Annotated in this window: 54 protein-coding genes, 1 pseudogene and 1 riboswitch (2 of these 56 only partly in view); of the genes and pseudogenes, 26 read left to right on the top strand and 29 right to left on the bottom strand. The window is 71.6% G+C overall.

The features are described from left to right. Positions 1–153: the 3' portion of an ABC transporter substrate-binding protein gene (locus ACZ7CH_RS21285; RefSeq protein ID WP_470374659.1), read on the top strand. 1083 nt of this gene lie to the left of the window's left edge; 153 of the gene's 1236 nt are visible here — the last part of the coding sequence; its start codon lies beyond the left edge, outside the window; it ends in the stop codon at positions 151–153. Between the two features lie 95 nt (positions 154–248). On the opposite strand, the gene ACZ7CH_RS21280 is transcribed toward ACZ7CH_RS21285, so the two are convergent. Then, on the bottom strand, positions 249–2582 hold the full coding sequence (locus ACZ7CH_RS21280; RefSeq protein ID WP_470374658.1) for a Tex family protein: 2334 nt from the start codon (positions 2580–2582) through the stop codon (positions 249–251). Between the two features lie 48 nt (positions 2583–2630). Between ACZ7CH_RS21280 and ACZ7CH_RS21275 the strand changes: the two genes are divergently transcribed. Together ACZ7CH_RS21275 and ACZ7CH_RS21270 are read left to right on the top strand one after the other, a co-directional pair. Further along, positions 2631–3725: an alkaline phosphatase family protein gene (locus tag ACZ7CH_RS21275; RefSeq protein WP_470374657.1), complete on the top strand. Its 1095-nt coding sequence runs from the start codon at positions 2631–2633 to the stop codon at positions 3723–3725. Positions 3726–3770: 45 nt separating this feature from the next. Beyond that, positions 3771–4631 carry a patatin-like phospholipase family protein gene (locus ACZ7CH_RS21270; RefSeq protein ID WP_360392189.1) on the top strand — a complete coding sequence of 287 codons (861 nt, stop codon included), beginning with the start codon at positions 3771–3773 and terminating at the stop codon, positions 4629–4631. Here the strand turns inward: ACZ7CH_RS21270 and ACZ7CH_RS21265 are convergent. Then, positions 4576–5770: pseudogene (locus ACZ7CH_RS21265) on the bottom strand (RNA polymerase sigma factor). The gene ACZ7CH_RS21270 and the pseudogene ACZ7CH_RS21265 sit on opposite strands and share 56 nt — an antisense overlap. Before the next feature lie 5 nt (positions 5771–5775). Continuing rightward, the gene (locus ACZ7CH_RS21260) at positions 5776–6183 is read right to left on the bottom strand and encodes a YciI family protein (protein WP_470374656.1); all 408 of its coding nucleotides are present in this window, start codon (positions 6181–6183) and stop codon (positions 5776–5778) included. A 114-nt stretch (positions 6184–6297) separates the two neighbouring features. On the opposite strand from ACZ7CH_RS21260, the gene ACZ7CH_RS21255 reads away from it, so the two are divergent. The 3 genes from ACZ7CH_RS21255 to ACZ7CH_RS21245 are packed head-to-tail and all read left to right on the top strand — an operon-like array spanning position 6298 to position 8703. Beyond that, entirely contained in the window at positions 6298–6870 is a 573-nt protein-coding gene (locus tag ACZ7CH_RS21255; protein WP_360392180.1) for an RNA polymerase sigma factor, read from the top strand. Continuing rightward, entirely contained in the window at positions 6867–7745 is an 879-nt protein-coding gene (locus ACZ7CH_RS21250; protein WP_458431014.1) for a hypothetical protein, read from the top strand. The genes ACZ7CH_RS21255 and ACZ7CH_RS21250 overlap by 4 nt, the downstream gene beginning before the upstream one ends. A gap of 52 nt (positions 7746–7797) precedes the next feature. Then, positions 7798–8703, top strand: coding sequence for an alpha/beta fold hydrolase (locus tag ACZ7CH_RS21245; protein ID WP_470374655.1), 906 nt, complete (start codon positions 7798–7800; stop codon positions 8701–8703). Positions 8704–8705: 2 nt separating this feature from the next. Here the strand turns inward: ACZ7CH_RS21245 and ACZ7CH_RS21240 are convergent, their stop codons facing one another. Beyond that, positions 8706–10100, bottom strand: coding sequence for a WS/DGAT/MGAT family O-acyltransferase (locus ACZ7CH_RS21240; RefSeq protein WP_360392172.1), 1395 nt, complete (start codon positions 10098–10100; stop codon positions 8706–8708). A 221-nt stretch (positions 10101–10321) separates the two neighbouring features. Here ACZ7CH_RS21240 and ACZ7CH_RS21235 point away from each other — a divergent pair, with 221 nt between their 5' ends. Continuing rightward, on the top strand, positions 10322–11140 hold the full coding sequence (locus ACZ7CH_RS21235) for an esterase/lipase family protein (protein ID WP_470374654.1): 819 nt from the start codon (positions 10322–10324) through the stop codon (positions 11138–11140). Positions 11141–11143: 3 nt separating this feature from the next. Here the strand turns inward: ACZ7CH_RS21235 and ACZ7CH_RS21230 are convergent, their stop codons facing one another. Next, on the bottom strand, positions 11144–11926 hold the full coding sequence (locus tag ACZ7CH_RS21230; RefSeq protein WP_470374653.1) for a helix-turn-helix transcriptional regulator: 783 nt from the start codon (positions 11924–11926) through the stop codon (positions 11144–11146). 68 nt (positions 11927–11994) lie between these two features. Here ACZ7CH_RS21230 and ACZ7CH_RS21225 point away from each other — a divergent pair, with 68 nt between their 5' ends. Next, on the top strand, positions 11995–12729 hold the full coding sequence (locus ACZ7CH_RS21225) for an SDR family oxidoreductase (RefSeq protein ID WP_470374652.1): 735 nt from the start codon (positions 11995–11997) through the stop codon (positions 12727–12729). Between the two features lie 115 nt (positions 12730–12844). Here the strand turns inward: ACZ7CH_RS21225 and ACZ7CH_RS21220 are convergent, their stop codons facing one another. Both ACZ7CH_RS21220 and ACZ7CH_RS21215 read right to left on the bottom strand, forming a co-directional pair. Then, on the bottom strand, positions 12845–13759 hold the full coding sequence (locus tag ACZ7CH_RS21220) for a hypothetical protein (protein ID WP_360392160.1): 915 nt from the start codon (positions 13757–13759) through the stop codon (positions 12845–12847). A gap of 66 nt (positions 13760–13825) precedes the next feature. Then, on the bottom strand, positions 13826–14794 hold the full coding sequence (locus ACZ7CH_RS21215) for a DUF2332 domain-containing protein (protein WP_360392157.1): 969 nt from the start codon (positions 14792–14794) through the stop codon (positions 13826–13828). Positions 14795–14898: 104 nt separating this feature from the next. Here ACZ7CH_RS21215 and ACZ7CH_RS21210 point away from each other — a divergent pair, with 104 nt between their 5' ends. Then, complete coding sequence (locus ACZ7CH_RS21210) at positions 14899–15657, top strand: enoyl-CoA hydratase/isomerase family protein (protein ID WP_458431019.1); 759 nt, start codon at positions 14899–14901, stop codon at positions 15655–15657. Positions 15658–15672: 15 nt separating this feature from the next. On the opposite strand, the gene ACZ7CH_RS21205 is transcribed toward ACZ7CH_RS21210, so the two are convergent. From ACZ7CH_RS21205 to trxA, 7 genes are all read right to left on the bottom strand, one after another. Next, a complete protein-coding gene (locus tag ACZ7CH_RS21205) occupies positions 15673–16272 on the bottom strand; it encodes an MBL fold metallo-hydrolase (protein WP_360392154.1) in 600 nt (199 codons plus the stop codon). Continuing rightward, a complete protein-coding gene (locus ACZ7CH_RS21200; protein WP_360392151.1) occupies positions 16272–17360 on the bottom strand; it encodes an S-(hydroxymethyl)mycothiol dehydrogenase in 1089 nt (362 codons plus the stop codon). The genes ACZ7CH_RS21205 and ACZ7CH_RS21200 overlap by 1 nt, the downstream gene beginning before the upstream one ends. Positions 17361–17372: 12 nt before the next feature. Further along, on the bottom strand, positions 17373–17891 hold the full coding sequence (locus tag ACZ7CH_RS21195) for a VOC family protein (protein ID WP_360392148.1): 519 nt from the start codon (positions 17889–17891) through the stop codon (positions 17373–17375). Between the two features lie 102 nt (positions 17892–17993). Then, complete coding sequence (locus tag ACZ7CH_RS21190; protein ID WP_360392146.1) at positions 17994–18263, bottom strand: DUF4235 domain-containing protein; 270 nt, start codon at positions 18261–18263, stop codon at positions 17994–17996. After that, positions 18260–18547, bottom strand: coding sequence for a DUF3618 domain-containing protein (locus ACZ7CH_RS21185; RefSeq protein ID WP_360392143.1), 288 nt, complete (start codon positions 18545–18547; stop codon positions 18260–18262). The genes ACZ7CH_RS21190 and ACZ7CH_RS21185 overlap by 4 nt, the downstream gene beginning before the upstream one ends. Beyond that, positions 18544–18933, bottom strand: a complete 390-nt coding sequence (locus ACZ7CH_RS21180; RefSeq protein WP_360392141.1) for a phage holin family protein — start codon at positions 18931–18933, stop codon at positions 18544–18546. The genes ACZ7CH_RS21185 and ACZ7CH_RS21180 overlap by 4 nt, the downstream gene beginning before the upstream one ends. A 60-nt stretch (positions 18934–18993) precedes the next feature. Continuing rightward, complete coding sequence (trxA, locus tag ACZ7CH_RS21175; RefSeq protein ID WP_360392139.1) at positions 18994–19362, bottom strand: thioredoxin; 369 nt, start codon at positions 19360–19362, stop codon at positions 18994–18996. Positions 19363–19548: 186 nt separating this feature from the next. Here trxA and ACZ7CH_RS21170 point away from each other — a divergent pair, with 186 nt between their 5' ends. From ACZ7CH_RS21170 to ACZ7CH_RS21155, 4 genes are read left to right on the top strand one after another with little or no spacing between them, the layout of a single operon-like run. Then, entirely contained in the window at positions 19549–20451 is a 903-nt protein-coding gene (locus ACZ7CH_RS21170) for an ABC transporter substrate-binding protein (protein ID WP_360392136.1), read from the top strand. A 10-nt stretch (positions 20452–20461) separates the two neighbouring features. Continuing rightward, positions 20462–21280 (top strand): amino acid ABC transporter permease, encoded by an 819-nt coding sequence (locus ACZ7CH_RS21165; protein WP_360392133.1) that lies wholly within the window; start codon positions 20462–20464, stop codon positions 21278–21280. Beyond that, positions 21267–22025 (top strand): amino acid ABC transporter ATP-binding protein, encoded by a 759-nt coding sequence (locus ACZ7CH_RS21160; protein ID WP_470370936.1) that lies wholly within the window; start codon positions 21267–21269, stop codon positions 22023–22025. The genes ACZ7CH_RS21165 and ACZ7CH_RS21160 overlap by 14 nt, the downstream gene beginning before the upstream one ends. Continuing rightward, complete coding sequence (locus ACZ7CH_RS21155) at positions 22026–23690, top strand: aminotransferase class V-fold PLP-dependent enzyme (RefSeq protein ID WP_470374651.1); 1665 nt, start codon at positions 22026–22028, stop codon at positions 23688–23690. Between the two features lie 18 nt (positions 23691–23708). Here ACZ7CH_RS21155 and ACZ7CH_RS21150 read toward each other — a convergent pair whose 3' ends face one another. From ACZ7CH_RS21150 to ACZ7CH_RS21140, 3 genes are read right to left on the bottom strand one after another with little or no spacing between them, the layout of a single operon-like run. Next, on the bottom strand, positions 23709–24131 hold the full coding sequence (locus ACZ7CH_RS21150) for an Imm1 family immunity protein (RefSeq protein WP_458431024.1): 423 nt from the start codon (positions 24129–24131) through the stop codon (positions 23709–23711). Between the two features lie 27 nt (positions 24132–24158). Further along, positions 24159–24341, bottom strand: a complete 183-nt coding sequence (locus ACZ7CH_RS21145; RefSeq protein ID WP_470374650.1) for a DUF397 domain-containing protein — start codon at positions 24339–24341, stop codon at positions 24159–24161. Continuing rightward, entirely contained in the window at positions 24316–25155 is an 840-nt protein-coding gene (locus tag ACZ7CH_RS21140; RefSeq protein ID WP_470370939.1) for a helix-turn-helix domain-containing protein, read from the bottom strand. Before ACZ7CH_RS21140 ends, ACZ7CH_RS21145 begins: the two co-directional genes overlap by 26 nt. A gap of 154 nt (positions 25156–25309) precedes the next feature. Here ACZ7CH_RS21140 and ACZ7CH_RS21135 point away from each other — a divergent pair, with 154 nt between their 5' ends. From ACZ7CH_RS21135 to ACZ7CH_RS21100, 8 genes are all read left to right on the top strand, one after another. Further along, positions 25310–27556 carry a chitobiase/beta-hexosaminidase C-terminal domain-containing protein gene (locus ACZ7CH_RS21135; RefSeq protein ID WP_470374734.1) on the top strand — a complete coding sequence of 749 codons (2247 nt, stop codon included), beginning with the start codon at positions 25310–25312 and terminating at the stop codon, positions 27554–27556. Between the two features lie 150 nt (positions 27557–27706). Then, positions 27707–28003, top strand: a complete 297-nt coding sequence (locus ACZ7CH_RS21130) for a hypothetical protein (RefSeq protein WP_470374649.1) — start codon at positions 27707–27709, stop codon at positions 28001–28003. Next, positions 27996–28610: a DUF6879 family protein gene (locus tag ACZ7CH_RS21125; RefSeq protein ID WP_458431029.1), complete on the top strand. Its 615-nt coding sequence runs from the start codon at positions 27996–27998 to the stop codon at positions 28608–28610. The genes ACZ7CH_RS21130 and ACZ7CH_RS21125 overlap by 8 nt, the downstream gene beginning before the upstream one ends. Next, entirely contained in the window at positions 28610–30988 is a 2379-nt protein-coding gene (locus ACZ7CH_RS21120) for an ATP-binding protein (protein ID WP_470374648.1), read from the top strand. The genes ACZ7CH_RS21125 and ACZ7CH_RS21120 overlap by 1 nt, the downstream gene beginning before the upstream one ends. A 59-nt stretch (positions 30989–31047) precedes the next feature. Then, the gene (locus tag ACZ7CH_RS21115) at positions 31048–31437 is read left to right on the top strand and encodes a TIGR03618 family F420-dependent PPOX class oxidoreductase (protein WP_470374733.1); all 390 of its coding nucleotides are present in this window, start codon (positions 31048–31050) and stop codon (positions 31435–31437) included. Next, positions 31418–32563 carry a precorrin-6y C5,15-methyltransferase (decarboxylating) subunit CbiE gene (gene cbiE, locus ACZ7CH_RS21110; RefSeq protein ID WP_470370942.1) on the top strand — a complete coding sequence of 382 codons (1146 nt, stop codon included), beginning with the start codon at positions 31418–31420 and terminating at the stop codon, positions 32561–32563. Before ACZ7CH_RS21115 ends, cbiE begins: the two co-directional genes overlap by 20 nt. Next, positions 32560–33300 carry a precorrin-4 C(11)-methyltransferase gene (gene cobM, locus ACZ7CH_RS21105; protein WP_360392675.1) on the top strand — a complete coding sequence of 247 codons (741 nt, stop codon included), beginning with the start codon at positions 32560–32562 and terminating at the stop codon, positions 33298–33300. The genes cbiE and cobM overlap by 4 nt, the downstream gene beginning before the upstream one ends. Further along, complete coding sequence (locus ACZ7CH_RS21100; RefSeq protein WP_470374647.1) at positions 33297–33998, top strand: cobalt-precorrin-6A reductase; 702 nt, start codon at positions 33297–33299, stop codon at positions 33996–33998. The genes cobM and ACZ7CH_RS21100 overlap by 4 nt, the downstream gene beginning before the upstream one ends. Here ACZ7CH_RS21100 and ACZ7CH_RS21095 read toward each other — a convergent pair. Genes ACZ7CH_RS21095 through ACZ7CH_RS21085 form a run of 3 tightly spaced genes read right to left on the bottom strand, consistent with a single transcriptional unit; the run spans position 33970 to position 37015 of the window. Then, positions 33970–35421 carry a precorrin-2 C(20)-methyltransferase gene (locus tag ACZ7CH_RS21095; protein ID WP_360392103.1) on the bottom strand — a complete coding sequence of 484 codons (1452 nt, stop codon included), beginning with the start codon at positions 35419–35421 and terminating at the stop codon, positions 33970–33972. The genes ACZ7CH_RS21100 and ACZ7CH_RS21095 overlap by 29 nt on opposite strands. Next, positions 35418–36038: a precorrin-8X methylmutase gene (locus ACZ7CH_RS21090; RefSeq protein ID WP_470370944.1), complete on the bottom strand. Its 621-nt coding sequence runs from the start codon at positions 36036–36038 to the stop codon at positions 35418–35420. Before ACZ7CH_RS21090 ends, ACZ7CH_RS21095 begins: the two co-directional genes overlap by 4 nt. After that, the gene (locus ACZ7CH_RS21085; protein WP_458431036.1) at positions 36035–37015 is read right to left on the bottom strand and encodes a hypothetical protein; all 981 of its coding nucleotides are present in this window, start codon (positions 37013–37015) and stop codon (positions 36035–36037) included. Before ACZ7CH_RS21085 ends, ACZ7CH_RS21090 begins: the two co-directional genes overlap by 4 nt. A gap of 51 nt (positions 37016–37066) precedes the next feature. Next, a riboswitch (cobalamin riboswitch) is annotated at positions 37067–37136 on the top strand. Positions 37137–37191: 55 nt separating this feature from the next. Here ACZ7CH_RS21085 and cobN point away from each other — a divergent pair. Further along, positions 37192–40758 (top strand): cobaltochelatase subunit CobN, encoded by a 3567-nt coding sequence (gene cobN, locus ACZ7CH_RS21080; protein ID WP_470374646.1) that lies wholly within the window; start codon positions 37192–37194, stop codon positions 40756–40758. On the opposite strand, the gene ACZ7CH_RS21075 is transcribed toward cobN, so the two are convergent. Then, entirely contained in the window at positions 40719–41393 is a 675-nt protein-coding gene (locus ACZ7CH_RS21075) for a helix-turn-helix transcriptional regulator (protein WP_458431038.1), read from the bottom strand. The genes cobN and ACZ7CH_RS21075 overlap by 40 nt on opposite strands. Positions 41394–41447: 54 nt before the next feature. Between ACZ7CH_RS21075 and folE the strand changes: the two genes are divergently transcribed. Both folE and ACZ7CH_RS21065 read left to right on the top strand, forming a co-directional pair. Then, positions 41448–41993 carry a GTP cyclohydrolase I FolE gene (folE, locus tag ACZ7CH_RS21070; protein ID WP_458431039.1) on the top strand — a complete coding sequence of 182 codons (546 nt, stop codon included), beginning with the start codon at positions 41448–41450 and terminating at the stop codon, positions 41991–41993. A gap of 10 nt (positions 41994–42003) precedes the next feature. Continuing rightward, positions 42004–42546, top strand: coding sequence for a maltokinase N-terminal cap-like domain-containing protein (locus ACZ7CH_RS21065; RefSeq protein ID WP_360392087.1), 543 nt, complete (start codon positions 42004–42006; stop codon positions 42544–42546). Between the two features lie 128 nt (positions 42547–42674). Here the strand turns inward: ACZ7CH_RS21065 and ACZ7CH_RS21060 are convergent, their stop codons facing one another. Both ACZ7CH_RS21060 and ACZ7CH_RS21055 read right to left on the bottom strand, forming a co-directional pair. Beyond that, a complete protein-coding gene (locus ACZ7CH_RS21060) occupies positions 42675–43178 on the bottom strand; it encodes an EF-hand domain-containing protein (RefSeq protein ID WP_470370948.1) in 504 nt (167 codons plus the stop codon). Positions 43179–43259: 81 nt separating this feature from the next. Beyond that, positions 43260–45764, bottom strand: a complete 2505-nt coding sequence (locus ACZ7CH_RS21055; protein ID WP_470374732.1) for an AAA family ATPase — start codon at positions 45762–45764, stop codon at positions 43260–43262. A gap of 321 nt (positions 45765–46085) precedes the next feature. On the opposite strand from ACZ7CH_RS21055, the gene ACZ7CH_RS21050 reads away from it, so the two are divergent. Further along, a complete protein-coding gene (locus ACZ7CH_RS21050) occupies positions 46086–48707 on the top strand; it encodes a helix-turn-helix transcriptional regulator (protein ID WP_470374645.1) in 2622 nt (873 codons plus the stop codon). Here the strand turns inward: ACZ7CH_RS21050 and ACZ7CH_RS21045 are convergent. The 3 genes from ACZ7CH_RS21045 to ACZ7CH_RS21035 form a co-directional block, all read right to left on the bottom strand. Beyond that, positions 48661–49116, bottom strand: a complete 456-nt coding sequence (locus tag ACZ7CH_RS21045) for a LapA family protein (RefSeq protein ID WP_360392079.1) — start codon at positions 49114–49116, stop codon at positions 48661–48663. The two genes, ACZ7CH_RS21050 and ACZ7CH_RS21045, sit on opposite strands and share 47 nt — an antisense overlap. A gap of 51 nt (positions 49117–49167) precedes the next feature. Continuing rightward, positions 49168–49518 carry a DUF742 domain-containing protein gene (locus tag ACZ7CH_RS21040; RefSeq protein ID WP_360392077.1) on the bottom strand — a complete coding sequence of 117 codons (351 nt, stop codon included), beginning with the start codon at positions 49516–49518 and terminating at the stop codon, positions 49168–49170. A gap of 216 nt (positions 49519–49734) precedes the next feature. After that, positions 49735–50658, bottom strand: coding sequence for an anti-sigma factor RsbA family regulatory protein (locus ACZ7CH_RS21035; protein ID WP_360392074.1), 924 nt, complete (start codon positions 50656–50658; stop codon positions 49735–49737). A gap of 101 nt (positions 50659–50759) precedes the next feature. Between ACZ7CH_RS21035 and ACZ7CH_RS21030 the strand changes: the two genes are divergently transcribed. After that, the gene (locus ACZ7CH_RS21030) at positions 50760–51581 is read left to right on the top strand and encodes a MerR family transcriptional regulator (protein ID WP_360392071.1); all 822 of its coding nucleotides are present in this window, start codon (positions 50760–50762) and stop codon (positions 51579–51581) included. Here ACZ7CH_RS21030 and ACZ7CH_RS21025 read toward each other — a convergent pair. The 3 genes in view from ACZ7CH_RS21025 to ACZ7CH_RS21015 are tightly spaced (at most 4 nt apart) and all read right to left on the bottom strand, a layout consistent with a single transcriptional unit that may run on beyond the window. After that, positions 51547–52644 carry an MFS transporter gene (locus tag ACZ7CH_RS21025; RefSeq protein WP_458431044.1) on the bottom strand — a complete coding sequence of 366 codons (1098 nt, stop codon included), beginning with the start codon at positions 52642–52644 and terminating at the stop codon, positions 51547–51549. The genes ACZ7CH_RS21030 and ACZ7CH_RS21025 overlap by 35 nt on opposite strands. Positions 52645–52648: 4 nt before the next feature. Beyond that, entirely contained in the window at positions 52649–54409 is a 1761-nt protein-coding gene (locus ACZ7CH_RS21020; RefSeq protein ID WP_458431045.1) for an AfsR/SARP family transcriptional regulator, read from the bottom strand. After that, positions 54381–54787, bottom strand: the end of a protein-coding gene (locus tag ACZ7CH_RS21015; protein ID WP_360392063.1) for an AMP-binding protein. Its footprint extends 976 nt past the window's final position; the window shows 407 of its 1383 coding nt (coding positions 977–1383); the start codon falls outside the window, past its right edge; the stop codon is at positions 54381–54383. Before ACZ7CH_RS21015 ends, ACZ7CH_RS21020 begins: the two co-directional genes overlap by 29 nt.

Genomic DNA, 54787 nt, shown 5'->3' with positions numbered 1-54787 from the left:
ACGAGCCCGTTGCACTACTCGCTGGTGGGACGACCCTCGGCGACCCAGTCGTACATCACGAAGGTGGACGCGTCGGCGCCCGGCGGTCTGACGACCGTGGAGGACCTGTTCGAGTCGGAGCTGGTGAAGGCAAAGGGCACCAGGGCCAAGTAACCCCGGCACCCACCCTGCTTGTTGGGACGTCTGCAAGTACTGCCGACCTGAAGTCGGTGGTACTTGCAGACGCCCCTTCCACATGCCGGGCCGGGCTACTTGCCGAAGCCGGCCTTGCGGAGCGCGTCCGCCATCGAGCCGCTGGCCGGCGGCGGGGAGCTGCGACGGTCGTTGCCGCCGCCGCCGCCACCGCCACCGCGCTGCGGGCGACGGTCACGGCCACCGCCGCCACCGCCTCCGCCGTGCTGCTTCGGCGCCGGCTTGCCCGGCTCGTCGGTCAGCCGCAGCGTCAGCCCGATCCGCTTGCGCGCCTCGTCGACCTCCAGCACCTTCACCCGCACCACGTCACCGGACTTCACGACGTCGCGCGGGTCCTTGACGTAGGTGTTGGACAACGCGGAGATGTGCACGAGACCGTCCTGGTGCACACCGATGTCGACGAACGCGCCGAACGCGGCCACGTTCGTGACGACACCCTCCAGCACCATGCCCGGCTTCAGGTCGGCGATCTTCTCGACGCCGTCGGCGAAGGTCGCGGTCTTGAACGCCGGACGCGGGTCGCGGCCCGGCTTCTCCAGCTCCCGCAGGATGTCCGTGACCGTCGGCAGGCCGAACTTGTCGTCGACGAACGTCTCCGGCCGCAGCTTCGTGAGCACCGCGGTGTTGCCGATCAGCTCGGTGCCCGCCTGCTGCTGCATCTTGCGCACCACCGGGTAGGCCTCGGGGTGCACGGAGGAGGCGTCGAGCGGCTCGTCACCGCCGCGGATCTTGAGGAAGCCCGCGCACTGCTCGAACGCCTTCGGGCCCAGGCGCGTCACGTTCTTCAGCGCCGTGCGGGTCTTGAACGGGCCGTTCTGGTCGCGGTGCAGCACGATGTTCTCCGCGAGACCGGCGGTGATGCCGGAGACGCGGGTCAGCAGCGGCACCGACGCGGTGTTGAGGTCCACGCCGACCGCGTTCACGCAGTCCTCGACCACCGCGTCCAGCGAGCGCGACAGCTTCGACTCCGACAGGTCGTGCTGGTACTGGCCGACGCCGATCGACTTCGGGTCGATCTTCACCAGCTCGGCCAGCGGGTCCTGCAGGCGCCGCGCGATCGACACCGCGCCGCGGATCGACACGTCCAGGCCGGGCAGCTCCGCCGACGCGTACGCCGACGCCGAGTACACCGACGCGCCCGCCTCGGACACGACGACCTTGGTGAGCTTCAGCTCGGGGTGGCGCTTGATCAGGTCGGCGGCCAGCTTGTCCGTCTCGCGCGAGGCCGTGCCGTTGCCGATCGCGATCAGGTCGACGTCGTGCGCCTTGGCCATGGCCGCGAGCTTCGCGATCGACTCGTCCCAGCGGTTCGCGGGCACGTGCGGCTGGATCACGCCGTGCGCCACGACCTTGCCGGTGGCGTCGACGACCGCGACCTTCACACCGGTGCGGTAGCCGGGGTCGAGGCCCATGGTGGCGCGGGTGCCGGCGGGAGCGGCGAGCAGCAGGTCGCGCAGGTTCGACGCGAACACCTTCACGGCCTCGTCCTCCGCGAACGCCCGCAGGCGGCCGCGCAGGTCGATGCCCAGGTGCACGAGGATCCGCGTCCGCCACGCCCAGCGCACCGTGTCGGTGAGCCACTTGTCGCCGGGACGGCCCCGGTCGTCGATGCCGAACCGGGCGGCGATGCGCACCTCGAACGACGACGGACCGCTCTCGACCGGCTCCTCCGGTTCGAGGACGAGGTCGAGGACCTCCTCCTTCTCACCGCGGAACAGCGCGAGGATGCGGTGCGACGGCAGCTTGGTGAACGGCTCGTCGAACGCGAAGTAGTCCGCGAACTTCGCGCCCTCGGTCTCCTTGCCCTCGCGGACCTTCGCCACGACCCGGCCGCGCGTCCACATCTGCTCGCGCAGCTCGCCGATCAGGTCGCCGTCCTCGCCGAACCGTTCGACCAGGATGGCCCGCGCGCCCTGCAGAGCGGCCGCCGCGTCGGCGACCTCCTTCTCCGCGTCGACGTACCCGGCCGCTTCTTCCTGCGGGTTCAGGTTCGGGTCGCCGAGGAGCGCGTCGGCCAGCGGTTCGAGGCCCGCCTCCCGCGCGATCTGGGCCTTGGTGCGCCGCTTCGGCTTGTACGGCAGGTAGAGGTCCTCGAGCCGGGCCTTGGAGTCCGCGGCGAGGATCTGCGCTTCGAGCGCCTCGTCGAGCTTGCCCTGCTCGCGGATCGAGGTGAGAACCGCCGCACGGCGCTCCTCCAGCTCGCGCAGGTAGCCGAGCCGCTCCTCGAGCGTGCGCAGCTGCGCGTCGTCGAGACCGCCGGTCGCCTCCTTGCGGTAGCGGGCGACGAACGGGACGGTCGCGCCACCGTCGAGCAGTTCGACAGCAGAGCTGACCTGGCCCGAGGCCACACCGAGCTCGTCAGCGATCTTCTGGTGGATGAGCGTTGTCACAGCGGGTCATTGTGCCCTTCGCCGGATTCGGCGTGGCACGGTGGCCCGATGAGCATCGCCGAGGTCGTTCCCTCGCTGCTGGCCGGGCTGGACGTGCCCGGCTGCGACAACACGCTCGACCTGCCCGCCTCCCGCAGGGTCTGCCTGCTGCTCGTCGACGGGCTGGGTCACCACCTGCTGCGCGCCCATGCCGAGCACGCGCCGTTCCTGAGCTCGCTGGTCGGTCGCGAGATCGACGCGGGCTTCCCGTCCTCGACCGCCACCAGCCTCGCCTCGATCGGCACCGGCCTGCTGTCCGGCGAGCACGGCATCGTCGGCTACACCTTCGAGACCGGCGGCGAGGTGCTCAACGCGCTGTCGTGGACCCGGCACGACGACCACCACCACGACCTGCGCAAGACCCTCGTGCCCGAGGTCGTGCAGCCGCACCCCACGACGTTCGAACGCGCGGCAGCCGCCGGTGTCGCGGTCAGCACGGTGGCGCCGATGGTCCAGCGCGGCAGCGGCCTGACCCGAGCGGTGCTGCGCGGGTCGTGGTTCGTCGGCGCGGCGGGCTTCGGCGACCTGGCCCTCGGGGCGGCCGCGGCGCTCACCGCGGACCGCGCGTTCTGCTACGCCTACCACGCGGATCTCGACACGATCGGGCACGTTCACGGGCCCGGTTCCGAGCAGTGGCTGCTGCAGCTGGAGTTCGTGGACGCGCTGGCCGCCCGGATCGCCGACCGCCTGCCGGCCGGGTCGGTGCTCGTGGTGACCGCGGACCACGGCATGATCACGGCGGGGGAGCGGATCGACTTCGACACCGAACCCCTGCTGTGGGAGGGCGTCCGGCTGATCACGGGCGAACCGCGGGCGCGCAGCCTGCACGTGTCCGGCCCCGTCGACGAGGTCGTGTCGGTGTGGCGGTCGTTCCTCGGCTCCCGCGCGGAGGTGCTGACCCGCGCCGAGGCCGTGGCCGCCGGCTGGTTCGGCCCGGTCGCGCCGATCGCCGCGGACCGCATCGGCGACGTCGTGGTGGCCATGACCGGTGACGCGGTGCTGGTGCGCGGCCAGGCCGAACGGCGGTTCTCGGCGTTGAACGGGTTCCACGGCTCGCGGACGCGCGACGAGGTGGCGATCCCGTTGCTGTGGCTCTCTTCGTAGCTTCAGTGTCGGCCGAAACCAGAGTTCCGCCCTAGGATTTTCGTCGTGACGATCGAACTGCCAGGACCAGTGGGCTTCGTGCTCGGCGGTGGCGGGAGCCTGGGCGCGGCCCAGGTCGGCATGCTCCGCGCGCTGCGCGAGCACGGGGTGCGCCCGGACCTGGTCGTCGGCACGTCGGTGGGCTCGGTGAACGGCTCCCTGCTCGCACTGGACCCCGACCGGGCCGCGGAACGCCTCTTCGCGCTCTGGCAGGGCATGACCCGCCAGCGGGTGTTCCCCGGCGGCCCCCTCGCCCAGCTGAGGTCGTTGCGCGCCAACAAGACCTACCTCTTCCCGAACACCGGCCTGGCCGGCGTGCTCGCCGGTGGTCTCGACGGCACCACGACGTTCGAGGGCCTCTCCCTCCCCTTCGGCGCGGTGTCGGTGGACTGCGTGACCGGCGAGGCCGTCAACATCACCTCCGGCGACCTCGTCCCCGCGATCCTCGCGAGCGCCGCGATCCCCGGCGTCTACCCGCCGGTGAGGATCGCCGACCGCGTCCTCTACGACGGCGGCGTGCTGGCCAACGTCCCCATCCGCCAGGCGCTCGCGATGGGCGCGCAGTCCCTGGTGGTGCTGGACTGCGCGTTCCCCGGCCACCTGCCGACCGTGCCGGAGACCCTCGCCGAGACCCTGCTGTTCTGGGCCACGCTGGGCATGCGCAACCAGGCCGTGCTGGAGGTGGAGCTGGCCTCGCAGCAGGTGCCGGTGCTGTACCTGCCCGGTCCGCCCGTGCAGGCCGTGACACCGCTGGACTTCTCGCACACCGCGGAGCTGGTGGAGGCGTCCTACGTGGCCTCGGCCGCGTTCCTCACGTCGTTGGAGTTCGGCGGGATCGGGCTGTACGGGCACCCGTCGCACGCCTGACGCCCCTGCGCAGCGCGTTCACCCGAGCGGCCTCCCTGGTCAGGTGGTGCCGCTCGGCCAGGTTCGACGCCGCCTCCGCCGCCTCCGCGTACAACCGCGCCGCCTCGTCCAGGTCCCCGGCCTTCTCCCGCAGGTACGCGGAAACAGCCGCATACCGCGGCAACGAGGGGTCCACAGAGGACAACGCGGCCAGTCCAGCGGGTGCCCCGTCCGCCTCTCCGACGGCCACCGCGCGGTTCAGCAGCACGACCGGGTTCGGCGTGAGGGCGGCCAGCTCGTCGTACCACTCCACGATCTGCACCCAGTCGGTCTCCGCCGCTGTCCGCGTCGGCGTGCAGGGCCGCGATGGCCGCCTGGGCCTGGAACTCGCCGAGGCGGTCGCGGGCCAGTGCCGCCTGCAGGACCTCCACGCCCTCGGCGATCAGGGCCACGTCCCACAGCGAGCGGTCCTGGGCGGCGAGGGGGATGAGACCGTCGGGGCCGGTGCGGGAGGCGCGGCGGGCGTGGTGGAGCAGCATCAGGGCCAGCAGGCCCGCGACCTCGGGGTGGTCGAAGGCGGTGTGCAGCTGCCGGGTCAGGCGGATGGCCTCGGCGGCCAGGTCGACGTCGCCGGAGTAGCCCTCGTTGAACACCAGGTAGAGGACGCGCAGGACCGTTGCCACGTCGCCGGGGCGGTCCAGGCGGGCCGCGGCGATCGTCTTCTTCGCGCGGCTGATGCGCTGCGCCATCGTCGCCTCGGGGACGAGGTAGGCGGTGGCGATCTGGCGGGTGGTCAGGCCGCCGACGGCGCGCAGGGTCAGCGCCACGGCCGAGGACGGGGACAGCGACGGGTGGGCGCACAGGAAGTAAAGGCGCAGCGTGTCGTCCGCGGTGGGCACGTCGCCGGGTGGGGGCTCGTCGAACACCGCGTCCTCGCGGCGGCGGCGGGACGACTCGGCGCGGGCGGTGTCCAGGAAGCGGCGCCACGCCACCGTCACCAGCCAGGCCCTGGGGTCGCGCGGCGGGTCCGCCGGCCACGAGCGCAGAGCCTCGACCAGGGCGTCCTGGACGGCGTCCTCGGCCGCCGCGAAGTCGGCTCCGCGGCGGACGAGGACGCCGAGCACTCCCGGCGTGAGGTTGCGCAGCTGGGAGAAGTCCACGGCCGCTACTCCGTGATCGCCGGCGTCACGCCGTAGAACGGGCGCAACTCCAGCCACTCGTGGATCGGCCTGCCGCCGGCGCCGGGGGCGGCCGAGAGCTCGCCGGCCAGTTCGACGGCGCGGGCGTGGCTGTCCACGTCGATGACCATCCAGCCGGCGATGAGGTCCTTCGTCTCGGCGAACGGGCCGTCGGTGACCGGCGGGCGGCCCTCGCCGTCGTAGCGGACCCAGGTGCCCTCGGGGGACAGGGCGTTCTCGTCGACGAACTCGCCGGTCTCGCGGAGGCGGTCGGCGAAGTCGCCCATGTACCGGACGTGCGCGGTGACCTCCTCGGGCGTCCACTGCGCCATCGGGACGTCGTTCACCGCCGCCGGCGCGCCGCGGTAGTGCTTGAGCAGCAGGTACTTGGCCATCAGGATCTCCTTCGAGTACGTCGGTCGCAACGGGGACGGAGCCGGCCGGCCGTTCTCGACATCATCCAGAAGTTCTTCTGCCAACACCTCCGGACCCTGCGGACACGAGTGGGCATGACGACCGAAGACCCTGACGACCGGGCGCTGTGGGCGCAGGCCGCCGGGGGCAGTGCGCACGCCTTCGGGGTGCTGTTCGACCGGCACGCCAGAGCGGTCTACAACCACTGCTTCCGGTTGACCGCGTCGTGGGCGGCCGCCGAGGACCAGCTGCAGGCGACGTTCCTGCTGGCCTGGCGCAAACGCGACCAGGTGCGGCTGGAACGCGAGTCCGCGCTGCCGTGGCTGCTCACCGTCGCGACCAACGTGGCCCGCAACGAGCGGCGGTCGCTGGCGCGCCGGCTGCGGCTCGCGCGGCGGGCCCACGACCCCGGCCACGTGCCCGACCACGCCGACCGGGTCGCCGGCCGGGTCGACGACCAGCGGCGGATGGCCGAGCTGCTCAAGGCCGTCGAGAAGCTGCCGCGCAACGAACGGGAGGCGCTCGCGCTGTGCGTGTGGTCCGGTGTGTCCTACGCCGACGCCGCCGCCGTGCTGGGCATCACCGAGGGCAGCGTGCGGGCTCGGGTCAGCAAGGCCAGGTCCCGGCTCAAGCAGAGCGAACTCGTGACCGCAGGGGAGGACCGATGACGAACGTGCTGCCACCCGACCGCGACCTGCCGCCCGGCCGCCAGGCGCGGATCAGGGCCGATCTCGAACAGGCGGTCTCCGGCCGCCCGCGCCGGCGGCTGCTGGTGCCGGTCCTCGCCGGGGCGGCCGCGGTGGCCGCCGTGGTCACGAGCGTCGTGCTGCTGGACCCGAAGACCCAACCGCCGCAGCCGGCCGTGCACGTCACCGACTCGCCGGCACCGGAACCGGCGCCGCGCGACACCTTCGGCCTGCGACCGGATCAGGTCACCCGGATCGAACAGGGTTGCGCGCGGGACGCGAAGGTGACCGAGCCGCTGCGGCTGGACAACTACGGCCAGGACGAGGGAGGCCGGTGGGCGCTGCTCTACACCGCCAAGGCCGCCGTGTGGTGCGAGATCGGCCGCGGTGGCGAGGAGTACGGCGCGAGCGGGCCCAACGCCCTCCACGTCGACTGGCTGGCCGGGGACTACTCCACCCACGTCGGCGGGGCGCAGCCCGGCGGTGACACGCACCCGTTCAGCCCCGCGCTGGCCGGTGCGCCCGGCTACCGCTTCCGCGCGGGCCGCGTCGGTTCGTCCGTCGCGCGCATGACGTGGCGCGACTCCGAGGGCGCGACCGGCGAGGTCAAGATCGCCAACGGCACCTTCGTGCTGCGCCGCCTGCACCCGTCCACCTGGAGCGGCGGCGGTCGCCCTGGCGACTTCCTGGTGGTGCAGGCTTACGACGCGGCGGGGAAGCCGCTCGACCCGGACAGCGACGGCGAGGGCAAGTGCTGGGTCGTGCCGGGCACGAACGAGGCGATCCCCGACTTCCGGCCGGTCGAGGAAGCGGAGCAGGACGGCCGCAAGTGTCAGCCCGCGCGACCGTGGAAGTGATGCCGCCGACGGGCGCTACCGGTCGGTAGCGCCAAGCGACATACTGGTTGGTATGACGACAGTGGCCCAGTTCGGCGGCACCAGCCGGTACGCAGACCTCGACGGACCCGTGCACTGGGTCGACTTCGGCGGACCGGAGGACGGTCCGCGGATCGTCCTCGTGCACGGGCTCGGCGGCTCGCACCTCAACTGGGTGCTGCTCGCGCCGCTGCTCGCCGAGAAGGCCCGCGTCGTGGCCGTCGACCTCGCCGGACACGGCCTGACGCACCCGGAGGGCCGCGGGACCACCGTTCAAGCCAACGCGCGGCTGCTCGGCCGGTTCCTGCGGCACGTCGTCAAGGAACCGGCCGTGCTCGTCGGCAACTCCATGGGCGGCCTGATCTCCCTGCTGCACACCGCGCAGGACCCCGACCTGGTCACCGGGCTCGTGCTGGTCGACCCCGCGCTGCCGATGGTGTTCGGCACCCGCCCCGACCCGACGATGCTCAGCACGTTCTTCCTGTACTCGGTCCCCGGTCTGGGCGAGCGGTTCATGGCCCGCTCCAGGGCGGTGTCACCGCGCCGGCAGGTCGACCGCGTGCTGGAGCTCGTGTGCGCGGACCCCACGACCATCCCGGAGGAGCTGAAGCTCGCCAGCGAGCACCTCATCGGCGAACGCGCGAAGGTCGAGGGCCTCGACGCGGCGTTCCTCGCGGCCGCGCGCAGCGTCGTGGTCACGACGTCGAAGCGCGGCGCGTACTTCGCGGCCATGGACAAGATCCGGGTGCCGGTGTTCCTGATGAGCGGCGACCGGGACCGGCTCGTCAACGTCGCGGCGGCCCGGTACGTGGCGCGCCGCCGCCCGCACTGGCGCTACGACGAGTTCGAGGGCGTCGGTCACGTGCCGCAGATGGAGATCCCCGACGTCGTGGCCGAGCGGGTCCTGGACTGGATGGCGGCCAACCGGCTCGGTAGCTGACCTCAGCGCTGGTCTTCCCGTTCGGCGGCCAGCGCCACCAGCTCGTCGAACCCGGCGCGGATGCCGTCGGCCAGCAGCTGCACGTCCGGCACGCCGTCGAAGTCGGCGTTGATGCCGAACGTGAACCTGTCCAGGTAGGAGAAGATGCCGACGGTGATCCGGATCGTCGAGGCCACCGGCACGTACGGGAACATCTCCACCAGCGGGCGGCCGAGCAGGTAGAGCGGGATCCGCGGGCCCGGCACGTTGGTCGTGACGGTCTGCAGGACCTGCTGGGGGAACCGCATGGCGGTGCGCGAGCCGAGCGCCATCAGCGTGGGCGCGGCGAAGTTGCTCAGGTTCGTGAGCACGTCGGCGCCCGCGGCCTGGCGGGAGCTCTTCAGGTCGTCCATCTGCGCGCGGATCGACGCGAGCCGCCGCACCGGGTCCGCCTCGCCGACGGGGAGGTTCACCAGCACGGCGCTGACGCGGTTGTTGAGCTCGTTGTGCTGGTCGGCCCTGCGCATCGACACCGGCACCATCGTGCGCACGACCATGCCGTCGGTCAGCTCGCCGCGCTTCTCCAGCAGGTCGCGGAAACCGCGCGTGACCGCGGTGAGGATGACGTCGTTGACCGTGCCGCCGGCGGCACGGCGGATCTGCTTGATCTCGGCCAGGTCCGCCCGCGCCCACACCCAGCGGCGGTGCGGGCCGATCGGGCCGTTGAGCGACGTGGCCGCGCTCGTCAGCAGGCGGCGCGCGGTACCGGGAAGAGAACCGAGAACGGACTTGCCGAAGTCGACGATCTCGCTGAACGACCGCAGGTTCCGCGCGAGCGCGGGCAGTGCGGCGAGGTGCTGCACCGGGGTCACCACGGCGTCGCGCACACCGTCGACGACGAGGTCGAGGGTCGAGGGCTGCTGCCGCGGCGTCCACTCCTCCGGCTCCGGCAGCTCGCCCTCCTTCCGGAAGTCCAGGATGAGCTGCAGCATGTCCGAACCGGACACCCCGTCGATCATGCAGTGGTGGACCTTGGAGATGATCGCCCAGCGACCGCCCTCCAGGCCCTCGACGAGCCACGCCTCCCACAGCGGCTTCGTGCCGTCGAGCCTCTGCGCGAAGATCCGGCCCGCGAGGTTGCGCAGCTGGTCCTCGCCGCCCGGCGACGGCACCGCGGTGTGCCGCACGTGGTAGAGCACGTTGAAGTGGTCGTCGTCGACCCAGACCGGGCGGCCGACGTGGAACGGCAGCGCCTTCACCTTCTGCCGGTAGCGCGGCACCTGGTCCATGCGCGCCAGGAAGAGGCGGATGACGTCGCCGTAGGACGGCACCGGGCCGTCGAAGACCAGGACGGAACCGACGTGCATCGGCACGTTCTCGTCCTCGATGAAGTAGAAGCCTGCGTCGAGCGAGCTCATCCGGTCCACTCGGGGAACACTAGAGGAGCACTCCGTCTCAATCGACGTCCATGCAGGTGAGAGGCACTGCACAGCGGTGAGGTTGCCGACGCGTCACCTCCGCGTGGCGAATCGAGACTCGAAAGTGCTGGCAAAAAGATCGATCACGAAACATCATGGACACACCGGGCGGAGCCGCTCGGGGCGCCGGCTCGGGGTTGTCGACGTGTGGGGAGGCCCGTATGTCCGCCATACCTTCGGACGACGTCTTCGACGAAGCTGCCGCTTCGCCCCTGCACCTCGTGAGAGGCAGCGCTCCCGGCCTCTTCTGGTACCTCACCGAACCCACCCGCTGCGCCCTGGACGTCGGCGAGTTCGTCGCGACCCGGTCGATGCTGCGCGGTGCGCCCTCCGGTGACGGCCACCCCGTCCTCGTGTTCCCCGGTCTCGGCGCCGCGGACCCGTCCACGGTGATGCTGCGCCGGTTCCTCTCCGGCCTGGGCTACGAGGTGCACCGCTGGGGCCTGGGCACCAACATCGGCCCGACCCGCCACGCGGTCGACGGCATGCACGCGCTGGTCAAGAAGGTCTCCGACGCCCACGGCGGCCCGGTGTCGATCGTGGGCTGGTCGCTCGGCGGGATCTTCGCGCGCGAGATGGCCCGTGACCACCCGCACCGGGTGCGCCAGGTGGTCACCCTCGGCTCGCCGTACAACATGAGCGATCCCGTGCAGTCACGGGCGATGCCCGCGTTCGCGCTGTTCTCCCGCCTGCACATCCCGAAGGACGAGTTCCCGCCGCCGGAGTCGACCCGCCCGCCGATCCCGGTGCCGGCCACGTCGGTCTACTCCAAGACCGACGGGATCGTGTCCTGGGAGTCCTGTGTGGAGGAACCGGGCCCGCGGCGGGAGAACGTCCAGGTGTCCTCGTCGCACCTCGGGTACGGCTTCAACGCGAGCGTGCTGTGGGTGGTGGCCGACCGGCTGGCCCAGCCGGAGGGCACGTGGGCGCCCTTCACCGCGCCGCCGGGCATGGCGCGCATGTACCCGCGGGCGGCCTGACCCTCAGCAGGGCCGGGCGTCGGCGTAGATCACCAGCGTCCGGTCGGGCTGCCCGGCGAGGTGGAACGCGGTGTAGGCGTAGTCGAGGGGCCCGAGATCGGGGTGGCGCAAGCGTTTCCGGCCGCTGCCCTGGTCCTGCACCTCGTGGTGCGGCCACCACGAGCGCACCTCCGGGCTCGCCTCGTGCAGCTCGGCGACCAGCCGCGTGAACCGCTCGTCGGCGGGGTGGCGGCCCGCGAGGGTGCGCAGCCGGGCGAGCAGGCCGCGCGCCTCCTGCTCCCAGTCGAGGACGACCTCGCGGGCCAGCGGGTCGGTGAACGTCCACCGGGCGAAGTTCGGCTTGTCCGCCTTGAGGTTCACGAACAGCTCGGCCGCCGCCGCGTTGTGGCTGAGCACGTCGTAGGTCGCGCCGATCACGTACGCCGGGTGCGGGCCCAGCAGGTGCGGCACGGCCGCCACCTCCGCGGTCACGGCCTCCGCTTCCGGCACCCGCGTGGTCGCGTGCCCGGCGAGCAGGAACAGGTGGTCCTCTTCGGGCCGGTCGAGCCCGAGCGCCACGGCGAGCGCGGTGAGCACCTGGCCGGACGCCCGCACGTCGCGCCCCTGCTCCAGGTACGTGTACCAGGTGGCGCTGATCCCGGCGAGGACGGCGAGCTCCTCCCTGCGCAACCCCGGTGTCCTGCGGCGGGACGTGTTCGGCAGCCCGGCCTCGGCGGGGGACAGGCGTTCCCTCCGGCTGCGCAGGAACGCGCCGAGCTCACGCCGCTGGTCAGCCGTCCGTCCCATGCTGGTACCTCCGGTTCCAGCATAAACCGGCTCTGGATACCAGGGTGAGGCCGCCGCAGGCTGGTGCCATGTCAATCGAGGACAAGGTCGTGGCGATCACCGGTGCGAGCAGCGGGATCGGAGAGGCGACCGCGCTGCTGCTCGCACGCCGCGGAGCACGGCTCGTGCTCGGCGCCCGCCGCACGGACCGCTTGGCGGACCTGGTGGCGAGGATCGAGCAGGCGGGCGGCACGGCCGTGCACACGGCCACCGACGTGACCCGGCGCGCGGACCTGCACGCGCTGGTGGCGCTGGCCCGCGACCGGTTCGGCCGGCTCGACGTGCTCGTCGGCAACGCCGGTGCGGGCCCGATCTCGCCGCTCGACGACCTGCGCGTCGACGAGTGGGACGAGATGGTCGACGTCAACGTCAAGGGCGTGCTGCACGGCATCGCCGCCGCGCTGCCGGTGTTCCGCGAGCAGGGGTCCGGGCACTTCGTCACCACCGCCTCCACCGCGGCGTTCCGCGTCGTGCCGGCGATGGCGGTCTACGCGGGCACCAAGGTGGCCGTGCAGGCGATCTGCGAGGGGCTGCGCCAGGAGGCCGGCCCGCGGGTGCGGGTCACGACCATGTTCCCCGGTTTCGTGCACACCGCCTTCGCGGAGGCGTCAGCCAACCCCGGTGTGCGGGCGGGCATCGCGGCGATGCGCGACGAGATCGCGATCCCGCCCGACGCCATCGCCCGCGCCGTCGCGTTCGCCCTGGAGCAGCCGCCCGACGTGGACGTCAACGAGATCGTCGTGCGCCCCACCGCCCAGGCCTAGCCGCCGCCCTGCCGGCCAGAAGTTCTTGTCCGCCTCCTTCCCCTCCTTGCAGACGCCGGCAAGCGGCAGCTGTCGATCGCGGTCACCCTCCAGCGGTGGACCGGCACCTGCTGGCTCAGCCGCGGTAGGCGTTGCGCACGTAGGTGAGGCTGAACGTGCCCTTGCCGGAGAAGTACGAGTTCACCAGCTCCGCCGGGTGCGTGGCCAGGTAGCCGCGGTAGAACGCGCCGTCGTTCTGGTCGTCCCAGCCCCAGGGCGCGTTCGCCGCGTTGTCCTTGCCGTTGTCGCCGCGGAACGTGCCGAACGACGCGTACGTCTCGGAGTTGTTGCGGCGCGCCCACATCCCGTTCGCGGCGAACGTGTCCACCAGCCGGTACTTCACGTCACGGTCGTTGCCACCGGAGGGCACCTCACCGGTCGCGGCGGGGTGGTAGACGACTCCGTCGCCGCCGGGGAAGTCGTTGCCGTCCCAGCGGTACAGGCCGTGGCCCTTGGCCTCCTGGCGCGTGGCCGGCCGCCCGCCGGAGAGCAGCAGCGTGCCGTCGACCGTCTCCGAACCGCTGCGGTACGGCGACCCGGCCGGCACGTAGGAGTAGAAGTCGCTGTGCGCCACCGTAACGGCGGCTTCGAGCGTGCCGTAGGAGGCGTCCTTGCGGACCACGAACAGCGCGCCCTCCAGGTCGTTCTCGTGCGTCGTGAGGCCGAACGGGTCCGGCTTGTCGTCCCAGTCGCGCGGGTGGAAGAACGAGTAGACGAGGAACCAGTGGGTCTCCGTCTCCACCACCGAGTAGTAGGCGGCACCGGTGAGGCGGCTCAGCTGGGTCTGGTTCTCCCAGTTGTTCAGCCCGTCCCAGTCGCCGTCGAAGTCCACTGTGGACAGGTAGTCCGCGTCGTGGTCCGACGAGTCCGTGTCCTGGTGGTGCACCGGCGCCCAGTGCAGGGCGAGGTCGTAGTCGGAGACGGCCGCCTGCGCCGGCGCGGCGATGAGGGTCGTCGTGAGCAGAACAGCGGTCGCGAAAAAAGTTTTCACCCACCGCAAACTAGAGGTGATGAAGCCACGGGCACCACGGTGCGCGATTGACCGTTCACGGACTGTTCAGCTGTAGATCGTCACCGTCAACCGCGGCGTAGACCGGAAGTCGGCCGCCTCGTACGCCACGCGCGCCAGCGGCATCGACCCCGCCGCCGCGGTCAGCGTCGTCTCGATCTCCAGCCGCTCGTCCTCGGTCAGGTACGGCCAGAACGAGCTGTGCCAGATCACCGTGCAGGTGTCGCTCTCGTCCGGCGCCACGAGGTTCTCCCGCAGCCACCGCCCGGCCGGTGACCGCGCGACCCGCACCCCGACCTGCGCGGCGAGCTCGATGGCGTCGTCGAGGTCCCAGCGCAGCGCGTCGTGCTCCGGCGGGATGAACGAGTGCAGGATCATCGCGTGCCGCGGGTCGGCCGGGTCGCGCGGCTGCAGGTCGCAGCCCGCCCGCGCGACGATCCGGAGCTCCGGTGGCCGCGGTCCCGCGGCGGCCAGCCGCACGGGCGAGTCCCGGTCGCCCCACTCCCAGTCGAGGCCGAACCAGCGGTAGCGGTCCAGGATCAGGTTCAGCCCCGCGCACGCGCCCAGTTCCAGCAACCGGACCTTGGGCGCGCCGATCATCGTGAGGCCCCGCAACAGGAACCCGGCGGTCTTGGGCTGGTGCTGCTGCACGGTCCGGTCGAGCGCCGCGAGGATCTCGCCGGGGTTCTCCACGATCGCCCGCCGCGCCGCCAGCCACGCCAGCAGCGACGCCGAGTCCGACGCGCCCGCCATCGCCGCCGCGTGCGCGCCGGCGAACCGCTCGCTCAGCTCCGGCGCCCGCCCCGACAGCATCAGCAGCCGCACCCCGGCCAGCGCCTGGATGCCGAACAGCGGGCTGTGCACCGCGCTGTGCGAGCAGAGCAGGTCGGCCACCGGGCCGCCCCGGTCGAGCTCGCTCGCCAGCTCGGAGAGGATGCGCGCGGAGACGGGGGCGCTGCCGCGCAACCGCGTCGCGAAGGTGCGCAGGGTGGCAGCGCCGATGCCGGCCGCGGTCACGCGTTCCTCCCTTGTTCGGCAACGGACGTCACAACGGCGTGACCGCGTTCCTACCCGAACAAGAGCCGGGATGTGCGCCGAATGCGCGCTGTATCGTGCGGCAAGTGAGTGAATTCCTTCAGCTGTCAACGGCGGGTCCGGTCGCCACGCTGACGATCGACCGGCCGGCCAAGCGCAACGCGATGAGCTACGAGATGTGGTCCGCACTGCCCGGCCTGATGGCCCGCGTGTCCGCCGACGACAGCGTCCGCGTGCTGGTCATCAGGGGTGGCGAGCACTTCTCGGCCGGCGCGGACATCGCGGAGTTCTCCACCCTGCGCCGGGGCGCGGAGGGTGCCGCGCGCTACGGGGAAGCTGTGCACAACGGCGAGCGCGCCATCGTGCAGCTCGACAAGCCCACCATCGCGGCGGTGTCCGGGTTCTGCGTGGGCGGCGGCTGCGAGATCGCCCTCGCCTGCGACCTCCGGGTGGCGGCGGCCGGCGCGCGGTTTGGGATCACCCCGGCGAAACTGGGCATCGTCTACAACTTCACGTCCACCAAGCAGCTCGTCGACGTGGTCGGCCCGGCGTGGGCGAAGCAGATCCTGTTCTCCGCCGACCTGATCGACGCGGCGACCGCGTTGCGGATCGGGCTGGTCAACGAGGTCGTCGCGGACCTCGGCGCGCGCGTCGGGGAACTGGCGGCGCAGATCGCCGGGCGTGCGCAGGTGAGCGTGCGCGGGGCGAAGAAGATCGTCAACTCGATCACCGACGGTGGCCACGAGGACGACTTCGTGCGGGCGCTGTACGCGGAGGCCGCCTCCAGCGCCGACTACGCGGAGGGCGTGTCGGCGTTCCTGGAGAAGCGGCCCCCGCGGTTCTGACGTGGCCGGCAGGGGTCAGAAGCGTTCGGCGTCGATCGTGGTGTCCTCGCCGTGGCCGGTGTGCACCACGGTGCCGCCGGGCAGCTCGAAGAGCTTCTCCCGGATCGATCGCTCGATCGTCGGCCGGTCGGAGAACGACCGGCCGGTCGCGCCCGGACCGCCCTGGAACAGCGTGTCACCGGTGAACACCGCGCCCAGCGACGGCACGTAGAAGCACACCGCGCCGGGCGAGTGGCCCGGCGTGTGCAGCACGTGGATCTCCTCGCCGGCCACCGTGAGCACCTGGCCGTCCTGCAACGCCTCGTGCGGGGTGACGCCCGTGTGGGTCAGCTCCCACACGACCCGGTCGGCCTGGTGCAGCGCCAGGGGAGCACCCGTGGCGTGCGCGAGGTCGGGAGCGACCCGCACGTGGTCGTCGTGGGCGTGGGTCAGCAGGATCGCCTTGACCCGGCGGCTGCCGACGACCGCCAGGATCGCGTCCACGTCGTGCGGTGCGTCGATGACGACGCACTCCCTGTCGTCGCCGATCACCCAGACGTTGTTGTCGACGTCGAACGTCTCGCCGTCCAGCGAGAACGTGCCGGACGTGACGGTGTGGTCCACCCGCAGCGCCATCAGAACACCACGACCGATCGCAGCACGTCGCCGTGGTGCATCTTCTCGAACGCGCCCTCGACGCCGTCCAGCGCGATCTCCTCGGTGACGAACGCGTCCAGGTCGAACCGGCCCTGCTGGTAGAGGTCGACCAGCAGCGGGAAGTCCCGCGAGGGCAGGCAGTCGCCGTACCAGGAGGACTTGAGCGACCCGCCGCGCGAGAAGAAGTCGATCAGCGGCATCTCCAGCGTCATGTCCGGCGTCGGGACGCCGACCAGCACGACCGTCCCGGCGAGGTCGCGGGCGTAGAACGCCTGCTTCCACGTCTCCGGGCGGCCGACCGCGTCGATCACCACGTCCGCGCCGAACGAGCCGGTCAGGTCCTGGATCGCCGTCACCACGTCGTCGACCTCGCGGGCGTTGACCGTGTGCGTGGCACCGAAACCCTTGGCCCACTCCAGCTTCCGCGGGTCCGTGTCCACGGCGATGATCTTCGCCGCACCCGCGAGGCGCGCACCGGCGATCGCGCCGTCACCGACACCACCGCAGCCGATCACGGCCACCGAGTCGCCGCGCGTGACACCACCGGTGTTCACCGCCGCGCCCACACCGGCCATGACACCGCAGCCCAGCAGGCCCACGGCCGCGGCCCGCGCGGACGGGTCGACCTTCGTGCACTGTCCCGAGTGGACCAGCGTCTTCTCGGCGAACGCGCCGATGCCCAGCGCGGGCGACAGCTTCGTGCCGTCGGTCAGCGTCATCGGCTGCGTCGCGTTGAACGTCGAGAAGCAGTACCACGGCTTGCCGCGCTTGCACGCACGGCACGTGCCGCAGACCGCGCGCCAGTTGAGCACCACGAAGTCGCCGGGTTCGAGGTCGGCGACGCCCTCGCCCACGGACTCGACGACACCGGCCGCCTCGTGCCCGAGCAGGAACGGGAACTCGTCGTTGATGCCGCCCTCGCGGTAGTGCAGGTCGGTGTGGCAGACGCCGCACGCCTGCACCTTCACCACGGCCTCACCGGGTCCGGGGTCGGGCACCAGCACCGAGGTCAGCTCGACGGGTTGTCCCTTGCCCCTGGCGACGATGCCCTTGACCTCTTGCGCCACTCTGCGACTCCTTCAGTTGACGAGCGTCGAGCCTTCGAACTTGCCCAGCTCTTCCCGGTAGAACTCAATCCCTACACCGTTGGGGTCGCGGATGTACAGGCTGTCCTCGACGCCCCGATCCGGCCCCAGGTACTCGACCCCGTCCTCGTCGAGCTTGGCCTTGATCGCGTCGAACCGCTCGGGCGAGATGGACAGCGCCAGGTGCTGCACGGCGCCGATCGTCTCGGAGAACGGCGGGTGGTCGTGACCGGGGAAGTCGAAGAACCCCAGCAGGTTCTTGCTGCCGAGGTCGAAGAAGAAGTGGCTGGAGCCGCGGTAGTCGCGGTTCTCCACGAGCTCCACGAGCGGGAAGCCGAGGAACTCCTGGTAGAACCGGATCGTCTCCTCGACGTCGCGGCAGATCAGCGCGATGTGGTGGACGCCCTGCGTCGGTGAGCCGCCGCGGTCGGCCAACGGCTTCACGTAGCGTTCGCGCAGCTCGTCGCGCTTGGCCCTGATCGCGTCCAGCTCGGCACCCTCTGGCTGTGGCATGCCGACCAGAGTAGTTGAGGGTTCAAACGCCCGCAGGACCACGACGAGCCGGCCCGCGGGTGGGCGCGGACCGGCTCGTGTCGTGCCGTGGTGGTGCGGTGGTCAGTCTTCCTCGTCGCCGGGCCACTTGCCTGTGGCCTTCTGGAAGCCGACGGCGCCACCGCGGTCGATCGCGGCCTTGACCAGGCCGAAGATCGCTCCCTGCAGTGCGGCGGCGAGCAGGACCTCGCGCCAGCGGCGGTCCTTCATGGTCGCGCTGGGCGCTTCCTTGTCGCCGGCGACGACCTTCCAGATCTGCCCGAAGATCGCCGTGGCGGCCATGCCGCCCAGCGCACCGAGCAGCATTCCGAGTGGGCGGTACAGCAGCTTCATCCGTTCCTCCTGGACAGCTTCCAGATGAGGAGCACGAGTGCCATCAGCACCGCTCCGATCGCCAGCGGGTGCTGACGCGCCTTCTGCACCTGCTGCGCCACCGGTTCGGGCAGCGACGCCACGGCCTGGTCGGTCGCCGCGGTCATCCGCACGACCGTCTCGTGCGCCTGCTCCTTCACACGACCCGGCACGTCGACCTTGTGCGCCAACGCCTCCACGGTCTCGCCGAGCTCACGGCGGGTGCGTTCGACGTCCCGCTGCAACTGCTCCCTGGGATCGGTCATCGGTGCGCACTCTCCTTGATCGTCGCGATGTCGCGCTGGACGTTCTCCACCGCCTGCCGCGGCACGGGCGGAGCGGCCTGCTTGACCTGCGAGCGCCCCACCAGCGCCAGGACACCGGCGATCAGGAGGAGCCCGGCGGCGACGATGAGGGCAGCCGCCCACCCGGGCAGCACGAGGGAGAGGGCGAGGACCAGGCCGGCGACGACGCTCAGCCCACCCCACCACGCGAACACGCCGGCCGCGCCGAACAACCCGGCGCCGACACCGGCGTGCTTGCCCTTGTCCTTGAGCTCGGCGACCGCGAGGCGAATCTCATCGCGTGCGAGCCTGCTCACCTGCTCGGACAGCTGGTTGACCAGCTGTGCGGTCGACGTGTCGGTGTTCATGCGACTCGGCTACCCGGAGTAGCCCCTCGCGAATCACCGACACGGGTGTTTCGCGGGAGGTCAGCCCTGTTCCTGCGCCTGCTTGACCTTCGCGTGGACCTCTTCCATGTCCACGCCGCGGGCCTGCTCGATCAGGTCGTCCAGCGCGTTGCCCGGCAGCGCACCCGGCTGGGCGAACAGCACGACACCCTCGCGCACGATCATCAACGTGGGGATCGACCGGATGCCGAACGTGGCCGCGAGCTCCTGCTGCGCCTCCGTGTCGACCTTGCCGAACACCAGGTCCTCGTGCTTCTCCGACGCCGCCTCGTACGTCGGCGCGAACGCACGGCACGGCCCGCACCACTCGGCCCAGAAGTCGACCAGGACGATGCCGGAACCGCCGACCACCTCGTCGAAGTTCTCCGTGGTCAGCTCGACCGTCGCCATCTGTTCCTCCTCGTAGTTGGCTCGCCCCTCCCAACGCCCCAACCGCCCCCAGAATTCCCGGCCCTCCGGGCACGCGGGGACCCCGCGTGCCCTCTACGAGTACGAAAGCTCCCCGCGTGCACTGAGGCAGGCGTGGATTTCAACTTTTTGTGGACGTCTTCAACGGAGCGTTGTAGGTTCCCGGCCATGAAGCCGCGCCTGCTCGTGACCACGCTGCTCGTCGCCACGCTCACCGCGTGTGGCGGCACGTCTGACAACGCGCAGACGACCACCCCACCGTCCTCGGACCTGTCGAGCGTCCAGAAGGACGACGCGCTCGCCGCGCTCGTGCCCCCGGCCATCGCGCAGACCGGCAAGCTGCGGGTCGGGTCGAACATCCAGAACCCGCCGAACAACTTCTACAAGGAGGACGGCAAGACCCCGCAGGGGTCGGAGGTCGACCTGATCACCGCGATCGCCGCCAAGATCGGGCTCAAGGCCGAGCACAGCGACATGGCGTTCAGCTCGCTGATCACGAGCCTGGAGACCGGCCGGGTCGACGTGACGATGGCGGCGATGAACGACACCGCCGAACGTCAGCAGAAGATCGACTTCGTCGACTACTTCACCTCCGGCATCACGATCATGGTGCAGAAGGGCAACCCGCAGGGCGTCAAGGGACCCGACGACCTCTGCGGCAAGGGGGTGGCGGTGAACCTCGGCAGCTCGCAGGAGACGTTCGCCAAGGAGCAGAGCCAGCGCTGCGTCGCCGCGGGCAAGCCCGAGGTGCAGGTCAGCGTCACCGACAGCGACACCGGCAACCAGAACCAGCTGCGCACCGGCCGCGTCGCCGCGATCCTCAACGACCTGCCGACCGCCGTGTACGTCGCCAAGACCGCGGGTGACGGCGCGTTCTTCGAGGTCGTCGAGCTCGCCCCGATCAACGGCGGCCCGTACGGCATCGGCGTGAACAAGCAGAACGCCAAGCTCAGCGAGGCGGTCAAGGGCGCGTTGCAGGCACTGATCGACGACGGCACCTACGCCAAGATCCTCGGCAACTGGGACATCAAGCAGGGTGCGATCGGCAAGGCTGCGATCAATGGCAAGTGATGTCGATCGGATGTCCGATCAGAAGCAGGATCATGAGCTCGTCGTCGTCCCGCTGAGCCACCCGTGGCGGTGGGTCAGCGCGGGGATCATCGTCATCATCATCGCCGGCTTGGGCTGGGCGATGGCGGAGGCACAGATCCAGTGGGAGCACGTCCCGGGGTTCTTCACGCACCCCGTCATGCTCGAAGGCCTGGTCAACACGATCGTGCTGGCCATCGCCGCGCAGGGCGGTGCGATCGTGCTCGGCGTGGTGGTCGCGCTGATGCGACTGAGCGCCAACCCGGTCGCACGGTGGTTCGCCATCGGCTACATCTGGCTGTTCCGCGGCCTGCCGGTGCTGCTGCAGATCCTCATCTGGTTCAACCTCGCGCTCGTCTTCCAGAACATCAGCATCCCGATGGTGTTCAGCGTGCCGACGAACGTGGTGATGACCGCGTTCGTGGCGGCGTTGCTGGGGCTGGGGCTGAACGAGAGCGCCTACATGGCCGAGATCGTCCGCGCAGGTCTGTCCAGCGTGGACCCCGGTCAGACCGAGGCGGCCAAGTCGATCGGCATGACACCGGCCACGACGTTGCGGCGGGTGGTCCTGCCGCAGGCCATGCGCGTGATCATCCCACCGACCGGCAACAACTTCATCAACATGATCAAGGGCACGTCGATGGCGTCGGTGATCGCGTTCCTGGAGCTCATCCACGCCGCGAACAACATCGCCTCGCGCAACCTGGAGATCATGGAGACCCTGTTCGCCGCCGCGGCCTGGTACCTGGTGATGGTGTCGCTGGCGTCGGTCGGGCAGCACTACCTGGAGCGTGCGTATGGCCCTCGTTGAGGCGGTCGATGTCCGCAAGTCGTTCGGTCACACCGAGGTGCTCAAGGGCATCGACCTGGAGGTCGAGCGGGGTGAGGTCGTGTGCCTGCTCGGGCCGTCCGGTGCCGGCAAGTCGACGTTCCTGCGCTGCGTGAACCACCTGGAGACCATCGACGCGGGCCGCATCTGGGTCGACGGCGTGCCGGTCGGCTTCCGCGCGGCCGGCGGCAAGCTGTACGAGCTGAAGGAGCGCGACGTCGCCCGGCAGCGCCGTGACGTGGGCATGGTGTTCCAGCGGTTCAACCTGTTCCCGCACCGCACGGCGCTGGAGAACGTCTTCGAGGGCCCGGTGCACGTGCTCGGCGTCGACCGGGCCACCGCCGTCGCCGAGGCGCGCGACCTGCTGGAACGGGTCGGGCTCGCGGAGAAGGCCGGCGCCTACCCGGCGCAGCTGTCCGGCGGCCAGCAGCAGCGTGTTGCGATCGCCCGCGCGCTGGCGATGAAACCCAAGCTGATGTTGTTCGACGAGCCCACGTCGGCGCTGGACCCCGAGCTCGTCGGGGAGGTGCTCGACGTGATGACCGGTCTCGCCCGCGACGGCATGACGATGATCGTGGTCACCCACGAGATCGGCTTCGCCCGCTCGGTCGCCGACCGCGTGGTGTTCCTCGTCGACGGCGCGGTCGTCGAGTCCGGCACCCCGGCCGACGTGCTCGACAACCCGCAGCAGCCGCGCACGCGGCAGTTCCTCGCAAAGGTGCTCTAGGTGACCAACTCCTCGTACCTCGCCCAGTTCCGCGAACCGGAGGGGTACCTCGACTTCGCCCGCTTCGGCCCCCCGTCGATCCCGGTGGTGGCGGCCACGACCCGGCTGATGGAGCAGGCGTCGCTCGCCGGTCCCGCCACGGTGGACACGCTGATGCGCGAGGAGCAGCGCGTCAAGGCCGCCGCCGCGCGGCTGTGCCGCACCGACACCGACCACGTGGCGCTCGTGCCGAACACGTCGACCGGCCTCTTCCAGGCCGCGTTCGGCCTGACCGGCACCGTCATGTACTCGGCGGCGGAGTTCCCGTCGAACACCTACCCGTGGGTGCGCGCGGGCCTGCCGTCGGTGGTGCTCGACGGCGCGGTGACGGCGTCCTCGGTCGTCGGCGCGCTGACGCCCGAGGTGTCCGCGCTGTCGGTGTCCGCCGTGGACTTCCGCACCGGCTACCGGGCGGACCTGGCGGCGTTGCGCGAGGCCGTCGGCGACCGCCTGCTGATCGTGGACGGCATCCAGGGCTTCGGCGTGGTCGACGAACCGTGGGAGGTGGCCGACGTGCTCGTGGTCGGCGGCCAGAAGTGGCTGCGGGCCGGGTGGAGCACCGGTTTCGTGGTGCTGTCGGACCGCGCGCTGGAACGGCTCCAGCCCGTGCTGTCCGGGTGGACGGGCGCGGTGGACGCGGGCCTGTTCGACAACGCCGTGCACGCCGCAGCCCCCGACGCGGCGGCGTGGAACGTCACCAACCTCTCGCCGGTCGTGTCCGGCGCGTTCGCCGAGGCGCTGGAGCTCGTCGAGCTGGCGGGCGTGGGCGCGCTCGACACCGCCGTCGCCGAGGTCGTCGCCGAGCTGGAGGAGATCGTGCTGTCGTGCGGCGGCGAGGTCGTCTCCGCCCGCGACCGCCGCGCCGGCATCCTGGCGTTCACGACGGCCGAGGCCGCGCCGGTCGTGGGGGAGGCGCTGAAGTCGTTCGGCGTCACCGCCACCGTCCGCCCGGAGCACGTCCGCCTGTCACCGCACGCCACGACCACCCGCGGCACACTCGAACGCGTCCGGTCGGCGCTGCGGTCGCTGTCCGGCCCGTCGGTGTCGACCATGCCGGCGGCGCTGTCGGCGCTGGTGCCGACGGTCGACAGCCTCGCCACGGCACTGGGCCCGGACACCGAGGTCGTGGTGCACGACCTGTCCCGGCTGCCGAACTCGATCATCGCGATCGCCGGCTCGCTCACCGGCCGCCAGGTGGGCGGCCCGATGACGGACCTGCTGCTCGGCCTGGTCCGCCGCGGCACGACGACCGACATGCCCGGCTACGAGACCTACGCGCCGGACGGCCGCGCGATCTGGTCGTCGACGACCTTCGTGCGCGACGCGGCCGGGGTGGCGGTGGGCTGCCTGTGCGTCAACAAGCTCGCCGCGCACGAGGCGTCCGGGCCCGTCGAGTCGTTCCCGCAGGACGTGGACACACTCCAACGGGTGCTCGTCGAGAAGGCGATCGCCGACGTCGGGGTGCCGGTCGAGCTGATGAAGAAGGTGCACAAGTCGCAGGTCGTGCGGGTGCTGGACGAGGCGGGGTTCTTCCTGATCCGCGACTCGGTCGACCACCTGGCGAGCGTGCTCGCGGTGACCCGCTACACGATCTACAACTACCTCAACGCGAACCGGGGCACGTGAGGGCTGCCGGCGGGCCGCTCACCACCAGTCCGGAGCGGCCCTCCAGGCGGGCGCGACCGGGCGCTCGCCGCCGGTGGTCATGAACTCGTGGGCGGCCCGGCGCACGACGTCCAGCGGGATCTCGGAGTCGGCCGGGTACTCGGTGTCCGAGCTCATCAGGTAGTACAGGACCGGTTCGGCGGAACCCCAGTCGGTTCCGGGCGTTTCCGTGCTGAACCACTTCTGCCCGCCACCGGCGTAGTACAGCGCGCCCCGACCGGCCTGGCCGTGCAGCCCGACGTTGAAGTTCGCGCGGCCGGGGTTCTCGGCCACGTACAGGTCGACGAGCACGCGGCCGTCCCGACCGGCGACGGCGTCCAGCACGGCGTCCAGCTCGGCCGGGGTGCGGACGATCACGGCGTCGTCCTGGTCCTCCTCGTACCAGGCTTCCAGCTCCACCACGGCTCTGTTCTCCGAGGGTGCTCCGTCTCAGCGCGAGCCGACGTGTGCGACCAGCGAGCGCCAAGCGGGGGTCGAGAACGTGAGCACGTCGCCGCTCACGTTCTTCGAGTCCCGCACCAGCGCGTTGTGGTCGAGCGACACGTCGACACAGGCGCTGCTGTCACCGCCGGTGCTGTAGCTGCTCTTACGCCAGATCCGTTCCCGCGCCATCAGATTCCCCTCGAAGTCGGCTGATGTACTCCATCAGCTTGCGCTTCGATTGTTCCTGATCCAAGGCGAGCGCTTCCAGTCGCTGGAACAGGTGGGTGGCGACCTCGACCGCGGGCTCGTCCTGGGCGAACACCTGGGCCATCTCAGTGTCGGTGTAGACCAGCGCAGGGGCCTTCTCGAACTCCATCAGCGCACAACCCGCTGTCAGCACGATGGCGTCATCCGGCACGATCCGCACGATGTAGGTGTTGAACAGCAGCTGCAGGTACTGGTCCTCCATGATCCGGTCATCGCCGACGTGCGTCCGCAGCGCGCGTTCGAGGACGTAGATGCGAACGTCCGGCCTTCTGGCACGCCGGAGGATCGTCTGCCGCTCCATCCGCACTTTCACCCGCGCGGCGACCTTCTCCGGCGGGATCAGCCCTGCGTTGCGGTACAGCGCATCGGCGTAGTCAGGGGTTTGGACGAGACCAGGAGCGGTACTGGTCTCAACCCAGGTGATCTTCGTGGCCAGCGACTCGGCCATCATGAGCGTGCGCAGGTTCTCCGGCATCTGGGCGAAGTACGGGTCGAAGGCGTGCCGGTACCGGGCCTGAAAAGCCTCGATGTACTCCAGGTCCTTGCCGCACACCGTCAGGTACTGGATGATGTCGCCCGCGCTCGCGTGCGCCTTCCCGTGTTCGATGGTGGAGACCTTGCTCGGGTCCCAGCCGAGCCGGTTCGCCATGGCGCGGCCGTGCAGCGACGTGCTCGTCTCCCGGATGAGGCGCAGCTCGTCGCCGAGGTCACGGCTGTACGCGGTGGAGTAGGTCATGGCCTCCGACGCTATTGCTTGAAGTCGTTTCAAGGTACGGACCCGTTCGGGTGGAAACGGCGCTTGTCCCGCGGACCCGCGCCGTTTACCGTCATCAGGTGTGAGAGCGCTCTCAAAGACGAGATTGCAGGCCGGCTTCGCTGCCGTTGCCGTTGTGCTGGCTTCATTAGCCGCGTCCGACACCGCTTCGGCGGCGGCGGACTACACGCAGAACGTGACGTCCGTCAGCACGTCCGAGGCGAGGATCAACTTCACGCCGACGACGCCCGCTCTGTACGTGGACGTCCACTACCTGATCACCAACACGCCCCAGCAGAACTTCCGGATGACCAACAACGGCGGGACGTGGCAGAAGTCCGTCGGGTCGCTGTCGGCGGGCACGGTGGTCGAGTACTGGTTCACCTACGAGAAGAGCGGCCCCCAGTACGACACGCCGCACTTCACCTACACGCACGGCAGCACGCAGGCACCGGTCGCCACTCCCACGTTCAGCCCACCGGGCGGCGCCTACACGTCCGGGCAGACGGTGACGATCTCCACCGCCACCTCCGGCGCGACCATCCGGTACACAGTGGACGGTTCGACGCCGACGGCGTCCTCCCCGGTCTACAGCGGGCCGATCTCGGTGCCGAGCTCCAGGACCATCAACGCGATCGGCATCAAGTCCGGGCTCGCGAACTCGTCCGTGGGCAGCGCCACCTACACCATCGGCACGCAGCAGGGTTGCGTGCAGTCCAACACGCCGAACTTCGGGCCGAACACCCGGATCTTCGACCCGAGCATGTCGGCGGCGAGCATCCAGACGCAGCTGGACGCGGACTTCAACATGCAAAAAGACACGCTGACGGCGCAGATGGCGCCGCGGCGGGTCGCGCACCTGTTCAAGCCGGGCACGTACAACATCCACGACGACGTCGGCTACTACACGTCCGTCGCGGGTCTGGGCCGCAACCCCGGTGACGTGGTCATCAACGGCGACATCACCGTGGACGCGTTCAACGAGTCCGACCAAGGCGTGGCGCTGCAGAACTTCTGGCGCTCGGCCGAGAACATGGCCGTGAACCCCAGCAACGGCACCAACCGCTGGGCCGTCGCACAAGCCGCGCCGTTCCGCCGCATGGACATCCGCGGCAACCTGGCGCTCTACCCGGCCTCCTACGGCTTCGCGTCCGGTGGCTACACCGCCGACACGCGCGTGTCCGGGCAGACGGCGTCGGTGTCGCAGCAGCAGTGGTACACCCGCGACTCCAACTACGGCAGCTGGAACGGCGGCGTGTGGAACATGGTGTTCTCCGGGACGCCCGGCGCTCCGGCGACCACGTTCCCGAACCCGCCGTCGACGACCCTCGCGACCACGCCGGTCTCGCGCGACGTGCCGTACCTGTACTTCGAGAACGGTGCCTACCGGGTGTTCCTGCCCTCGTTGCGCACCAACGCCTCCGGTGCGTCGTGGATCAACGGCGGCACGCCCGGTTCGTCGTTGCCGATGAGCCAGTTCTACGTCGTCAAGTCCGGTGACACCGCCTCGACGATCAACGCGGCGCTGGCCCAGGGCTGCAACCTGTTCTTCACGCCCGGCATCTACAACGTCAACCAGACGCTGCAGATCACCCGGCCGAACACCGTCGTGCTCGGCATCGGGTACGCGACGATCGTGCCGCAGAACGGCGTCACGGCCATGCAGGTCGCCGACGTCGACGGCGTGCGGATCAAGGGCGTCCTGTTCGACGCCGGCACGACCCTGTCGCAGTCGCTGCTGACCGTCGGCACACCGGGCTCGTCGGCCTCGCACTCGGCGAACCCGATCACGTTGCAGGACGTGTTCTTCCGCGTCGGCGGCGCCATCGCCGGCAAGGCCACGAACAGCCTCGTCGTCAACAGCAACGACACGATCATCGACCACACCTGGGTCTGGCGCGCCGACCACGGCAACGCCGGCACCTACGGGTGGAACGAGGCCATCGGCGACACCGGTGTCGTCGTCAACGGCAACAACGTGCTGGCCACCGGCCTGTTCGTCGAGCACTACCAGAAGTACCAGGTCATCTGGAATGGCAACAACGGGCGGACGATCTTCTTCCAGAACGAGATGCCCTACGACGTGCCGAACCAGGCGGTGTGGAACTCGCCGAACGGCCTGGCCGGCTACGCGGCCTACAAGATCGCGGACAACGTGACCACGCACGAGGCGTGGGGGCTCGGCAGCTACTGCTTCTTCAACGTCAACCCGTCGGTGCGGGCCCACCACGCGTTCGAGGTGCCCAACCGGTCCGGGGTGCGGCTGCACAACCTGCTGACCGTGTCGCTCAACTACAAGGGGACCATCACACACGTGGTCAACGAGACGGGAGGGGTGACGCCGCCGGGAACCGTGCCGGTGAACGTCGTCAACTACCCGTAGGCGCTCGATCATGCAAACGGCCCGTCACCTTGGTGACGGGCCGTTCGCTATTGAGGTTCATACGATCGGTGGAAGAACGGCTTCGTGGTTCCGATGTTTTCGGTGCTAACCTTGATTCTCTTACGTTTGGGGAGAAAGGACATTCTTGTTATGTCCACAAACATATGGCAACCGAATCCGTCGGCTGACTTTTCCCGGCGCTGGGGAATCGCACCGCAGGAACCGGGCAGCGGCGGTGAGTCCGACGAAGCCGCCAGCGGTGGTGAGTCCAAGTGCCCTGACATCTGGGAGCTCGACAACGGCGACGTCGCGGTCATCGGCCGCGACCTCACCCCGGAGTACGCGGGGCGCCTGCCGGACGGCGTCAGCGTCGGCGCGGACGAGCGGCTCGTCGTGCTGCCGCGGGGAATGGTGATCGCGGCGAAGGCGGACATCCCCGATGCATGACCTGTTCGGTGGTGCGGAAGGCGAGCTGCTGCTCGGAGACGCATACCTCGACGACTTCGACCGGCGCTTCTGGAACAGCGGCCGGTCCGGCTTCTGGAAGCTCGAACGGCTGCAGCACTTCGAGGAGCCGGGGGACGACAGCTGGGAGGCGTTCCACGAGGGCGACTGGCACCGGTCCCTCGCGCTCCTGGACGAACGCAGGCCGGCTCTGCGTGCGCATTACGCGAAGATCGAGAACGCGGGGTTCGTCACCTCCCGAGTGCGAATAGTGGAGCATCCGCTGACGGACTACCTGAGGTGGGAACTGCACCTGCTCCGCGTCAGGGATCAGCTCGGCGGCCCTACTCGGATCCTGCTCCAGCAGGAGGTCGCGCGCTTCGAGGAAAAGAGCCTGCTGCCCGAGCTGATCACCTTGGGCGACGACGTGATGTACGAGATCCTTTATGAGGAGAACGGGCGTCTGCGGGGCGCAGTGCTCTACACGGGTGCCTCTCCGGTGCTCCGTTGTCGCGAGTTCATCACACGGCTGTACGAGAAGGCGGAACCGATCAGCACGTACTTCGCACGTGAGGTCGAGTCGTTGGGGCCACCGCTGCGGAGCCGGTGATGGAGCCGGACGACCGGCTTCAGCCGAGCTCCTCGGTCTCCGGGTCCGCCGCCGACGTGGTGCAGGCGAGGGATGTCGAAGGCGGCATCCACTTCCACGGTCCGCGCGACCACGAACGGCCGTTGCCGCGGCCGAACCAGCTGCCCGGTGGCACGAGCGGGTTCGTGAATCGACTGCACGAGCTCGCCCGGCTCGACGAGGTGCTGGAGCAGGCCGACGAGGAACCGGTCGCCGTCTACCTGATCACCGGCACGGCCGGTGTCGGCAAGACGTCGCTCGCACTGCACTGGGCACACAGCGTCCGGCACCGGTTCCCGGACGGCCAGCTCTACGTCAACCTCCGCGGCTACGACCCCGGCGCGCCGGTGACGGCCGAGCAGGCGCTGGAACGGTTCCTGCGGGGGCTCGGCGTGCCGGCCACAACGATTCCGGTCGCCCTGGAGGACCGGTCGGCGTTGTTCCGCTCGCTGCTCGCCGACCGGCGCGTGCTGGTCGTCCTGGACAACGCGGCGAGTCCCGGCCAGGTGCGGCCGCTGCTGCCCGGCAGCTCCACGTGCCTGGTCCTGATCACCAGCCGCAACCGCTTCTCCGGGCTGGTGGCCCGCGACGGTGCCCGGCGGCTCGTGCTCGACATGCTCTCCGAGGAGGAGGCGGTTCGGTTGCTGCGCACGGTCACCAGCGGCTACCGGCGCGACGACGACACGACCGACCTGGTCGAGCTGGCGAGACTGTGCGCGCGGCTGCCCCTGGCGTTGCGCATCGCCGCGGAACGCGCGTCGAGCCGTCCGCTGATGATGCTGAACGAACTGATCGACGATCTGCGCGACGAGTCGGCGTTGTGGGACGCGCTGACCGCCGACCAGGACGACGAGTCGGATGCCGTGCGGACCGTCTTCGCCTGGTCCTACCGGGCTTTGCACGCGGATGCCGCCCGGTTGTTCCGGCTGCTCGGACTCCACCCCGGAGCGGAGTTCGGCGTCACCGCGGCGGCAGCGCTCGGCGGCCTCGGTCTGTCCGAGACCAGGAAGTTGCTCGACGTGCTGATCGGCGCGCACATGCTGGAACAGCACGCGCCGAACCGGTTCCAGTTCCACGACCTGTTGCGCATCTACGCGGCACAACAGGCGTTCCACCATGAAGACGCCGCTGCCAGAAGGGACGCCGTGGACCGGGGACTGAGCTGGTACCTCCACACGTTGTCGAACGCTACAGCGGTCATCGCACCACTCGACCGGCGCGTCGTCCTGACACCCTTGCCCGCGAACACGACTCCTGTGTCCTTTTCGGACCGAGTCGAGGCGTTCGACTGGTACGAACGTGAGCGGGCGAACCTCGTCGCCGCCGTCCGCACCGCCGTCTCGGCCGGCCGGGACGACGTCGCGTGGCGGCTGCCGGTGCTGTTGCGCAGCATCTACGTCAGCCGCAACCCGTTCGAGGACTGGATCGAGACCAGCTCCGCCGGGCTGGCGGCCGCGGAGCGGATCGGCGACCTGGCAGCCCAGGGCGAGGTGCTCGACAGCCTCGGCAAGGCCTACCTCCAGTCGCAGCAGCTGGAGCGCGCCGAGGAATGTCATTCGCGGGCACTGGCCCTCCGCGCGGAGAGCGGCGACCGCTACGGGGAGATGGTGTCGGTCAACGCCCTCGGACTGCTCGAGTGGCGCCGCCGAAGGCTCACTCCTGCCATCGAGCGCTTCCGGCAGTGCCTGGAGATCGCTCAAGAGCTCGGTGACCGCCGCTGGCAGGCACTGGCGATGACCAACCTGGGCGGTGCCAGCTACGACCTCGCGGAGCTCCCGGCCGCGGTCGACGCCCTCGGCCGTTCCGTGCAGACCTACCGGGACCTCGGCGACCGTGCCTACGAGGGGAACGCGTGGTTCCTGCTGGCCGCGGCCCAGCGGGAGAACGGCGAGCTCGACGCGGCGGCGGAGTCGATCGGGCGAGCGCTCGCCATCGCCGAACAGGACCACCACGTCGCCTGGGAGGCGTACTGGCTGACCGAGTTGGGCCGAATCCAGCGTGCCAGGGGAGAGGTGGCCGACTCCCTGGTCTCCTACCAGCGGTCCGCGGTGGCGCAGCGGCAGCTCGGTGACCGCAACCGGGAAGCAGAGGCGCTCGACGGCACCGGTGAGGCCTATCGGGAACTGGGCAGGCCGGACGAGGCGGAGAAGTTCCACCGGACCGCCGTGACCGCATTCCGGGACACCGGCGACCGCTGGATGCTCGCGTGCGCACTCACCAACCTGACCCGCGCGCTCAGGGAGTCCGAACAGCCGGAGCAGGCAGCCGCCACCGAACAGGAAGCGCTCGCGGTCTTGGCGGAGTTCGACGAACCGCGGGCGCGGCAGCTCGTCGCGACGCTCCGGAGCCCGAACCGATGACCTGACTTCGCGTGACGGTGCTCTCCCTCGATTTCGTCAGCGGGCCCCGCGCGGGGATGATGCGTGCCATGTCGATCGAGCGCGGCCCCGAGTTCACCGAGTTCTGGACGGAACGGCACCTGTGCACGCTGTCCACCGTGCGTGCGAACGGCACGCCACACGTGGTGCCCGTGGGAGTGACGCTCGACCGGGTGAACGGTGTCGCGCGGGTGATCACGGACGGCGCGTCGTGGAAGGTCCGGCACGTGCGCGGAGCCGGGTACGCGACGGTGTGCCAGGCGGACGGACGCCGGTGGTCCGCGCTGGAGGGGCCGGCCACCGTCCGCGAGGACGCCGAGTCCGTCGCGCAAGCGGAGGAGCTGTACGCGCAGCGTTATCGTCAGCCGCGGGTCAACCCCACACGGGTCGTGATCGAGATTCAGGTGCAGCGTGTCTCCGGATCAGTCTGACGTCCTCGTCGTCGGCATCGGCGCCGACGGGTGGGACGGGCTCTCGCCCGCCGCGCAGGCCGCCGTGTCGCGGTCGAAGGTGCTGATGGGCTCGCAGCGGCAGCTCGATCTGGTGCCGGGCGAGTTCGAGCGGGTCGCGTGGCCCTCGCCGCTGGTGCCGGCGCTGCCCGCGTTGTTCGAGAAGTACCGGGACGTGTGCGTGCTCGCCTCCGGCGACCCCATGTTCCACGGCATCGGCACGACGCTCGTGCGCATGCTGGGACCGCGCGTCACCGTCATCCCGCACCCGTCGTCGGTGTCGCTCGCGTGCGCGCGGCTCGGGTGGGCGTTGAACGAGGTCGAGGTCGTCTCGCTGGTGGGGCGGTCGGTCGACCTGCTGCGGCCCGCGCTCACGGCCGGGCGGCGGGTGCTGGTGCTCGGCGGGGACGCCGAGGCCGTGGCGGCACTGGCGGGACCGATCACGGTGCTGGAGCAGCTGGGCGGGCCGCACGAGCGGGTCTACCCGTGGTCGGGGCAGATCGCGGACCCGCTGTCGGTGATCGCCGTCGAGTTCAGCGGACCGGGGTACTCGCGGGTGCCGGGACTGCCCGACGACGCCTACGAGACCGACGGCCAGCTCACCAAGCGCGAGGTGCGGGCGGTGTCGGTGGCGCAGCTGGCGCCGTTGCCGGGGCAGCTGTTGTGGGACGTCGGCGCGGGGTCGGGGTCCATCGCGATCGAGTGGGCGCGCACGCACCCGACGTGCAGAGCCATCGCCGTCGAGCAGGACGCGGTGCGGGCCGAACGGATCGTGCGCAACGCCGCCGCGCTGGGCGTGCCGGGTGTGCAGGTGCTCGTCGGGCGGTCGCCGGAGGCGTTGGAGGGGCTGGAGAAGCCCGACGCGATCTTCATCGGCGGCGGGCTGACGGTGCCCGGCGTGGTGCAGTTCTGCTGGGACGCACTGGGTTCCGGTGGGCGGCTGGTGGTCAACGCGGTGACGCTGGAGTCGGAAGCCGTTGTGGCGCAGTGGTACGCGCGGCTCGGCGGGGACCTGGTGCGGATCGCGGTCAACCGCGGGTCCGCCGTCGGCGGGTTCACCGGCTGGCGGCCGCACATGCCGGTGACGACGTGGAGCGTGACCAAGTGACCGTGCACTTCATCGGCGCCGGACCCGGTGCCGCCGACCTGATCACCGTGCGGGGCCGCGACCTGATCGCCTCCTCGCCGGTGTGCCTGTACGCCGGTGCGCTCGTTCCGGTGGAGCTGCTGGAGTTCTGCCCGGACGGCGCACGGCTGGTCGACACGGCGAACCTGACGCTCGACGAGATCATCGCTGAGCTGGTGGCGGCCGACGAGGCCGGACTGGACGTGGCGCGGTTGCACTCCGGCGACCCGGCGGTGTTCAGCGCGATGGCCGAGCAGATGCGGCGGCTGGACGCGCTGGGCATCGGCTACGACGTGACGCCGGGGGTGCCGGCGTTCGCGGCCGCGGCGGCGTCGTTGCAGCGCGAGCTGACCGTTCCGGGCGTCGGGCAGACCGTCATCCTCACGCGGACGTCGCAGCGGGCCACGCCGATGCCGGAGGGCGAGGACCTGGACACGCTGGGGCGGTCGAACGCGACGCTCGTGCTGCACCTGGCCGTGCAGCGGATCGCGGACGTGGTCGCGGAGCTGGTGCCCAACTACGGCGCGGACTGCCCGGTCGCGGTCGTCGCGTACGCCTCGCGCGCGGACGAGGTCGTGTTGCGGGGCACCCTCGACGACATCGCCGCCCAGGTCGCCGCGGCGGGCATCAAGCGGACCGCGGTGATCATCGTGGGGAAGGTGCTGGGGGCGACGCAGTTCCCGGACAGCCACCTGTACTCGGCGACCCGCGTTCGATGATCCTCATCCTCGGCGGCACCGGCGAGGCCCGCGCGCTGGCGTCCCGGGTCACCGCGGTGTCCTCCCTGGCCGGACGGGTGCGCGAGCCGCGGCTCCCGGCCGGACAGGTGCGCGTCGGTGGGTTCGGTGGGGTGGACGGGCTCGCGCAGTGGTTGCGGGACAACGACATCCACGCCGTGGTCGACGCCACCCACCCGTTCGCGGCGCGGATCACGGCGAACGCCTTTGAGGCCTGCCAACGGGTCGGGGTGCCACTGCTGGTCCTGCGGCGGCCCGGGTTCACGCCCCGGCCGGGATGGACCCGGGTGGACAGCGTCGCGGACGCGGCGGCAGCCCTGCCCGGCGAGCGGGTGTTCCTCACGACCGGGCGGCAGGACCTCGCCGAGTTCGCCGGGTGCCCGCAGTGGTTCCTCGCGCGCATGGTCGAACCGCCGGAACCGCCGATGCCGCACCGGATCGAGGTGCTGCTGGCGCGCGGGCCGTTCACCGTCGGAGACGAGCTGGCGCTGATGCGCGAGCACCGGATCGACGTGCTCGTGACGAAGGACAGCGGCGGCGCGATGACGTCGGCGAAGCTGGACGCCGCGGAACGGCTCGGCCTCCCCGTCGTCGTCGTGCGGCGGCCACCGCTCCCACCCGTGGAGGCGGTGGCCACCGTGGACGAGGCCGTCAGCTGGTTGGGTACCGCCGGGGCGTGAACACGACCCCCTGCTCGGTCACGACGGTCTGCGACGAGCCGACGACCAGCAGGCAGCGCATGTCGATCGTGGCCGGGTCGAGCGCGCCGAGGGTGAGGACGCGGATCTCCTCCTCCGGACCGCCGACGTCCCGGCCGACGACCAGCGGCGTGTCCGGCGAACGGTGCTTGAGCAGCAGGTCGCGCATCTCCGCCACCTGGTGCGTGCGGGCCTTCGAGGCCGGGTTGTAGATCGCGATCACCAGGTCCGCCTTGGCGGTGGCCTCCAGGCGTTCGGCGATGACGTCCCACGGCTTGAGGCGGTCGCTCAACGAGATCACCGCGTAGTCGTGCCCCAGCGGCGCACCGGCCTTCGCGGCGACGGCGTTCGCAGCCGTGACACCGGGGAGCACCCGCACCGGGACGTCCGGGTGTTCGGCGGCCACTTCGAGGACCGCGGTGGCCATCGCGAACACACCGGGGTCACCCGACGAGACGACCGCGACGCGCGACCCGCGGCGGGCCAGGTCGAGTGCGAAGGAGGCGCGCTCGGACTCGACCTGGTTGTGCGAGGCGTGCTTCGTCTGGCCGGGGCGGTCGGGCACCCGGTTCAGGTAGGTGGTGTAGCCGACGAGGTCGTCGGCGGACTCCAGTGCCCGCTTCGCCTCCGGGGTGAGCCAGGAGTGGTGGCCTGGGCCGAGACCGACGACCACGACCTCACCACCCGGCCGCGCCGGCCGGGAGTTGCTGGGCAGCAACGCCAGCGAGAAGTACGGCACCGACCCGGGGTCGACGTCGGCGAGCTTCGCCGTGCGCTCCCGCCCGGTGGTCGCCCGCTCCACGTACCAGGCGCCGTCGAGCCGCCCGGCCTCCTCCAGCGCCTGCCGGACGTTGCCGAAGGTGCGGCCCAGCTTGAGGATCGCGGCGCAGTCGGTGTCCGCGATCCGCGCGGCCAGCTCGGCCGGCGGCAGCGTGCCGGGCAGGATCGTGAGCACCTCGTCCCGTTCGACGAGCGGGGTGCCCAGTACAGCGGAGGCACCGCTGACGGACGTGACGCCGGGGACGACCTCCGCCTCGTAGCGGTGGGCGAGCCGCTTGTGCATGTGCATGTAGGAGCCGTAGAAGAACGGGTCTCCCGCCGCGAGGACGACCACCGTGCGGCCGGCGTCGAGGTGCGCGGCCAGCGTGGCGGCGGCCTCCTCGTAGAACGCGTCGATCTCGCCCTGGTAGTCGTCGGTGTCCTCGGTGGTGACCGGGTAGACGAGCTGCTCCATGATCTGACCGTCGCGGAAGTACGGCGCCGCGATGCTCTTCGCGTTGCTGCGACCGTGCCGGGCGCTGTGGTAGGCGATGACGTCGGCTTCCCGGATGAGCCGTGCGGCCTTGACCGTCACGAGTTCGGGGTCACCGGGACCCACACCGACGCCGTAGAGCTTGCCCGTCATTCGACCTCACTAGCGATCGCGTTGATGGCGGCCGCCGTCATGGCACTGCCGCCGCGCCGGCCGCGGACCACGAGGTGTTCGAGATCCGTTGCGGCCAGGGCGTCTTTGGACTCCGCGGCGCCGATGAACCCGACCGGGATGCCGAGCACGGCCGCCGGTCGCGGGGCTCCGGCCGCGATCAGGTCCAGGAGGTGGAAGAGGGCGGTGGGGGCGTTGCCGATGGCGATCACCGCGCCGTCGAAGCGGTCGGCGAGCAGTTCGAGTGCCGCCGCGCTGCGCGTGTTGCCGATCTCGGTCGCCAGTGCGGGGGTACGGGGGTCCTGCAGGTAGCAGAGGACCTCGTTGTCCGCGGGGAGGCGCCGGCGGGTCACGCCGGACGCGACCATGTTGGCGTCGCACAGGATCGGGGCGCCGGCGCGCAACGCCGCGCGGGCGTCGCGGACGACGTGCGGGGAGAACCCGACGTCCCGCGGCAGGTCCGTCATGCCGCAGGCGTGGATCATGCGGACCACGACCTGGGCGACGTCGGCGGGGAAGGCGGTGAGGTCCGCCTCCGCGCGGATGGTGGCGAAGGACTGCCGGTAGATCTCCGCGCCGTCCCTGATGTACTCCGTCACCTGATCTCCTCGTAGCCGTCGCCGGTCGCGACGAACTCGATCACATCACCGGCCGGACGACCACATCGGCGTGAGCAACCCGACCAGTGCACCGGCCGCGAGTGGGGCGTGCCGAGCCACGCGCGGGCGTCGGCGCGGACGTCCGACAACGACTTCGCGCACCCCGGCTTGCCGGTGCACGCGCTCACCCCGTGCCACGGCGAGGCGGGGTCGGTGATCAGGCCGGACGTGTCGGTGCCCGGCGGCACGACGAGGGAGCGCCACGGGGTCAGGCGCAGGGCCGTGCCCGGCAGCTGACCGGCGTCGAGCCGGCCCAGTGGAACGCCTGGTGTCACAGGTGAAGGTGCGACAGGAGTCACAGCCGGGGTGACGCGCGGTGCGGCGGAAGTGCCGAGGTGGGCGGTGATCTTGCGCACACCGCCGTCCACTTCGGACAGGCGCCAGGCCGTGCCGCGCAGCTCCTGGAACAGCCGGGCAGCGGTGACGACGGCGTCCACGGGGTCGTCGACCCGGACACCTGTATCGGTACCGGCGAGCAGGAGCGCGTCGTCCACCAGGCCGATGTCGCCGCCCAGACCGCTCACCGAAGCACCCACCGTCACCAGGAAACGCCCTGGTAGGGCGGCGAGTGACGGGTCGGAGCACAGGGCGGTGTCCAGCGCGTCGACCAGCGCCTGGTTGTCGTCCAGGGGCGCGGCGATGATGTTGCGGATGCGTTCGTGGGTGTCCGACGGCAGCAGGCCGCACGCACGCAGGCGGGCACCCAGCTCGACCCCCGACGTGAGGCCCCTGATCTGGAGGTTCGCCCGCGAGGTCAGCTCCAGCACGCCCGACCCCAGTTCGGCCGCGGCGGTGCGCACGGCATCCCACTGAGCTGCGGAGAGGGTGCCGCCGGGGACCCGGATGCGGGCCAGCCCGCCATCGGCCGCCTGGTGCAGCTCGACGGCGCCGGGGCAGGCATCCGGGTGAGTACGCATAGGTCGGACTGTAACCCGCCGGTTAGGGTGAGCCCGAACGACGAAGCGCAGGAGGAAGCCGGTGCGAATCCGGCGCGGTCCCGCCACTGTGACCAGCGAACTCGCCGGGAGTCAGGAACTCCGCTTCGTCGCGACCCGTGACCTGGGGCGAGGACCCCACGAGGGATGGAGCCCGCGTGATCCTGCTGTTGTCGACCTCCGACACCGACCTGCTGTCGGCGCGTGCGAGTGGCGCCGAGTACCGGCTCGGCAACCCTTCGCGCACGACCACCGACGACCTTCCCGCGCTGGTCGAGGGCGTGGACCTGGTCGTCGTGCGCATCCTCGGCGGCCGCCGGATGTGGGAGGAGGGCCTCGACTGGCTGCTCGCGCAGCCGCTGCCCGTGGTCGTCCTCGGCGGTGAGATGCAGCCCGACGCGGCGCTCATGGAGCTGTCGACGGTGCCGGGCGGCGTGTGCGCGGAGGCGCACCTGTACCTCGCGCAGGGCGGGCCAGGAAACCTCGCCGAGCTGCACAAGTTCCTCGAGGACACGATCCTGCTGACCGGCCACGGGTTCGCCGCGCCCGCCGCCACCCCCACGTGGGGGGTGCTGGAACGCGAGCCGGCCGCGGTGGAGGGCCCGACGGTCGCGGTGCTCTACTACCGCGCACACCACGTGGCGGGGAACACGGCGTTCGTGCACGCGCTGTGCGACGCGATCGAGGCCAAGGGCGGCAGGCCGCTGCCGGTGTTCTGCTCGTCGCTGCGCACCGCCGAACCCGAGCTGCTCGACACGCTCCGGCAGGCCGACGCGCTGGTCGTGACGGTCCTCGCGGCCGGCGGCACGAACCCGGCGAACGCGAGCGCGGGCGGTGACGACGACGCGTGGGACGTGGGTGCGCTGGCGGCGCTGGACGTGCCGATCCTGCAGGGCCTGTGCCTCACCTCCAGCCGTGAGCAGTGGGACTCCAACGACGACGGCCTGTCACCGCTCGACACCGCGACCCAGGTGGCGATCCCCGAGTTCGACGGCCGGATCATCACGGTCCCGTTCTCGTTCAAGGAGATCGACTCCGACGGTCTCACCGTCTACGTCGCCGACCCGGAACGGGCGCTGCGCGTCGCGGGCATCGCGACCAGGCACGCGCGGTTGCGGCACATCCCGGTCGGCGAGCGCAGGGTCGTCGTGATGCTGTCGGCGTACCCGACCAAGCACTCCCGCATCGGCAACGCGGTCGGCCTCGACACGCCCGCCTCCACGGTCCGGTTGCTGAAGGCCATGCGGGAGCACGGTTACGACATCGGCGACGACCTGCCGGGCGTCGACGAGCTCGACGGCGACAAGCTGATCCACGCGCTCATCGCCGCGGGCGGCCAGGACGTGGACTGGCTGACGCAGGAGCAGTTCGAGAGCAACCCGGTGCGCATCGCGGCCGCCGACTACCGGCGGTTCCACGAGACGCTGCCGGAGGAGTTCCGCGAGTCGATGCGGGAGCACTGGGGTGAAGCGCCCGGTGAGCTGTTCGTGGACCGCAGCAAGGACAAGGACGGCGAGATCGTCCTCGCGGCCCTGCAGTCCGGCAACGTCACCGTCATGGTCCAGCCGCCGCGCGGGTTCGGCGAGAACCCGATCGCGATCTACCACGACCCGGACCTGCCGCCCTCGCACCACTACCTCGGTGCCTACCACTGGATCGAGTCGAGCTTCCGCGCCGACGCCGTGGTGCACGTGGGCAAGCACGGCAACCTGGAGTGGCTGCCGGGCAAGACCGTCGGCATGTCGGCGTCCTGCGGCACGGACGCGGCGCTCGGCGACCTGCCGCTGATCTACCCGTTCCTCGTCAACGACCCCGGTGAGGGCACGCAGGCCAAGCGGCGCGCGCACGCCACGCTGGTCGACCACCTCGTGCCGCCGATGGCCCGCGCGGACAGCTACGGCGACATCGCGCGGCTGGAGCAGTTGCTGGACGAGTACGGGAACATCTCCGCGATGGACCCGGCCAAGGTGCCGGCGATCCGCGCGCAGATCTGGACGTTGATCAAGGCCGCGAAGCTCGACCACGACCTGGGGCTCGACGACCGGCCGCACGACGCGGAGTTCGACGAGTTCATCCTGCACGTCGACGGCTGGCTGTGCGAGGTCAAGGACGTGCAGATCCGCGACGGCCTGCACGTCCTCGGCCAGGCGCCGGCGGGGGAGACCCGCGTCAACCTGGTGCTCGCGATGCTCCAGGCGCGGCAGATGTGGGGCGGTCAGGTCGCGGCGCTGCCCGGTCTGCGCGAGGCGCTCGGACTCGTCGGCACGGCGCGTGAAGACGTTGACACCGTGGAGGAACAGGCCCGCGTGCTCGTCCAGGCGATGGAGGACGCGGGCTGGGACGCCGCCGTGGCGAAGACGCTGCACGAGAACACCGACGTGCAGAAGATCCTGGAGTTCGCGGCCGTCGAGGTCGTGCCGCGGCTCGCCCGCACGACCGACGAGATGACGCACGTGCTGCACGCGCTCGACGGCGGCTACGTCCCGGCCGGTCCGTCCGGTTCCCCGTTGCGCGGCCTGGTGAACGTGCTGCCGACCGGCCGCAACTTCTACTCGGTCGACCCGAAGGCCATCCCGTCGCGGCTCGCGTGGGAGACCGGCCAGGCGATGGCGGACTCGCTGCTGGAGCGCTACCGGGCCGACAACGACGGTGAATGGCCGCCGTCCGTGGGCCTGTCGGTGTGGGGCACGTCCGCGATGCGCACCGCCGGTGACGACATCGCCGAGGTGTTCGCGCTGCTGGGCGTGCGACCGGTGTGGGACGACCAGTCCCGCCGCGTGACCGGTCTGGAGGTCGTCCCGCTCGACGAGCTCGGCCGGCCGCGCATCGACGTCACCGTGCGGATCTCCGGGTTCTTCCGCGACGCCTTCCCGCACGTCGTGTCCCTCCTGGACGACGCGGTGCAGCTGGTCGCGGCGCTGGACGAACCGGCGGAGCAGAACTTCGTGCGGGCGCACGCGGTGCAGGACCTGGCGGAGCACGGCGACCACCGCCGGGCGACGCTGCGGATCTTCGGTTCGAAGCCCGGTGCGTACGGCGCCGGCGTGCTGCCGTTGATCGACAGCCGCAACTGGCGCGACTCGCAGGACATCGCCGAGGTGTACGCGGTCTGGGGCGGCTACGCCTACGGTCGCGGTGTCGACGGCATCGCCGCGCGCGCGGACATGGAGTCGGCGTACCGGCGGATCGCGGTGGCGGCCAAGAACATCGACACCCGCGAGCACGACATCGCCGACTCGGACGACTACTTCCAGTACCACGGCGGCATGGTCACGATGGTGAAGGCGCTGACCGGCAAGGCGCCCGCCGCGTACGTCGGGGACAGCACGCGCCCGGAGGCGGTGCGGACCCGCACGCTCACCGAGGAGACCTCGCGGATCTTCCGCGCCCGCGTGGTGAACCCGCGCTGGGTCAACGCGATGCGCCAGCACGGGTACAAGGGCGCGTTCGAGTTGCAGGCCACGGTCGAGTACCTGTTCGGCTACGACGCCACGACCGGCGTGGTCGCCGACTGGATGTACGAGAAGCTGACCGAGACCTACGTGCTCGACCCGGAGACGCGGAAGTTCCTGCAGACCTCGAACCCGTGGGCGTTGCACGGCATCGCGGAACGGTTGCTGGAGGCCGCCGAGCGCAAGATGTGGGAGCACCCGGACGAGGCCACCCTGGACGCGCTGCGGGCGGCCTACCTGGAGACCGAGGGCGACCTGGAGGACGGCGCCTGATCGAGGCGCACGCAGCAGTGGTCCGGTGACGGGTCGAGGCGGGCGCGGTAGCCCGCCCCGATGCCGTCGGCCAGGCCGGTGAGCAGGCGGAGGTTGAGGCCGCAGACCAGCTCGGTGTGGCGTTGCGCGAGGCTGTGGAACGGGCAGTTGCCCAGCAGGACCGAGCCGTCCCCGGCCCGCGGCTCGAACCCGAAGTCCTCCAGCGCCTGCACGAGGTCGCCCCGCGCGGCGGCCGCGAGGGCCGTGCCCCACTCGTGCGCGCGGCGGCGCAGGACCTCGCGCGGGGGCTCACCGGTGGTCTCGGCTTCGAGGAGCGCGTCGGTCAGCAGGTGGCTCGCGGCCTCGTACCGCCGGTCCGGCAGCGACACCGCGATCTGCTCCTCGGCACGGCGGTAGAGCTTCGCCGGACGGCCCGCGCCCGGTCCGCCGCGTCCGGTCCGGCGCTGGTGCACGACTGTGAGGAGGCCCATCTCGACCAGCTTGTCGAGGTGGAACCCGGCGGTCGTGCGGGGCAGTCCGGTGGCTTGCGCGGCCTCGTCCTTGCTGATCGGCGCGGTCCGGCGGGCCACGAGGTCGTACAGCCTGCGCCGGTTCGGTTCGTCCAGGGCCGCGACGGCGGCGACGGGGTCGGCCATTTCTAAAAACTACTCCCATTGACTAAATTCGGCCAGCCGAACTACCGTGGCGGCATGGACGTCGAGGGCGCGCAGAAGGCGGTCACGGACCTGCTCAAGGCGCTGGGCAAGGACCCGTACTCCGAACACCTGGCCGACACGCCGCGCCGGGTCGCCGAGGCGTACGAGGAGCTGCTGACGCCCCGGACGTTCAACCTGACCACGTTCCCCAACGACGAGGGCTACGACGAGCTGGTGCTGGCCCGCGGCATCCCGGTGCAGTCGTTGTGCGAGCACCACATGCTGCCGTTCCACGGCATCGCGCACGTCGGGTACCTGCCGGGGGAGCGCATCCTGGGGCTGTCGAAGCTCGCGCGGGTCGTGGAGATGTTCGCCCGCGACCTCCAGGTGCAGGAGCGGCTGACCAAGCAGGTCGCCGACTGGCTGCAGGAACACCTGCGGCCCAAGGGCGTCGGCGTGGTGATCGAGGCCGAGCACATGTGCATGGCGTTGCGCGGGGTGCGGGTCAGCGGGTCCCGCACGGTGACCTCGGCGTTGCAGGGCGCGTTGCGGCAGGACCCCGCGTCCCGGCAGGAGTTCTTCACGCTGGTGCACGCGTAACCTGCGGGACATGGGGAACATCCACGCCGGGGCCGCGCTGACACCGCCGTTCCGCGACTTCGTGCCCGCCTGGGTGGCGCGGCAGGACTGGTACGCGGGCGAGGGGCCGTTGCGGCCGGTCGGGTACTTCCGGTTCTCCGACCCCGCGGGCGAGGTCGGCGTGGAGACGCACCTGCTGCGGGCGGGTGAGTCGGTCTACCAGGTCCCGCTGACCTACCGGCCGGCGCCGCTCGACGGTGGCGCGCTCCTCACGACCGCCGAGCACAGCGTCCTGGGCCCGCGGTGGATCTACGACGCCGTCACCGACCCCGTCTGGCACGCCGCCGTGCTCGACCTCGTCACCACCGGCGGCACCTCGGAGCCGGGCAGCCGCAGCCTGGCCGCCGAGGCCCGCGGCGAGCTGCGGCGCGCGGTGGGGGGTCCGGTCGTGGTCGAGCTCGACCGCCTGGTGCTGCCGCGCCCCGCCGACGGTGACGTGGTCGGCGTGGTCACGGGCTCGTGGGAGGGCGGGTCCGGTCGCCTCGCCGTCGTGCGCCCGGCGCCCACCGGTTGAGGTCGCCCAGCACCCCCATCGCCGCGGGCACCAGCAGGCAGCGCACGACCGTCGCGTCCACCGCGACCGCCACCGCCGACCATGATCGCCCCGGCCCGTGCCCCTGCCTGCCGGAGCAGCAGGGGGAGTCAGAGAGGGCCGAAGACGCGGGTGCCGGCGGCGGAGGGGTCGTCGCCGGACCAGAACTCCAGCCACAGCTGGGCGAACTCGTCGCGCGACAGCCTGCCGTCGCCGTCGGAGTCGAGGGCCGCGAAGTCGGTGGCACCGTCATGACCGAGCCACGCGGAGATCATCGTCTGGAACTCCTCCGGCGACACGTAGTCGTCCCCGTTGGCGTCCACGGCACCGAACATCGCGTGCGCCGTGCCGGTGACCGCCTCCGGGCTCCGCGGCAGCACGTCCACGATGGACAGCACGTCGTCCATGCTCACCCGGTCGGTGCCCGCCGCTGACGTGAGGGTGGCCCACCAGCCCATCATCACCTCGGACAGCAGCTCCTCGTCGCCGCCGCGCAACGACACCCAGCGCGCGGTGAGCGCGCGGAAGTCGCTCTCGTCGAGGTACCCGTCGCTGTTGGCGTCCAACGCGCCGAACACCACGGACACCTTGCGTCTTTGCAGGTCGCTCGCCATGAGCAAGGACCATAGGCCGAACGGTCCAGCGTGAACCATCGGCCGAACGGGTCCGGACCACTCGCGTACGGGGGATGCCGCTCACCCCGCGTCGAGCGCCTCCGCCAGCTGCAACCGGCCGGGCACGCCGAGCTTGCGGTAGACGGCGGTGAGCACGCCCTCCACCGCGTCGGCGGACAGCAGCAGGGCACCGGCGATCTCCTCGTCGCACCGGCCCCGCGCCGCCAGCACCGCCACCTGGTGCTCCACCGGTGTCAGCGCGGTCGGCCCGGTCTGCCGCAGCCGCCGCGGTCCCGCGCTCGTCGCGACCAGCTCGGAGTGCGCCCGTGCCGCCATTGCCGTGGACCCGCACTTCTGCGCCAGGTCCACCGCCTCGCGCAGGCACACGCGCGCCGCCGCCGTGTCGCCCTGCCGGCGCGCCACCACGCCGAGGTCCACCAGCGCGCGGCCCAGTTCGAGCCGGGCGGGGGAGCCGCGCAGCACCCGCACGGCGTCCTCCAGGTGCGCGCGTCCGGCGGCTCCCGCGGTGACCCGGCCCAGTGCGCGCAACGCCATGCCCAACGCCCTGGGCGCACCCCAGTCCCCGGCCAGCTCGACCTCCTCCAGCGCGAACTGCCGGGCCCGCTCGCCGTCGCCCAGCGCCGCGCACGCCACCGCCGCACCGGAACGCCACGCCAGCGCGGCCGGGTTGCGGTACGGCCACTGGGCGCAGTGCCGTGCGGCGGCCAGGAACGCCTCCAGCGCCTCGTGGTCCTCACCGCGCACGATCAACGCCCTGCCGCGCACGGTCAGCATCCCGCCGTAGGTCCACAGCCGCCGGAGCTCGTCCGTCGTCGTCTGCTCGATCAACGCCAGCGCCTCGTCCGGACGTCCTTCCTCCAGCAGGATGTCCGCGAGCAACGCCGCGTGCCACGCCGTCACCGCGTGCCAGCGCGGGTCCTGCCGCAGGTGGCCGGCGGCCGCGGTGAGGTCGGCGCGGGCGGACGTGAGATCTCCCTTGCGCCGCTGGACGTTCGCCCTCATCACCGACACCAGCGCGCGCAACGCCGGTGCCTCCGCGCGGTCCACGGCGTCGAGCACGTCCAGCGCCGGGTCGAGCCGGTCGGCCAGGTTCAGCACCATCGCGGACGTCAACGCCGGCATCGCGCCGTCGGTGGACAGCCGCCGCACGGCCTCGGCCGCGCTGATCGACCCGGCCATCACGTGGTGCAGCACCCCCGCCGGGGTGTCGAGCGGCACCGACGGCGGCACCGCCTCCCGCCACACCAGCCCGTGCACCACCAGGTGCGCGAAGGCGTCGGGGGAGCGCAGCACCTCCACCAGCTCCGCGGGTTTCCCGTCGGCGTGCAACGCGTAGGACAGCGCCACGGCGGACTCCACGTCGTCCACATCGGACTCGTGCGCCTCGCGCAGCCGTGCCGTCGCACCCGGCAGGTTCCCGACCAGCTCCGCCATCCCCAGCATCCGCAACGCCCGCGCGGGGTTCGCGACCGGCTCGCGCAACGCCCGCCACAGCAACCGGGCCGCACCGGGCTGGTCGCCACCGCCCACCGCCTCCCGCGCCGCCCGGTCCAGCACCCCGCCCGCCCACGGCGGCAGCCCCGGTGCCGTCTGGAGCAGGTGCGCCGCCACCTCGCGGTCCGCGGCACCGTGGGCCCGCAACGACTCCGCCGCCCGCAGGTGCAACGCCGACAGCGCCGCCGCCGGCACGTCCGCGAGCACCGCCGGACCGGTCGCGCCGAGCAGTTCGGCCGTGCGCACCGCCTCGGCCAGCTCGCCGGGACCCAGCCCGGTCAGCTCCGCCAGCACGCCGGGGTGCGGTGCCGGCCCGAGCACCGCCAGGCAGTGCGCCGCCGTCACGACCGCCGCCGGGCGCCGCCGCACCCGCGCCACCACGACCTCGCGGGCCACCTCCGCGGCCAGGTGATCAACCTGCCTGGCCGCCGCGGCCGAGGGCGGCACCCCGTCCCGCGCCAGCGCCCTCAGCAGCCGCACGGTCAGCAGCGGGTTCCCGCCGGTCGCGGTGCGGCAGGCGGCGGTGAACGCCGGATCGGCCGGGCCCAGTGCCGCGGTGACCAGCCCGGTGACCTCGTCCGGCGTCAGGTCCGCCAGCACCACCCGGCGGCACGTCGCCGCGATCTCCGCGAACGACGGGTCGTCCGCCCGTTCACCGGAACCGACCGCGAGAACCACCGCCACCGGCAGTTGCCGCACCCGCAGGGACAGGTACGCGAGCCACCGCAACGACTCCGCGTCCGCCCACTGCGCGTCGTCCACGAGAACCAGCAAACCGGACGAACCGGCTAACTCAACCGCGAGCCGGTAAAGCGCTCGCAGCACCGCGAAGCCGGCACCGGAGGCCGTCGACCGGAGGGCCGGGACTGCCTCCGAAGGCACCACCGCCGGATCCACCAAATCGAACAACTGGGCCACCAAGCCGAATGGTAAATCGATTTCCAGAGCACTTCCGCGGGCCCGCACGACGCGTCCGCCGGAGCCTTCCCAGCGCGCGGCGACGTCGTCCAGCACCGCCGTCTTGCCCGTACCCGGAGCGCCTTCCACGACCGTCGTCGTGCCCGGCGCCACCCGGTCGCTGATTCCGGCGCACCACGCTTTCGGCGGGTTTTCCACGATCTCTCGCAATCCGGGGGTGAAACGATCAGCAGAAATGATGCTAGGAGAAAGCGCGCCACTTGCCCAGGTAAAGGTAGCCGCGCCGGGAGGCGTCTCAGCACGGTGGCGGCACGTATGATCCGCCAGGCAGCTACTCGAATGGGTAGCGGCGGCCGGAAGAGTGCGTGACCGCTCATCCCCGCGGGCCGGTTCGGAACCATCAGGGCTGGTCGCGGCCGGGGTCGCTGTGGTAGGGCAGCGTTTCTCCGCAGCCGCGGGGTGAAAGGAAATCGGGTGTCGGGGAATCGGGACGGGCTGTTCCGCGGCCGCGAAGGAGAACGGGCGCTGCTCGACGGCGTGCTGGCCGAGGGCACCGGTGTGGTCCTCGTCGACGGCGCGGCGGGCACCGGCAAGACCCGGCTGCTGACCGAGACCGCCCGCACCGCCGAACGCCGCGGCTTCACCGTCGTGACCGCGCGCGACGAGCTGGACCAGCCGTTCCTGCTGGCCCGCCTGGCCGAACGCGAACCCGGCGGCCCCACGCTGGTCGTGCTCGACGACCTGCACCTCGCCGAGCCCGGCACCCTCGCCGCACTGCGCGCGCTGCTGCCGAACTCCGTGCAGCAGCAGGTGGTCTGGCTGCTCGCCCGGCGCTGCGGTGAGGGCGCCGACCGCCTGTTCGCCGCCCTCGCCCGCACCGCCGCGCACGTCGAGCTGCGGCCGTTGCCCGACGACGTCGCCGCCCAGTTCGTCGCCGATCTCGCCGGCGGCGTTCCCGACCACGACCTGTGCGCGCTCGCCGCCACCGCCCAGGGCAACCCCGCCGCCCTGATCCGCCTCGTCACCGCACTGCGCGACGACGACCAGCTCGTGGTCACAGAGGAACGGGCCGCGCTGCGCACCGACGGGTCGCCGCGCCGCACGGAAGCGTTGCTGCGCGAGCGCATCACGGCCCTGAGCGGCGGAGCGCGGCACCTGCTGCAGGTCGCGTCGGTGTTCGGGCCGCGGTTCGAACCCGGTGACGTCGCCGAGCTGCTCGCCTCCAGCACCGCGGTCCTGGTGCCCGCGCTGGACGAGGTGATCGGCGCCGGCCTCGTCACCGCGGCCGAGGACCGGCTCGCGTTCCGCCACGAGCTGGTCTGGCGGCTCGTCGCGGACTCCGTGCCCGCACCCGTCCGGCGCGCGCTGCACCGCGAGGCGGGGGAGATGCTGCTGGGGCGCGGGGACGCCGCGGCCACGGCCGCCCGGCACCTGCTGCACGGCGCCCGGCGCGGTGACGTGCGGTCGATCGACGGTCTGGTCACGGCGGCGAAAGCCGTGCTGTGGCAGGCACCTGACGCCTCGGCCGAGCTCGCCGTGCGGGCGCTGGAGCTCACCGACCAGACCTCGCCGTCGCTGCCGAACCGCACGGTGACCGCCGTGCGGGCCCTGGTCGCCGCGGGCCGGCTGACGGCGGCCCACGCGCTCGCCGAGGACTCGGTCGCGGGCCAGGTGCCCTCGCCCAGTGCGGCGAAGCTGCGGCACTGCGTGGCGGTCACGACGTTGCTCGGCGCGCGGTGCGCCGAGTCCGCGGAGCTCGCCGACGTGCTGCTCACCGAGACCGACCTGCCCGCGGAGCTCGTGCCCTGGGTGGAGATCACCCGGCTGATGGCGTTGCTCGGGCACGACCGGCACCGTGCCCGGGAGGTGGCGGACGCGGTCGTGCGCTCCCGCCGGGGTGCGCCGGACGACGTGCTCGCCACGGCCCTCGCCGTGCTCGCGGCGCTCGCGCGTGACAGCGGACGTCCTGGCACCGCACTGGAACTGGCCCGTGCGGGCGCGCGGGCGGTGTCCTCCCACGACCTGTGCGCCTACCCGCAGCTGCTGCTCGCGACCCTGCACGCCGGGCTGCGCGAGTTCGGCGAGGCCGAAGGCCTGCTCCGCCGGGTCCGCGGCGGGCCGTCCTCCGTCGTCACCAGAGAGCTGCTGACCGCCGTCGTGCACGCGCGCGTCCTGTTGCAGGCAGGGCGGATCGAGGAGGCCGCCTCCGAGGCCCGCACCGCGCTCGCCGCCGCCGAGGACACCGGGCACACCGTCCTGCTGGCGCCCGCGCTGGTGGTGCTCGCGCTGGTCGCCCTGCACACCGGCGACCTGCCCGCGGCGGTCGAGCACGTCGAGCGGTACCGCGGCACCGGCCAGGTCGACGGGATCGTCTTCTCCCACGGCTTCTACCAGTGGGCCGACGTGCTCGTCACCTACGTGCACCGCGGCCTCGAACCGGCGCTGGGGCTGCTGCACGGCCGGTACCCGGACCTGGTCGAGTCGGGGCTCTTCGCCGAGGAACCCCGCGCCGCCGGGTGGTTCGTGCGCCGGGCCGCCGAGGCGGGCGACGACGGGCTCGCCAAGGCCGTGGTCGACCGGGTGGAACGGCTCGCGGAGGAGAACCCCGGCTTCCGCGCGGTGGCCGCGACCGCCCTGCACGTCCGAGGCCTGCTCGACGGCGACACCGCGCTGCTGCGGCTGGCCTCCGAACAGCACCGCGACCCGTGGGCGCGCGCCAACGCGGCCGAGGACCTCGGCGCGGTGCTGGCCGCGACACCCGACCGCGCCGCGTCGGTGAAGGCGCTGGAGACCGCGCTCGGCCTCTACCGCGAGATCGGCGCGTCCCGCGACGGCGCCAGGGTGCTGGGGCGGCTGCGCAAACTCGGCCGGCGCCGCCGTGCGGCACCGGTGCGGCCCTCGTCCGGATGGTCCAGCTTGGACGACACCGAACGGGCGATCGCGAACCTGGTGGCGAAGGGCAGGACGAACCGGCAGATCTCGACGCAGCTGTTCATGTCACCGCACACGGTGAACTTCCACCTGCGCAAGATCTTCCGGAAGCTGGGGATCAGCTCTCGCGTCGAGCTGGTGCTGAGGTCCCGGGACGAGGACTAGGGACGACCTGGGCGCGCTTGGCCTGGCGGCGCAGCTGCATGATCCGGGCCGCGCCCACGACCGCGACGAGCAGCCCGCCGCCGATCGCGGCGAACAGCAGCGCGACGCCCAGCGGCAGCGTGCTCTGGCCCCCCAGGAAGTAGATGGTCGTGTTGCCGCCGTTCTGCAGGATGAACACCAGCAGGAAGATCAGCACGACGAGCGCGACCAGCACGGCCACCCAGGTGCCGCTGATCCTGGTCGGCCGCGGCTTCCTCTTCTGGGCGACGGTCCCGGTCGTGTCCCCCGGCGTGGTCGCGGGCGGGGTCGTGATCGGGGTCGTCGGCGCGGCAGACGGCGCAGTCGACGCGGAGGTCGGCTGCGGGGTCGGCTGCAGGGTCGGGTCGGTCTCGCCGCTGGGGGTCGCCACAGCACCATTATCGGCGCCCCGGCACGATTCCGCGCGCCGGCCGGAGGTGGGTCAGAGGCGCCGCAGACCCGACAGAACCCGTTCGAGCAGCGCCATGTTCGGCTTGTCGCCGGGTTCGTGCACGGCGACGAGGTCCAGCGTGATCAGGTCGCTCAGCAGGACCCGCGTGACACCGAGCGGGATCTTCATGAGCGCGGAGATCTCCGCGACCGACCGCGGTTGCAGGCACAGTCTCATCATCTGGGACTGTTCGGCGCTGGCCCGGTACAGGCGTTCCTCGTCGGTCGAGAGCAGCGTCTCCAACCGGAGGTCGTGGCGGGCCGCGGTGCGGCCACCGGTGCGGGCGTACGGGCGGACCAGCGCGCTGTCCCGCGCGGACACCTGCTGTTCTTCTTCCTGCATCAGCCACTCCGGAGGCGGTTCCGGCGGTCGCCGGCGCGTCGGGTGCTGACGGGGTAGCTGCTGCGTCTCCAGACCGCTCGCGTCATCTCTTCCATCGGCGCGCAGGCGTGCGCGAGTCGCCGGAGACCCGAAACGTGCCCCGGTGTAACCGATTTCCGTCGCTTCCTCGTCGTGCACGTGCCCAAGCTATAACGAGATCGGCCAAATGTATGTCGATCACGTTGCCTTTTTGTGCCCCAGGTCGAATCTGACCTGGATTGCGGTGCCCGACGACGTCGTTTGGGTGCGCACGAGGTCGGCCAAACGGTTCACCAGCAACAGACCGCGACCGCCTGGATCGTTTGCGTGAACGGGTGTGCGTCCGGCCAGAACATCGGTGATGTGACCGTTGTCGTTGACTTGGCAAACAATGCTCTCGCTTTCGGTCCAGACCCGGACGGTGCTCTCGCCGCCGCCGTGCCGGACGCTGTTGGTCGCGAGCTCCGTGACCGCGAGTGCGAAGTCGTGGACGCGGTCGGGCGCGAGACCGAGCTTCGTGGCCTGCTCGCGCGCGAACGCCCGCACCGCCGCCATCGCCCCGGCGCCGACGCTCGTGCCGGCGGCGTCCTCCGGGATGGGCAGCGGCATCGTGTGCGCTGCGACGACGACCCGCGCGGGGTGGAAGTGGTCACTGGGGCGGTGACCGCCGGCGTCGATCACGACCGGGTGGGTCTTCTCGGCGTCGGCGAGGACGTCGTGGCTGAGCCCGGTGGTGTCGTACGGGCACAGGATGCTCAGGTCGCGGTCGCTGAACGCGTAGTTGACCAGCGCCTCGTGCAGCGCGCACGCCGGGTACTCGACGTCGCTGCGGCCCTCCCACACCGGTTCGGCGATGATCCGCAGCGGCCCGCGGTGCCGGTCGGCGAACGCGCGGAGCTCCGGGATGATCCGGCCGGGGTTGCGGCCGGCGTCCGCCATGTCGAGGAAGGTGACGAGGTGCGCGAACCCGCTGAGCGCCTCCCTGAGCAGCGCGAGGTGGCGGTCCGGCACGGCGACGACCACCGGTTCGGCGTTCGCGAGCCCCTCCACGACGAACGGGACGATGCCGTCGATGTAGGACTCCTCGTCGGAGTAGAACAACGCCGGATGTGCGAACGTCATGTGCCACCTCTCGTCAACACCCCGGGGTGCGCACCCGGCGCGCTGTTCAAACCATCATTTCTTGACCCTGACACCGTGTCAGCCCCTACACAGGAGCAGTCGTGTTCACCATCGGAGACTTCGCCCGGCTGGGGAGGGTGTCGGTGCGGATGCTGCGCCATTACGACGCGGTGGGGCTGCTCCCGCCGGCTCACGTCGACCCCGGCTCCGGCTACCGCTTCTACACCGTCGCCCAGCTGCACCGCCTCAACCGCCTGGTCGCGCTGAAGGACCTCGGCCTGACCCTGGAACAGGTCCGCGTCGTGCTCGACGACCAGCTGTCCGTCGAGCAGCTGCACGGGATGCTGTCCCTGCGGCGGGCCGAGCTGCGCCAGCGGATCGTCGCGGACGAGTCGCGGCTGCGGCGGGTCGAGGCACGTCTCCGCGCCATCGAGAGAGAGGGCGCCATGCCCACCGACGACGTCGTCGTGAAACCCGTCCCGTCCGCGCGAGTGGCCAGGCTGAGCGCCACCGCCGCCTCCTACGGGCCCGAGGACATCGGCCCGGTCATCCAGCCGCTGTACCCGGAGCTGCTGTCACGGGTGGAACGCGCCGGGGTGCGGATCACCGGCTACGGGATCGCGACCTACGAGCCTGCCGAGGGGGACTCCGTGCTGGTGCGGGCCGGTGTCACCGTGTCGGTCGAGCCGTCGGACGCCTACGACTTCGAGGTCGTGGACCTGCCGGCGCTGCCGCAGGCGGCGACCGTCGTGCACCGCGGGCCGATGGACGACGTCGACGTCACCTACCAGACCGTGGCGACGTGGATCGAGGCCAACGGCTACCGGCAGCTCGGGTTCGCCCGCGAGGTGTACCTCGACTACGGCGCGGGCGACCCGGCGGGCTGGGTCACCGAGCTGCAGCTGGAGATCTCCAAGCCGTGACGGTGATCACGGCGGCCAGCGCGAGCAGGCCCACCGGCAGCGAGGCGACCGCGGCGAGCCCGCCCACCAGGAGCGGGCCGCCCGCGTCGCCGAGCTCGCGGCCCACCTCGGCGCTGCCCATCGTCTGGCCGAGGCGTTCCTCCGGAGTGGACCTGGCCAGCGCCGCGAACGCCAGCGGTGTCACGACGCCCGTGCCCGCGCCGATCAGGACGGCGGCCGTGAACGCTCCCGGCAAGCCCGGAACCAGTGCGGCCGCGACGAAACCGAGTGCGACGGCCAGCAACGCGGGGCGCGGGCTCGTGATGCGGCCCGCGTCGTACGCCCGGCCGGCGCGGGGCTGCACGACGGCCGCCGTGAGCGCCAGCACCGAGACTGCGGCACCGGTGACGACCGGGCCGTGGGCCGCCGCGGCGACCGGGAGGAAGCCGACGCCGGTGGCCAGCGCGGCGGTGGCGGCGGCGAGTGCCGCGGTGGGGCGCAGGAAGTCGCGGCGGGACAGGCGCCGCACCAGGTCGAGCACGGTCTGCCCGGTGCGCGGCAACGGTTCCAGCCGCGGGACGGTGAGCGACCACAGCGCGACGGCCACCGCCAGCCCGGCCATCGTCAGGAACAGCACGTCGAAGCCGCCGAAGTGGATCAGCACGCCGCCGAGCAGCGGGCCGGCGGTGTAGCCGATGCCCTTCCACGCGCCGTAGCGGCCGAACGCCCGGCCGCGCGCGGTGTCCGGGGTCAGCCTGGCCACCAGCGCACTGGCGGCGGGGGAGAACGCGGCGGCGGCCACGCCCTGGCCGAAGCGGGCCACGGCGATGCTGTCGACGAGCACGAACGACGCGGAGGCGAGGGCGAACGCCAGCAGGCCGCCGAGCAGGACCGGGCGCGGGCCGACGCGGTCGGCCAGCGAGCCGAAGACGGGTTTCAGCACCACCTCGGCGCCGTCGTAGAGCGCGAGCAGCAGACCCAGGGTGAGCAGGTCCGGCTCCAGGAAACCCAGTCCGGACGCGACGCCGTGCGCGCCGAACGCCGTCACGAAACCGGCCGCGCACAACGGCCACACGCTCTTCACGTGCCTAAGTCTGCTGGCCGCCGAGGAGGTGCGCCACGGCCCGGTGCAGCCGGTCGGAGCGGTCGTGCAGGCCGAGTGACCGCAACGTCGCCAGCTCGCCGCGGTACCAGGCCCGCCGGTCCGCGGTGGACCGCCGCTGGTCGACCAGTGCCACGTAGTGCTCGACGACCCGGGAGATCGCCGCCGACGCGTCTCCCTCCTGCCGTTCCCGGGCGAACAGCCGGACCAGGTCCGGCACCCGGTAGCGGTCGATCGTCACGCTCTCCAGGAGCCCGGCGTCGATCAGCCGCTCGGCGATGAGCGACGCCTCGGTCTCCGACCGCCCGATCAGCGCGCCGATCGTGTCGGCCGCGACCACCGGCAGGTCCAGCGCGCCCAGCAGCCGCAGCGCCGAGCGCTCAGCCGTGGCCAGGCCGTCCCACGCGCCCGCCAGCCGGTCGCGCACGCTGGTGTCCTGCCACGACAGCAGGTCCAGCCGCCGCCGGGGGTCGGCGAGCCGCGCGGCGAAGTCGGCCAATGACCAGTCAGGCCGGGTCGCGAGGCGGTCGCCGGCCAGCCGCAGCGCGAGCGGCAGCCGTTCGCACAGCCGGGCGATCTCGGCGGCGGGTCCCTCGCGGTCGCCGACGTGCGCCCGCAGCAGCTCCGCCGACGCCGCGCCGGACAACCGTCCCAGGTGGACGTGCGCGCGGCCGGGCACACCGCGCACCGGCCCCCGCGACGTCACCAGCACCCCCACACCGGCCGGGACCACGCCCACGTCCGGCACGTCGTCGAGCACCGCCAGCACGCCCGGCGGCAACGAGTGCAGCGCCTCCGCGGCCGAGAAGTGCAGCACCCCCACCGGGAAGTGAGCGGCGACGGAGAACGCGGCGTGCGCGGCCAGCGCCGTCTTGCCCACGCCGACCGGGCCGTGCACCGCGCACACCTGTCCCGCAGCCAGCAACCCGGCCACCGCGGCGATCTCGCGCGACCGCCCGATGAGCAGCCCGCGCGGCGGCGGGGTGCGCGGCCGGGCCCGCACGGGTGCGGGGCCCAGCAGCGACGGGTCCTCCTGGAGGATGCGCTGCTGCAGGTCCCGCAACGGTTTCGACGGTTCGATGCCCAGCTCGTTCACGAGCAGCCGGCGCAGGTCGCGGTAGGTGCCGAGCGCGTCGGCCTGGTGCCCGCACTTGTAGAGCACGAGCATCAGGTGGGCGTGCAGCCGTTCCCGCAGCGGGAACTGCGACACGAGCAGCTTCAGCTCCGGCAGCAGCGCCTCGTGCCGGTCGAGCTTGATCTCGGCGCCGATCCGCGCCTCGACGACCGACAGCTGCGACTCCTCCAGCCGGGCCCGCTCGGCCAGCACCGACGGCGTCAGCGGCACGTCCGCGTACGGCACGTCGCGGAACACCGCCAGCGCGCGGGTGAACGCCGACACCGCCTCCTCCAGGTCGGAGGCCGCACGTCCCTGTGCCACCAGGGTTTCGTAGTAGTGCACGTCCATCGCGCCGGACGGCACGGCCAGCTGGTAGCCGGGTGCGCGGGTCAGCAGAACGCCGTCGTCGCGCAGCGCGTGCCGCAGCCGCCACACGTACCCGGCCAGCAGCCCGGAGGCGGACGCGGGCGGGCCGTCCGGCCACAGGTCGGAGATCAGCCGCTCGGCCGGCACCACCTGGTTGGCGTTGAGCAGCAACGACGCGAGCAGTGCGCGTTGCTTCGCCGACCCGATGGCGCGCCACGACGAGCCGTCGAAGACCTCAACCGCGCCGAGGATCCGGAACCGCACCCGTCACCTCCCCGAGGTCGGCGGCGAGCCTGCGGCGGTCGATCTTCCCGTTGCCGTTCAACGGGAAGCCGGAGACCGGGGAGAAGGTGCGCGGCACCATGTAGGCGGGCAGCTCGGTGGCGACCAGGGTCTCCAGCTCGGCGGGGGAGGCGGTGCCGGTGTAGACGGCGTGCAGCTCGCCGACTGCCAGCACCACCACGTCCTGCACCAGCGGGTGGCGCCGCAGCACCGACTCGACCTCCCCGAGCTCGACCCGGTAGCCGTGCACCTTCACCTGGTCGTCGAGCCGGCCGTGGTGCACCAGCACGCCGTTCTCCCACCGCACCCGGTCGCCGGTGCGGTAGCGGCCGCCGAGGAACCGGCCGACGTTCTGCTCGG

Source organism: Lentzea sp. NPDC037011, assembly GCF_055607425.1.
Note: the sequence above shows the minus strand (reverse complement) of the source record. Positions and strands in the feature narration are given on the sequence as shown.

What these genes read in the sequence shown, in the direction of transcription:
- folE (WP_458431039.1), top strand. Translation starts at nt 41,448, where the DNA reads ATGGACGTCGAGGGCGCGCAGAAGGCGGTCACGGACCTGCTCAAGGCG.
- ACZ7CH_RS21190 (WP_360392146.1), bottom strand. Translation starts at nt 18,263, where the DNA reads ATGAAGCTGCTGTACCGCCCACTCGGAATGCTGCTCGGTGCGCTGGGC.
- ACZ7CH_RS21160 (WP_470370936.1), top strand. Translation starts at nt 21,267, where the DNA reads ATGGCCCTCGTTGAGGCGGTCGATGTCCGCAAGTCGTTCGGTCACACC.
- ACZ7CH_RS21115 (WP_470374733.1), top strand. Translation starts at nt 31,048, where the DNA reads ATGCGTGCCATGTCGATCGAGCGCGGCCCCGAGTTCACCGAGTTCTGG.
- ACZ7CH_RS21225 (WP_470374652.1), top strand. Translation starts at nt 11,995, where the DNA reads ATGTCAATCGAGGACAAGGTCGTGGCGATCACCGGTGCGAGCAGCGGG.
- ACZ7CH_RS21100 (WP_470374647.1), top strand. Translation starts at nt 33,297, where the DNA reads ATGATCCTCATCCTCGGCGGCACCGGCGAGGCCCGCGCGCTGGCGTCC.
- ACZ7CH_RS21035 (WP_360392074.1), bottom strand. Translation starts at nt 50,658, where the DNA reads ATGACGTTCGCACATCCGGCGTTGTTCTACTCCGACGAGGAGTCCTAC.
- ACZ7CH_RS21095 (WP_360392103.1), bottom strand. Translation starts at nt 35,421, where the DNA reads ATGACGGGCAAGCTCTACGGCGTCGGTGTGGGTCCCGGTGACCCCGAA.
- ACZ7CH_RS21235 (WP_470374654.1), top strand. Translation starts at nt 10,322, where the DNA reads ATGTCCGCCATACCTTCGGACGACGTCTTCGACGAAGCTGCCGCTTCG.
- ACZ7CH_RS21245 (WP_470374655.1), top strand. Translation starts at nt 7,798, where the DNA reads ATGACGACAGTGGCCCAGTTCGGCGGCACCAGCCGGTACGCAGACCTC.
- ACZ7CH_RS21250 (WP_458431014.1), top strand. Translation starts at nt 6,867, where the DNA reads ATGACGAACGTGCTGCCACCCGACCGCGACCTGCCGCCCGGCCGCCAG.
- ACZ7CH_RS21240 (WP_360392172.1), bottom strand. Translation starts at nt 10,100, where the DNA reads ATGAGCTCGCTCGACGCAGGCTTCTACTTCATCGAGGACGAGAACGTG.
- ACZ7CH_RS21145 (WP_470374650.1), bottom strand. Translation starts at nt 24,341, where the DNA reads ATGGCGCGGGAACGGATCTGGCGTAAGAGCAGCTACAGCACCGGCGGT.
- ACZ7CH_RS21140 (WP_470370939.1), bottom strand. Translation starts at nt 25,155, where the DNA reads ATGACCTACTCCACCGCGTACAGCCGTGACCTCGGCGACGAGCTGCGC.
- ACZ7CH_RS21075 (WP_458431038.1), bottom strand. Translation starts at nt 41,393, where the DNA reads ATGGCCGACCCCGTCGCCGCCGTCGCGGCCCTGGACGAACCGAACCGG.
- ACZ7CH_RS21180 (WP_360392141.1), bottom strand. Translation starts at nt 18,933, where the DNA reads ATGAACACCGACACGTCGACCGCACAGCTGGTCAACCAGCTGTCCGAG.
- ACZ7CH_RS21125 (WP_458431029.1), top strand. Translation starts at nt 27,996, where the DNA reads ATGCATGACCTGTTCGGTGGTGCGGAAGGCGAGCTGCTGCTCGGAGAC.
- ACZ7CH_RS21205 (WP_360392154.1), bottom strand. Translation starts at nt 16,272, where the DNA reads ATGGCGCTGCGGGTGGACCACACCGTCACGTCCGGCACGTTCTCGCTG.
- ACZ7CH_RS21275 (WP_470374657.1), top strand. Translation starts at nt 2,631, where the DNA reads ATGAGCATCGCCGAGGTCGTTCCCTCGCTGCTGGCCGGGCTGGACGTG.
- ACZ7CH_RS21120 (WP_470374648.1), top strand. Translation starts at nt 28,610, where the DNA reads ATGGAGCCGGACGACCGGCTTCAGCCGAGCTCCTCGGTCTCCGGGTCC.
- ACZ7CH_RS21065 (WP_360392087.1), top strand. Translation starts at nt 42,004, where the DNA reads ATGGGGAACATCCACGCCGGGGCCGCGCTGACACCGCCGTTCCGCGAC.
- ACZ7CH_RS21085 (WP_458431036.1), bottom strand. Translation starts at nt 37,015, where the DNA reads ATGCGTACTCACCCGGATGCCTGCCCCGGCGCCGTCGAGCTGCACCAG.
- ACZ7CH_RS21165 (WP_360392133.1), top strand. Translation starts at nt 20,462, where the DNA reads ATGTCCGATCAGAAGCAGGATCATGAGCTCGTCGTCGTCCCGCTGAGC.
- ACZ7CH_RS21060 (WP_470370948.1), bottom strand. Translation starts at nt 43,178, where the DNA reads ATGGCGAGCGACCTGCAAAGACGCAAGGTGTCCGTGGTGTTCGGCGCG.
- ACZ7CH_RS21195 (WP_360392148.1), bottom strand. Translation starts at nt 17,891, where the DNA reads ATGCCACAGCCAGAGGGTGCCGAGCTGGACGCGATCAGGGCCAAGCGC.
- ACZ7CH_RS21255 (WP_360392180.1), top strand. Translation starts at nt 6,298, where the DNA reads ATGACGACCGAAGACCCTGACGACCGGGCGCTGTGGGCGCAGGCCGCC.
- trxA (WP_360392139.1), bottom strand. Translation starts at nt 19,362, where the DNA reads ATGGCGACGGTCGAGCTGACCACGGAGAACTTCGACGAGGTGGTCGGC.
- ACZ7CH_RS21185 (WP_360392143.1), bottom strand. Translation starts at nt 18,547, where the DNA reads ATGACCGATCCCAGGGAGCAGTTGCAGCGGGACGTCGAACGCACCCGC.
- ACZ7CH_RS21170 (WP_360392136.1), top strand. Translation starts at nt 19,549, where the DNA reads ATGAAGCCGCGCCTGCTCGTGACCACGCTGCTCGTCGCCACGCTCACC.
- ACZ7CH_RS21230 (WP_470374653.1), bottom strand. Translation starts at nt 11,926, where the DNA reads ATGGGACGGACGGCTGACCAGCGGCGTGAGCTCGGCGCGTTCCTGCGC.
- ACZ7CH_RS21130 (WP_470374649.1), top strand. Translation starts at nt 27,707, where the DNA reads ATGTCCACAAACATATGGCAACCGAATCCGTCGGCTGACTTTTCCCGG.
- ACZ7CH_RS21040 (WP_360392077.1), bottom strand. Translation starts at nt 49,518, where the DNA reads ATGCAGGAAGAAGAACAGCAGGTGTCCGCGCGGGACAGCGCGCTGGTC.
- ACZ7CH_RS21260 (WP_470374656.1), bottom strand. Translation starts at nt 6,183, where the DNA reads ATGGCCAAGTACCTGCTGCTCAAGCACTACCGCGGCGCGCCGGCGGCG.